Source organism: Odoribacter sp. AF15-53 (assembly GCF_003479425.1).
Taxonomy (GTDB): domain Bacteria; phylum Bacteroidota; class Bacteroidia; order Bacteroidales; family Marinifilaceae; genus Butyricimonas.
On the sequence record NZ_QUHC01000004.1, the window covers coordinates 1 to 57,671 of the forward strand.

Consider the following 57,671-nt stretch of genomic DNA (forward strand, 5'->3'; position numbering starts at 1 on the left):
TGGAAAATCCGCACTAATTTGCCCCATCTTTTCCAATATAAATAGATCCCTTAAATCCACGGGAAATTGACCCGGTTAATCCCAGGGAAAATGATCAAATATTTGTTTTACACGCGCGAGAATACTACCTTATCAGTTAAATAAATAAAAAAACAGATATATGCGCAATAAAGCAATAAGCATGAACAAAATTCGTCAAGTATTACGATGTTATGCCCCTGGTAGCGGAACAAGGAGTATCAGTAGCATGTTAAACATGTCCCGCAACACGGTCAAGAAGTATTTACAGGTTTATCAAAAGAGCGGCTTGTCACTTGAAGCAATTCTTTCCATGGATGATTCTTCTCTTTGTAGCCTGTTCCAGGAGAAAGACAAGCCGTTGGAAGAACCGCCCGCCCGTTACAAGGAATTGCAAACGCTCCTCCCTGGCAATGCTAAACGCTTAAAAAAGAAAGGAGTAACTCGCCAGCAACTATTCCAGGAATACCGCTCCAGTCATCCTGACGGTTACGCCCGGAGTCGTTTTTGTAATTATTTTCAAGCTTACCTGGCATTATCTCACCCGGTTGCCCACCTGGAACACAAGGCGGGAGACAAGATGTTCATTGATTACACCGGGGACAAGCTCGCGCTAGTGAATCGCGACACTGGTCAAACGATACCCGTGGAAGTGTTCGTGTCCATCCTCCCGTGTAGCCAGCTAACTCACGTGGAGGCGGTGATGAGCCAGCGCGAGGAAGATTTGATTCACGCTTGCGAGTCCGCCTTGCTTTTTTACGGGGGAACCCCGGCGGTCATCGTTCCGGACAATTTGAAATCAGCCGTGAACAAGCCGAGTCGTTACGAGGCAGAATTGAACGAGGATTTCGCGGCTTTTGCCGGGCATTACGGGTGCGTTGTTATTCCCGCCAGGGTGCGTAAGCCAAGGGACAAGGCACTCGTGGAGGGAGCGGTCAAGCTCGTTTACCGGGGTATTTACACTCGTCTTGAAGGCCGCGTGTTTCATGACCTGGAATCTCTCGATGCCGCGATCCGCGTGGCACTCGAGTTACACAACAATAGCCTGTTAACCGGGCGAAGTTATAGCCGTCGTGAACAACACGAGGAAATAGAGCGAGATTGCATGGGATCGCTAAACCCGATCCGTTTTGAACTCAAGCGACGTCACGTGGCAACCGTGCAAAGGAACGGTTACGCGCGACTGGAAAGTCATTATTATAGCGTGCCGTACCGCCATATCGGGAAAAAGGTCAACATCCTGTATAATAGCGAGAAAGTGGAGATCTATCTAAAATACGAGAAAGTCGCGGTTCATCAAAGGGGATACAAGCCGTATGGCTACACCCATGACGTGGATCACCTGGCCCCCGGCCAACGGGTCCCGGTGGACTGGAACCCGGGAAAGTACCTCTCGGAAGCCGCCTCCATGCACCCGGACGTGGAAGATTACATTCGTCACGTGATCGAGGTGAAAGTTCACCCGGAACAAGCTTGCAAGTCCTGTCGCTGGATTCTGAATTTCGCTTCACGAGTGGGCGAGAAGAGACTGGTTAACGCTTGCCGGTGGGCTTCCAGCCATGGCTTGTACAATTACCCGGCCATAGAAGAAATACTGAAAAACAGGCAAGATGAATTACCCCTGGAAGAAAACGAGGATGATAACGAGCGATCGGGCATGCCCTCGCGCGAGAACATAAGGGGAAAAGAGTATTATAACTAAATATCACGAGAAAAATGGGAATGAATCAAGAAACGCTGGACAAGATGCGCCAGATGCGCCTCCTGGGCATGTACAACGCTTTTAAAACAAGCATGGAGAGTTTCAAAACGGAATCGATGACAACCGACCAGTTCGTGGCGTGGCTGGTTTCCAACGAGTGGGACGACCGTTGTAACCGGATGATAGAAAGATTGATCAAGCAAGCTTCTTTTCGTTACAAGGCATCCCTGGAAGAAGTGGATTATTCCCTGGAACGAGGGCTCGAGCGCAACCTGCTAGAAAGGCTCGCGGAATTATCTTTCGTCAAGGAATCCAGGGACTTGTTCATCACGGGCAGCTCGGGAACGGGAAAAAGCTACATAGCCACGGCGCCAGGATATAGAGTTTGCCAGAAAGGGATGAAAGTACTTCACGCTAACACGGCCAGGTTAATGGGCCAGTTGAAAATGGCTAAAGCGAAAGGTACAATTTTACAAGAACTAAAAAAAATAGAACGGGCGGACTTACTGGTGCTGGATGATTTCGGGATACAACCTTTTGATGCCGGGGGAAGAATGAATTTAATGGATATCGTGGAAGACCGGCACGGGAAAAAATCAACGCTTATCACTTCACAAGTCCCCGTGAAAGACTGGTACGATATTATCGGGGAAAAAACTATTGCAGATGCCGTCCTGGATAGGATTGTTCACCAGGCTATTCGAATTGAATTACACGGGGACTCTATTAGAAAATTGCAAGCTAAAAGATAAAATTACTATATTTGTGAATAAAATTTAATAATAATAATGGCATACCGGTAGAATTTTATGCGCGCGTACAACGAGATAATTTAGCCGTTTCTGGGAAAAATTTACAGGGGGGCAATTTAAGTTGGATTCTAGGGGGCAATTACATTGGAATTTCCATTGGAAATCCATCAAGTTTTTCTTGTTTCATAATGAAAGATATTACAATGTTATTTATTGATATATGAATGCGAATAGCTTTTAAAAAGATTTGTGATGGATGAAATTTGTCGTAATTTAAAAATTATTATATCTTTGTAGTAGAGAATAAAAAGGTATGCTCATATTCGTGAGATGCGAGTTGATAGAAAACAGATTACTAACTATTAACTTGGGGTGCGATGAAAAATGTATTTTATTTAGCAAGGCTTGGGAATCAACTTCTGAAAGTTGTTCGGTTTAATTTCTCATGGAAAAATCTACGGCTGATTTTATTTTGTCTCTGATACGTGACTGACAGGCAAATGTTTAAATACTTTGCCTTGAATTATGGTACGATTGTAGTTAATATTCAGCGAATTAGCTTTTGTGGTTATACTGAAAAAATGTTTAATCGTTATCAAGTATAATCAATCTACTTTAATTACTAATAGCAGTATTTATGAAAAAAATCATCATGTTATTGTCATTACTTTCGTGTTCAATATATGAAGACTTTGCTCAGAATAAAGTTTCAGATTTTTACGAAAGAACCTATCCCCCGATCTTGGAAAGTTGTACAGCTTCTCCTGTAATGGCCCGTCTGTTTTCATACGATGAATTCTCGTTTCGGCATTCAACAGGTCAAGTTGATATTCAAATTCCCATTCATGAATTGACAATGAATTATTTATCGATACCAATAGGGATATCTTATAATTCTTCTGGGATCAGAATCCAAGATAATCCCGGAATTATCGGTTATGGTTGGTCGTTGAATTGCGGGTTTAAGATCTCTCGCTCTATCAGGGGAAAGGATGATTTAGAATATCCCGTGATTCAAGATAAAGTGATAGATTTTTGTAATTCCACGGCTCTTGACGGGGACTACATCAGGCAGCTTACTAGAATAGCCCCTGAAGACTCGTATAATGCCCCGAATGCCTGGGAGGATAATAAAATGGACGGGCAATACGATATCTTCAATATAGAACTACCTAATCTAAGTGTTTCATTTATCCTAGAGTATAATAATGGTATTTACTCGGCACGTCCGATAAACCCAACCCCGTTGTCTATAAAATTGTTGACCAGGCAAAAAGAGGAGACGAGGAAGATTGACGCAACTAAGACATTAACAAGACGATACACGGTTTTGTATGGAATTGAAGTGACTGATGATAACGGAATTTGTTACAAGTTTGGTGAAACAGAACAACGGGATAGTCGGGATCAGAACAAGTATACCGAATACAATAAACCCTCGACTCGTGCTGGTTTGCTAAAAACGGCCTGGATGTTACGGGAAGTAGTTATTGGCACGAATAATATTGTAAGATTCAGTTATAAAGATGCTGTTGATTATTTCGATTTTCAACCAACAATTATTACTACTGTAATGCATCAGAATTTTTTGATTCAAGATCCGAATGCGGGCTCGCAAAATGATTTGTGGATTCTTACTGGTAATCCCAATGCGGCAATCCATGATGAGAATCATATTGAATATAATATGAATTTAGCGTGGATTCGTTACAAGAATAATGGATATGAAGATGTGCAAGGCACGCTTGAACCCAATTATTTTAAACTTATAAAAAGTATTAGTAATTCGGGGGTTGAAATTGAATTCAATTATGATAGTATACAAAAGATCGGTAATCCCGAACTTCCAAGTATCTCTTCCTATTATAGACAAACCCTTTCCAGTCTGAATGTGTTTTCTAAGATTAACAACATTAAGAACGGAAAAATTAAAGAAGTTATTTTTTATAATTATGACGGATTTTTGGATAGTTTGTCTATCTCGGGAAATGGGAAATACAAGTTCTCGTATGATCGCAGAGATAAAAATTTCTCGATAGACCAGTTTCAAAAAGCGATTGATTGGTGGGGATATTGTAACGGGAAAAATAACGTCTCAAGCCTACCTCGGGATGCTAGCGGGAACAATGAGAGTAGAAGAGCTCCTGATACCCTGTTCACCAAAGTAAGGGCTTTGGAAAGGATTGTTTACCCGACTGGCGGGAACGTCAAGATAAATTACGGGACACATATTTTTCAAGATGGTTCATATGGAGGAGGGCTACGGGTTGAATCCTTGGAGACTTTTGATCCCTCTTCAGGCAAGATGATCACGAAAAGGTTCAAGTACGAGAATCCGAGGTATTCCGGGATTCCAGTAGGGGTAACAGAGTGTAGTTCTCGATATAGAACACACTTGTATGCTGGTAAAGATATAACGTTAGTGTTTTCGGTAGGGAATGGACCAAGTTACCATGCCTTTGCTTATGAAGTTGATATAGATGTATGGTCTACTTTCACGTTCCCGGTTGTTTACACTCCTTATACATCTTTTAATGCCTGGTACGAGAGAGTCACGGAAGAGAATGAGGAAGGCAAAATTGAATACAAGTTTGAATATTTACCAACAGCATTAGATCCCGAATTCCTAGATGGAACGATTGATTATACCATGAGTCATCGAGAACCGTCTTTAACAAGCCGGCGCATTTTCAAAAAGAATGAGACCGGTGAATTTGAATTGGTTAGGTCGGTGGTGAACACGTATACCCGTGATTTCGTATCTTTTTACGAGGTGAACGTGGTAAATTCATATCGAGAAATGTCTACTTACGAGGGAATAAACAGGAGAGGCTCGTACGAGGATTTATCCGAATTGAATTTTTCGTTATACCCTTCACGTGTTATGCGAACTTTGGCTATCGGACAAGTTTCTCTCAAGAAGGTGCAAGAAACATCGTATTTTCAAAATGATAGTACCTCGATTATCACGAATTATCTTTACGACAGGGAGCGTCCATATAATTTAGTATTTAAAACTGTACTTCCTAAAGATCGTGATCTTATCACTCAAAAATACTATTACAATAACAACCAGCTTCCAGAAAACAAGGGTATTAACGCATCAGATCACGGGCTAGGTAATTGTACAACACATAAAACGACCGTGATCCAGCAGGAGACACGTCGGAATAACAAGCTTGTCAGTAGTAGTTTGACTTATTTCAAAGGTGTTATTAATTCTGCCTTGAAAGTACCTAAAGAAAAATATTACGCTGGACCGGATGGCGTGATGGAAAAGAGAGAAGAGTATCCCAGGTATGACGAGTACGGGAATCCCGTGGAAATCGTTAAAGATAAACATTCAACCATGGTGAGGCTTTGGAGTTACCAGGGGATGTATCCCGTGGCCGAGATAAGAAACGCGACATATCAACAAGTCGAGAACGCGTTGGGAACTCTCGCTGAGACATTACCGGGAGGATGGTTGTCGGATCAGGTTTGGGTAACGTTGAATAGTAATTTAAGATCCTCGGTATATCTTAAAAACGCTCTTGTTACAACATATAAATACAAACCTTTAGTCGGGATAATTGAAATGATCGATCCCCGGGGAAAATCCACGTATTATGATTATGACGTGCACGGACGTCTAAAAGAAATCTACATAATAGAAGGTGGCATCAAAAAATTACTCCAGGAGAACGAGTACAAGTATTATAACGAAAAATGATGAATTATGAACGGAATAAGAATAATATTGATTAGTTTGTTGATAATGTTCTTCTTCTTTTTGGAAGTACGTGGTAATCAAGCTGGTTTTCCAACACGAGGTGAACCCGATGAAGGAATGATACTTTGCGAGAATAATAATTTAAATGATGAGACACCCACGTATGATTATCATTTACAAAACGATGTCGTGGTTCTGGTGTTCAAGGCGGTATGGTGTGGGCAATGTCGAATGTTGGAATTGACGATATTGAAAGAATTGGAATTGTATTTTCAAGAAGATCCTGTAAGTTTTATCTATATTGATATTGATTCTTTACCGGAGGTTGCCGAATTTTATGAAGTAACAAGTTTGCCTTTCATGGCATTTTACAAGAACGGGGAATTAAAGGAGAGTACTGGGCTTAAACCAAAGGAAGCTATTCGACAGATTATACTGGAATTACTTCAAAAAACTTATATTCCCCCGTTGGCTCCTGTTCTTGAAAATTACACGCTTACCCGTGATTATCAATATATGTCCGGGAGTCAATATCTTGAAACCATGCAATACGTTGACGGTTTGGGACGTGAACTCTTGACACTTACCAAGGGTATTACCCCGGGTAAGCGAGATCTCGTGAGCTTGATCGAGTATGATAATTTAGGACGAAAATATAGAACATGGCTGCCGGGTATGCTAACTACTACACGGGGAGGAATTCATCTGGATAGCTTGAAAAATTCCATGATTTCATCCGAACTTCACGGTCGAGATGCGAATCCCTATTTAGAAATAAGGTACGAACCTTTTTCCATGGAACGGGAATCGAAAGTTTACAATGCTGGCGAGAGTTGGTATAGTCACGATAAGGCTATCGTTACCGAGCGTTACTTGAATAGTATTTCTTACACGTGTCCTTTTTATCATCTTACTTTTTCCGGATCTACTTACGTGATAAACAGGAATGGGGATTATCCGGCCCGAGAATTGTTAGTGACGAAAACTCTAGATGAAGACGGGAATATTTCTTTAGAGTTTACCGACAAGATGGGACAACTGGTAATGACCCGTGGAGTAAATGGCGAGAAAAGTTATGACACGTATTATATCTACGATAATATCGGGAATTTATGCGTGGTGTTACCTCCCAAGGCCACGCTTGCTCTCGGGACGAATGGTTCATGGAATGAAGCGGATTTTAACGTGCGTGGTTTGTGTTACTTGTACAAGTATGATTCGAGAAATCGATGTATTGCTAAAAAGTTACCGGGGATTGATTGGGTACTGAATGTTTACGATTGTATGGACCGGATCGTGATGACTCAAGACGGGAATCTTAGAAAAGAACGTAAATGGTTTTATTACGTGTATGACGGATTGGACCGTTTGATAAAACAAAATATCGTCTCGAATACAAGCAATTTATCAAGAGATAGTATTCAATCGTTATATGATAGATGGTTAGATAACACATTTCCCACGTTAGATGTAGACAAACCACTTCAGGGGAGTATCTTCACAGTTTATGCCAAGCTACACGAAATAGGGTATGATAGTTATGACGGTTTGTCCTCCGGAGGGGAACTTGCATTTCAACCGGTGAGTAATATCGTGCTCGCGAAAGAGATTCAAGTCAAGGGGCTTGTGACACGAGTGAAGTTGTATGTTCTGGATGACAAGTTGGGAACAGCCACTCCCAATCACTTGGAGAAGGCGTATTATTATGACGATAAGGCCCGTGTTGTTCAAGTCGTGACAAGAAACAAGTATGGTCGGGTAAGCCGTGAAAGCTACAAGTACGATTTCAAGGGCAATATTCTTGCCCGCCACGAATATCACGAGACAAGTTCTTCCCGGGGAGATTCTCTCCTTGTTACATTTACTTATGATCACGCTTCACGTTTGAAATCTTCTACCGCACGTTTAAACGGTGGTTTACCTGCAATCACGACCTACTCCTATGATGATTTGGGACAAATGATAATGAAAAAATTTGGAAACGGGGCTAATGCTATAAATCAAACCATGAAATACAATATCCGGGGATGGCTAGAGAAGTTATCGAGTGAAGTATTTGAAATGCAACTACGGTATAACACGCCTTTATTAGCGGGAACAAAAGCAAGTTACTCCGGTAATATCACTGAATGGGAATGGGTTCAAAAAACGGGACAGGCTGATAGAGCTAACACGTATACTTTTAGCTACGATTCATTATACCGCTTGAACGAGACAAGGCAATATATTGCCGGGATCTTGAACGACCAATATGTTGAAAAGGGTATCCAGTATGATGAAAATGGTAATATATTGACAATGCAGCGTACCGCTAACGGTAACCTTGTGGACAATCTCTCGTACGTGTATTCCGGAAACCAGTTGGCAAGCTTGAAAGAGAGTTCGCGTACTTCTCCCGTGGGAGACATTTATTTGCCGGGCAGTACTTTAAACGGAACGTACACTTACGATGAAAACGGGAACATGGTTTCAGACAGTCGGAGGGCTTTGAAGTTAGAATATAATTGCTTAAATTTGTTGAAAGATGTCAAGACCTCTAGCGGGGAGTTGAAAGCGAGATATCGTTACCTTGCTGATGGAACAAAATTAGAAGTACGTGATAACAACGAGATAAATGGTTTTGATTATCTGGGTTCTTTGACATACAAGAAAAGTAGCATGGGTTTACAATTAGAGTCTGCGAGTTTTGGTGAGGGGGAGATTCGAGCAAATGTTTCAAATGGTGTTGGAAATGAAGTGAATTATTTCTTGACGGATCATTTGGGAAGTGTTAGGGTGATAGTTGATGGAAATGGAGTGGTGAAAGAGCGGAATGATTATTACTCGTTCGGCGCGCGGCATTCAAGAGATGATTACCCGCAACAAGTAAATAGTCGGTACAAGTATAACGGGAAGGAGGAACAGGTGACGGGAGGTTTGGAGTATCTGGATTACGGCGCGAGAATGTATGATCGTGGTTTGGGGAAGTGGTTCGGGACTGATCCGCATACAGAGAGTTACTATGCCTTGTCTCCATACACTTATGTTGGTAATAATCCTATTAAATGTATTGATCCTGATGGCAGAATTATACGTTTGGCCAATAATTATGTAGGTGGAATGGAAAATATAGCTAAAATAGTAGCTACAAGTTTAGGTCGTCAGGTGATGAGCCATTTGATAGGCCAGAGAGAAACATATACATTAAACTCTACATTTTGGAGTTCAAGTAGTTCTTATAATCCCCAAAATAGAGATGTAAATTATGTTGGAAATCCTTGGTATCCTGAAATTCCTTATGATGGTGGAGCTTTAAACTCGATGATAGCAATGGGACACGAATCTTTTCATGCATTTGACCATAGTAATAACGTGTTCAATTCTACTAATGCGGGATACTATAAAGATATTGTAGAACCTCGTGCTGTAAGCTTTGCCAATTATTTACGAAGTGCGTATTCATTATTGCCATTGAGAGAACAATATGGCAACATAAAAGCAAATTTTCACCAATTTGCGGGAAATGAAAAAATATCGAATTTTACGACACTTGGCAGTAATTCAGATAAAACAAGTTATGGATTTAGTTACACGAAAACTACAGTAATTGTAGAAAGTTATAAGAAAGGTTTTTTGGGTATAAAAGTACCTGATAAAACAAGAACGGTAAATACAACTCACTATATGACTATTTCTAGAAATAGAAATAATGATGTCTCTTTTCAGTTATATAATAATGAAGACGAATATAAAAACGCAACATCTAATTGGTAGATTATGAAAAGTCATAAAATAAATAAAATACTCGGCTTGGTAGCGATTGGGATAAATGTATTATTTGTTTTCAAATCCCTTTATTTGCTCTATGTTTATAATTTTACAGGCATATTGTTCTTGTTTATGTATCCGAATTGGGTATTAGTGATAAATGCTTTGCTCGGAATTATTGGGATTTATATATCAATACTTTTATTCAAAAATATGATTGGAATTAAATTGTTTTTGATTTTAACTTTTGTATTATGGGGGATTATGATCGGAAAAGTATTATCAGATAATTTTCTGATATTTTAGATACAAAATCAACAATACATGGTCCAAATGTACGAGTGTTTTATCCTGTTGGTGTGGTAACAGACTCGAAACTATTGGAAAAAAATAAAGGAAAAATTGTAACAATAAAAGGAAATCGTAAATAAATATTATGAAGAAAATAATTTTTATATCTGTAATTTTGGTGCTGATTTTTATCGGGTATGCCTATTTTTATTTTAATCCTATTTTTATTGGTGAGGAAAATGTAGAATCAGTGAGTGATTGTAATTGGTCGGACAATTTGTGTAATCCTGTTGAAAATATTGATTTTAGTTACGGAAATAACAAAATCATAATTTACACGAATAGGACAGATGTACAATTGTCTACCTGATGGTATAAAACAAAGAACGTTACTTTATTGTACAGATAATGCAGTTATTCAACAAATCAAAAAGAATTTTGTATTTGAATGGAATGTTGAAGATTATGCAGAAACAACAACATCAGGAAGTAAGATTTATTTTTTCAAAGACAATAGAGTAGTATTTCAAAGTCCTATCATTTTTGACGATAATATTTCAATCTATTTTGAAAAGACAGGTTGGGTATTCTCTACAAAGTACGATGTCTTAAAAGATAATTTCAAGAAATTCAAACCAATGTACATCCCAATTGTATTATTGTGATAACGGAACAGCCTACATTTGTAGGCTGTTTTTGTTTTCCGGTAAAATAATAAAAATGCCGTAAAGTGGTAAGAAGAAGTTTTTCTCTTCTGTAGATTCAATTAGAAAATGCAACTAGAGTATAAATAAAATTACTGTTGGGAAATTTCCCAACAGTAATTGGCTAAAAATTTTTACTTTAGCTTTGCATTTTTGAAACACTATCCTTTTTGAAACACTATCCTCGGTTTAAACCTTGGTTTAAATAAATGCTCAAAACCCAATGAAAACCACCTAAAACAATAAAGCACCTACTTTTGTAAGTGCTTTATTCAGAGAGCGGAAAACGGGACTCAAACCCGCGACCCCCAGCTTGGAAGGCTAGTGCTCTATCGACTGAGCTATTTCCGCAATATGTGGGGAGAGCAGGATTCGAACCTACGAAGACGATGTCAGCTGAGTTACAGTCAGCCCCAGTTGGCCACTTTGGTATCTCCCCATTGTTCAAAGAACAGTTATTTCGACTGCAAATATAGTGCTTTTTGGGTTTAGCGCAATAGTTTTTCATGATTTTTTGTATGTCAAAATAGAAATTCTTTAATAAGGTAAAGGGGGACAGAGGGTTGTTTAACGAAGTTTATTTCGCAGGTAATAAGCTGCGGTAAGTGTTCGGAAAAGGAGTAAACCCAATACGACCAGAAGTAGACCGACGAGGTAGGCGGTCGTGTAGTTGGAGGCTTTGGCAATGTATCCTCCGATGAATACTCCGGCGCCTAAACCGATGTCCCAACAAGTCAGGTAAGTGGAGTTCGCTGTTCCCCGTTGGTTGTGGCGGGCCAGGTTGATAAACATGGCCTGGAAAGCCGGACAGATGAAGCCGTATGACATGCCGATGAGGAAGGCCGACAGGTAAAAGATGTATTGTGTTTTCCAGAAGATGAAAAACGAGAAACCCACGATCATGAACAGGCTGCCGAGAGTGATGGTTTGTACTAATTTGCCCCGGTTCATTTGCCGGGCGGATAACAGGCGGGATGTGATCAAGCCGAAAGCCATGAGCATGAAAAAGAATCCGGTTCCTGATGTGATATGCACTTCCTGTTCCCCGTAAATGGCGACATACGTGGACATGATACCGTAGATAAACGAGAAAAGAGCTATGTTGATTCCGGCCGGAATGCCTTTTACCAGGAAAAAGCGGTCGAGAGAAATGGGTTCTCCGGCGGAGGTGATTTTCTGCGGGGCTTTAATCAAGGTGACGCAGATCAACCCGAACGTCCCGGTCAGGAGGGAACATAGAAAGATATAATTGTAATCCCCGTAATGATCGTGCAAGAAAAGAGCCAGGGTGGGACTTAAGGCCATGGCAATATTGGTCGAGAGTCCGTAATAGCCGATCCCGATGTTTCTTTTCGAGGCGGGCATGACATCGATAGCCATAGTAGAGTTTGAAACGGTGACCATTCCGAACGAGAACCCGTGGGTAGCTCGTAGGATGGCGAAAAACACGAGGGTCCCGGCTACTATATACCCGGCGAAAAAGCCGACAAACAAGATGTAGCATGTTACCAGTAAAGGTTTACGGGCGAAATAGTCGACCATGAAACCGGAAAAGGGACGTGTTAACAGGGCGGTAAGCGTGTACGAGGCCAGAATGGTCCCGATGAGTGCGCTATCCGCATTGAACTTCTCGATCAAATAGAAGGGAAGCACTGGTAACAAGAGATAGAATGCAAAGAATATAGAGAAGTTCCCCAGGAACGCAAATATAAAGTTGGAGGACCATAGTCTCTCTGTTGTTTGTGTTTCTTCCATACTGCCGTGTTTTTATATGCCAAGGTCCGTGAAGTGGGCGAGGGTATTTTTAGCAGTGCAAAGATACAAATTATGATTTAGAATGAGTATTTCAGACGGGTAAATCCGAATCAAGCTCTCGTTTTGATCGGGAACGTGTTGCCAATGGTTGTAAAGTGTTGAGATATAATAGAGAAGTCGAAACTACTTGAAATCGAATAATCCATGATGAGTCCCGTGTAACAAGTCTCCACCCCGGGCTGGGTACAGGTTTCGAAAAAAATAAAGGACAACCTAAAAAAGTTAACTTTTTTAGGTTGTCCCTTGTTTCAAAGCAATATGTTTTATTTTTTCTTGTAACCCACGGGTTGCGTGTAAGTCACGATATGTTTTGCCGGGAGTCCGATGACTTTCGCCAGATTCTCCCTGTCAGCGGAACCGATAACAACGGTTGCCATGTTTTTAGAAGCACATACCAGGTAAACGGTTTGCGCCATGTACCCAGCGTGGTGGAAAGAATATTCTTTCTGTTTTTCCGGATCGCTGATTCTTCCTTCCTTGTTATGGTCGGCCGTGTAGATAAAGCACACGGGAGCTACGGTCATGAAAGGTTGCGGACCGCAATCTTTGCGGTAATCTCCTTTTTTCACGAGTTCCAATTCGTGATTCTTCTCGTTGTAACGGTAAATTCCGTCGGTTGTGGCCACGTAAAGTACCATTTCCTGCCAGTTCGTGGCGGTAGGTACCGTGCGTTTCCCGGCTTTCGGGCGATTAAGCCCGTTTGCAGCCCACACGAGATCGGAAAGGTCTTGCAAGGACAACTGTTTCGTGTCGAAGTTCCGGTCTGTTTGCCGTTCGTTCAAGCAATCCATGAGAGCCTTCCCCCCGCTTTTTTGCGGGGCGGGTAATTTAATGTTCTGGGCGTTGATCGCACTTCCTAATACGGAAAGTACTAGCATTGTAATAACTGTTTTCATTAATTTACGACGTTAGTTGGTGTACTATTAAAGAAATTCAGGATGTTATCGACAGCTTCCTGCCCGGTGGCGATACGCGTGTCGATAGTGCCTGTAGCGTTGTGGGGGACAAGGATCACGTTATCCAGGCCGTAGAGCATTTCCGTTACGTGAGGTTCGTCTTCGAAAACGTCTAGGGCAGCCCCGGCGATGGTTTTATTTTGCAAGCAAGTAGCTAATTCTTTTTCGTTGATGACAGCACCGCGGGCGGTATTTACGAGGATAGCGGTCGGTTTCATCAGTTCGATTTCCCGCTTCCCGATCATGTGACGGGTCGCATCTGTCAGCGGGGTATGTATAGACACGAAATCCGATCTCTTCAACAAGGTGTCGAGGTCAACTTTCTCGTATCCTTCAACCGTGCTACGATGGTTATAATAGATCACGTTCATGCGGAAAGCCTCGGCTAGTTTAGCCACGGTTTTACCAATATTACCCATGCCTATAATACCGAGTGTACGACCTTCTAGTGTGAATCCGAGATTCTTCATGACGCCCCACATGCTCTCTTTTTCACCCCGGATACGGCGGTCACATTCGGTAATCCGGCGGGCCGCACTCAACATAAGGCCCATAGCCATTTCGGCCGTGGGGAAACATACGGCTTTCGGGGTATTGCAGACGGCTACTCCTTTGGAACGGGCGAATTTTATGTCGATATTGTTGTATCCGACACCGAAATTGCTGATTAATTTCAATTTCTTGCCGGCTTCAATCACGGTGTTATCTATCGGGCGAGTGAAAATACCCAGAATAACATCGTAATCCGGAACTAGTTTGATTAACTCTTCCGTGGTGAAATACTCTCCTTCCGGCATGGTAACCGTGTGTTCTTTTCCCAGTTTGGCGAATGATTCGCGGGGGATGTTGTAAGTGACTAAAATTTTCATATTTCCTATTAATTCTGTGATTTCGTGATTTCCGATTAGGAGATTCCCGTCGATGAGGCGATGTTTTTAATAATCACTGAATCATTCAATCGGCAATCACTGAATCTTTTGCTTTTTCATTTTCAATTCTTCAGGTTCATCCGTGCATCCGCCGGGGCATCCAGCCCAATGAATTGGGAGGCCAGATATTTATAGTAACCCGTGACGGCAACCATTCCGGCATTATCTAGCGAGAATCCGAGACGGGGGATAAATACATCCCATCCCAAACGGGCTCCCTCGTCATACACGGCTTTCTGCAAACCGGAGTTCGCGGAAACACCACCTCCGATGGCGATTTGTTTGATTCCGGTTTGTTTGGCAGCTTTTTTCAGTTTTGCCATGAGGACATCGACAATCGTTTTTTGTAGTGAAGCACAGAGATCGTTGAGGTTATGCTGGATGAAGTCCGGGTCGTTCTTGATCTCATCCCGGATAAAATACAGGAACGAGGTTTTCAACCCACTGAAACTGTAATCCAGGCCGGGAATGTTCGGCTTGTTGAACGTGAATCTTTCCGGGTTTCCTTCTTTTGCCAACCGGTCAATCACGGGACCTCCGGGATAGGAGAGTCCCATCACCTTGGCACATTTGTCGTAGGCTTCCCCAGCCGCATCATCAATGGTCTGTCCGATAACTTCCATGTCCAGATAATCGCGTACCACGATGATCTGCGAGTTCCCCCCGGATACAAGTAATGTCAGGAATGGGAATTTCGGGTGTTTGGCTTCCATGCCGGGCTCTTTGATAAAGTTAGCTAGGATATGTGCCTGCAAGTGATTCACCTCGATCATGGGAATTTGTTTTGCAATGGCAAATCCCTTGGCAAAAGATGTCCCCACGAGTAGCGAACCCAGTAACCCGGGGCCTCTGGTAAATGCCACGGCATTCACCTCGTCAGCGGTGACACTTGCCAATTTTAATGCTTGTACCACGACCGGGATAATATTTTGTTGATGAGCCCGCGAAGCCAGTTCCGGCACTACACCCCCGTAGGCTTCATGCACCTTTTGACTGGCGATAACATTCGAGAGCACAACCCCGTCTTTTAGAATAGCGGCCGAGGTATCGTCGCAAGAAGACTCGATTCCTAGAATTACAACGCCCATTTTTATTTTAGATTTTAAATTTTAGATTGAAAAATTCCATGATTTAGTAATTCTGGATTCCTCAATTTATTTTATTTTCAATTTTCAACTTTCAATTTTCAATTATTAAGATGAAATGTTCTGCAATATTAATAAATTTGCGTGCAAACTAAAATAATGACAGCATAAAAAAAATAATCTCCATATTATCCCGGTGTGTGATCGGATTAGTCCTTTTAGTCTTTGCTTCATACATGGCATTGATGACCCCGTTTGTGCAGACGAGATTGGTAGATTATTTTACCCGGATTCTGGAAGAACGCACGGGAACGACTATTTCCATCGGACGGGTGGAGTTTCGACCGATAGAATCGTTGATTCTGAATGACGTGTTCGTGCAGGATTGTCGGCAGGATACCCTGGTGTTCTGCGAGCGTTTGGTGATGCATGTCGATTCCGTGAGTTTCGTGAAAAGACGATTCACGATTACCGAGGCTACTTTCGAGCGAGCGAAATTCAACTTGTGGATCGAGCGTCGGAAAGATGGGGGAGAGAGTCTCACAAACGTGGAACAGTTGATAAATTCTTTTTCACCCGTGGAAGTTGATTCCGTTCCTAAGTCTTCTTCGGGATGGAACGTGAAGCTGACGCAAGTGAACTTGCGGGATTGTCGTTTCCGGTATATCGAGAGCGACTACGAACCGACAGATTACGGGATTAACTGGACAGATGTGGATTGCCGTCACTTGAACGTGCGTGTGTCGGGTATTGATTTTTCGAATAAGCAGTATAAAGCACGGGTAAACGATCTCAGTTTTATAGAGAAATCCGGTTTTGAAGTGACGAATATGGGAGGACAGGTCGTGGCAAGTGATGACAATTTGTTGATCACGGGTACGTTGATCAAAACACCCCGTAGCAAGGCTTACCTGGACACGTTGGAGTATAACTGGGTCCCGGAACATGATTATTGGCGTAATTTCACCACGAAAATGCAACAACGTTACGTGTTCTCCTCTTCGCTGGTGCATTTTGATGATCTAGCCTATTTTAACGGGAAATTGTTGGGAATGCACAACACGCTTTTCGGTAGTGGGGTCGTGTTCAACACGATAAGTAATCTGGAAGGACGCGATCTGGAAATTTACCTAGGCGACAAGAGCGTGATGCATGGCTCGTTCTCTTCCAAGGGATTACCTGCGTTTTTCGAGACCGATTTTAATATTGATTTCACGGATACGAAAATATCTCCGCCCGAATTAGAAGCGATTTACATGCCTTGGCTGGAAAACCATTACGTGAAAATACCCGAAATGCTGCATAAATATGATGTTTTCAATTTTGAAGGAAATTTCGAGGGAAAGATCGAGGATTTCGTGGTCAAGGCTCGTAGTACGACCCCCGGCATGGAGGGAAATATGATACTTAATTACGCTTTGGATAGTGTCGGGGATTTTCGCTACAACGGCTGGTTTGGCTTGGGACACGTGCAATTCGGTTTCCTCACGGGGCAGTCCTTCCTGGGGAGAGGCTCCTTTTTCGGGAAGTTTGATGGTGTGATGGGCGATACGGTTTCCCGTTTTAACTTGGCGAGCAACATCCGCCGCCTGAATGTGTATGAAAATGAGATCCGGGACATTCGTTTGTCCGTGGGAACGGAGAACGATCACCTGTACTTGCTTTCTTCCGTGAAAAACGACAGCTTGCAGGCGAATTTTCTTTTGGATTACCTGATGAGCGACACGCTGAGCGTGGCAAAGGCCGAGGGATACCTAAACGTGCGGAAATGGGATTCTTGGGCTCCATCCATTTTCGGGGAAAAGGAATCGTTCGAGCTGGAATTCTCCGGGAGTCTGAAGCATAACGAGGAGAATCGCTGGGTGGATTTACTGGTTCCCGGTTTGAAATACGAGAATAGCAGGGGTATTTTCACGACCGACTCGTTGAAGTTTGCCACGACCATGTTAGGCGAGTATAGTTTCACGCGATTGCAGTCGGATTTAGCGGACGTGACTTTGGAGGGATTCTTCCATACCTTGGAATTGGAAGATTTATGGAATAGTTTTGTCGTGAGTTATTTGCCGGATTATAAATATGCAGTGGATAAAACGTTGCCACAAGGATCAAGAATCATGGCAGACGTGCGATTGAAAGATATAAATTCTTTTTTGCAGGTAGCTTACCCGCGATTAAGAATATCCAGGGAAAGCTCGTTGTCTTGCGAGTATAGTTACACGGAGCGTCAGGCAAAGTTATTACTTGAGGCGGACACGATCTCTTACGGGGACTTGAAATTGCGTGATTCACGAGTGAACCTAGCGGGAGACGGGGTTAACCTGCGTTGCGTGTATTCAGCTGATGAGGTAAAATACCTGAATTTCGGCAGGCTGTATAACGTGCGGAATACCATGGATGTGAACACGAATAACGTGAGCGAGCGTTTGACATGGAGTAACTGGGAACAGGAGAGTTATTGCGGTTCGTTTGCAGCCGACTTGCGGTTATTGAAATATGGAGAACGTCACCTGACCCAGGTGTTCATTCATCCGAGTACGATCGTGATGGCCGATAGTGTCTGGCACGTGGCCCGCTCCATGATACTGAAAGAGAATAACGATATTTTCGTGAATAATTTTGAAATAAACCGGGGGCAACAATATTTTCGTTTGAAAGGACGAGTAAGCGATAATCCCAGGGATGTACTTTCTATGGAGTTCAATGATTTCAACCTGACCGAGTTTAACAAGATATTGTTTGATAATAAACTGAAACTCTTCGGTCAGTTGAACGGGGCGGTGAGAATACAGGATTTATACAACGACAACCTGATATATGCCAACGTGAACGTGGATCAGTGGGGAATAAACCGGGATACTTTAGGCACGTTGAATTTGAATTCCAATTGGGATGCTTCTAATAGTGCTCTGGAGGTAAGTATGGTCAACCGGATGAAGGAAAGGACTCCCGTGGGTGTATTCGGCTACTATAAACCTTCCGTGGATAGCTTGAATATGAATCTGGTGCTTTCCCGAATTGACGTGGATTATCTTGCCGGGTATTTCCCGGATATGTTGAAAGGGGGGAAAGGTACGATATCGGGAGACATGACGATGAAAGGAACAATGCGCAAAGCTTCGATCGACGGTTTTCTGAAAATGGATTCGGTCTCTTTGACCGTGGCTGGACTGAACACGGCTTTCACGGTGGATGATCGTTTACCCGTGAAGAATAACCGGGTCGTGTTGGATAATTTTAAAATATACGATGCCAAGGGACATGCTTCCGAGTGTTCCGGTTATTATGACCTGAACTCCAACTTGTATGACGTGAAGCTCAAGTTCGATAATTTCCGGGTGTTGAATACGAAAGCAAACCAAAACGATGTTTTTTACGGGCAATTGTATATCACGGGGCAGACCCGGATGAACAATTTGTCGGGCAATCCGGCTTTGTCAGTGAACTTGAAACCGGAAGCTCACTCCGTGTTATATATACCCTTGACTTCGGCCTTGACAGAAGAGGATGGGAGTTTCCTGCGTTTTATAAATAACCGTCAGGCGGACGAGGAGCGACACCCGGATGAGGAGCGCACATCTCTAGTTTCCAATTTCGATTTGAACGCTAATATCGAGGTGAACAATAACCTGGAAGTACAGATCATTTTTGACCCCACGATCGGAGATATACTGAAAACGGTGGGAAGCGGGAATCTGCGTTTCGGCCTGGGAAAAGATAACGAGTTGGATATGTTCGGGGAATACAAAATCGAGAAAGGAGATTACCTCTTCACGTTGAGTAACTTGATTAACAAGAAATTCGTGCTGAATCCGGGAGGAAGCATCAAGTGGAACGGTTCCCCGTATGACGCAACGATTGATGTCAGTGCCATTTATAATTTGCGTACTTCTTTGAGTGATCTGTTGGTGGGAACCACGACCACGATTGACAAAACCACGAAAGTTCCCGTCGAGTGCGAGTTGAAGCTGGGTGAGAATTTGATGAATCCGAACGTGCAGTTCGGGATTAATTTCCCGTCACTCGATATGCAAATGCGAAGTTTGATGCAGAGTTTCTTTTCTAGCCAGGATGAGGTGAATAAACAAATGTTTTCGCTGTTGATATTGAATAAGTTTTATACCCCGGATTATATCGATAAGGATGCCGAGCAGGAAGAACGAAACGCGGGATACCAGGTGGGAGTCACGACGGCGAGCGAGTTGCTTTCTAACCAGTTATCACGGTGGTTGTCGCAGATCAGTAACAATTTCGATATCGGGTTCTCATACCGTCCGGGCGATCAGGTTACGACGAACGAGTTCGAGTTGGCCCTGTCAACCCAGATCTGGAATAACCGGGTAACTATTTCGGCTAACGGTAATATGATGGAGAAAGCGAAAACTAATTCCAATACTTCTATTACAGGTGATTTTGATGTCGATGTGAAGTTGAATCGTCAAGGAACTCTGCGTCTGAAGGCCTATTCACATACCGATGAGAAGATTACCTATAACGCAACCGAGACCGTGCAGGGGATCGGTGTTTCTTATCAGGAAGCCTTTGACACTTTCCGGGAGCTTTTCCGGAAATATATTTCCATTTTTAAACGAAAAAAAGAAACCGAGTCTTCCCCGCAAATCGTTGATAATAAGGAATGATTTTTATTTTTAACTTTTAACTTACAATTTTCAATTGTTTGTCATTGTTTTTTTGATTTTTTTTAGTGAAATTGTGCTCGTTACATGAAAACGTCGAACCTAACTAATTATAACATGAAAAAGATGACCGAACAAGACTACATGGATCGTGAGGCCAAGTACGGTGCTCACAATTATCATCCGCTTCCCGTGGTGTTGGAAAAAGGAGAGGGAATTTACGTGTGGGACGTGAATGGAAAACGTTATTTCGATTTTCTATCGGCTTATTCAGCCGTGAACCAGGGGCATTGTCACCCGAAGATCGTGGAAGCCATGACCGAACAAGCCAAGAAATTGGCTTTGACCTCGCGGGCTTTTTACAATAACGTGTTGGGCGAGTGGGAAGAATACATCACGAAATATTTCGGATATGACAAGGTGCTTCCGATGAATAGTGGTGCCGAGGCTGACGAGACAGCCTTGAAATTATGTCGTCGTTGGGGATACGACGTGAAAGGTATACCTGCCGATCAGGCAAAAATTATCGTTTGCGATAATAATTTCCACGGGCGTACGATCACGATCGTGACTCTTTCAAACGATCCTTCTTCTTATGCCGGATTCGGACCTTTCACGCCGGGATTCGTGCGGATTCCGTATGACGATATTCCCGCACTGGAAGAGGCTTTAAAAGACCCGAACGTGGCCGGGTTCCTTCTGGAACCGATACAGGGAGAGGCCGGGGTTTACGTCCCGCATGATGGTTATCTGAAAAAAGCTTATGACTTGTGTAAGGCGCATAACGTGCTTTTCATGGCCGATGAGGTGCAAACCGGTATCGCCCGCACGGGTAAAATGCTAGCCTGTGACCACGAGGGAGTGCGTCCGGATGTGTTGATCTTGGGTAAAGCGATATCCGGAGGTTTAATGCCTGTATCCTGCGTGTTGGCGGATGACGAGATCATGTTGACGATTAAACCGGGAGAACATGGTTCTACTTACGGCGGGAACCCGATTGCCGCCAAAGTGTCTATGGCTGCCTTACAGGTGATTAAAGACGAGAAGTTGGAAGAGAATGCCGAGAGATTAGGTAAGATCTTCCGTGAAAGGATGAAAGCTATCAAGTCTGATATGGTAGAACTCGTTCGCGGTAAAGGATTGTTGAATGCCGTGGTTATCGCTCCGAAGAACGGGAAAACAGCTTGGGATGTATGTTTGAAGTTGCGGGATAACGGCTTGTTGGCCAAACCGACTCACGAGCATATCATTCGTTTCGCACCGCCTTTGGTGATCAACGAGGAGCAATTGCTCGAAGCCATTGGCATTATCGAGAAAACGTTGAAAGAATTCGAATAGGATTTCTATTAGCGAAAAATATAACAAGAGCCGATCTCGTGCCTGAGATCGGTTCTTGTTTATAATTTTGTACAATCGTTTTAATACTGGTACGTGTATTTGAAAATGTAGATACTATATATTTTCTTTACTCTAGTTTCTATCTTCTTTCTATCTAGTTTCTATTTAGCTTATATCATGATGGAAAAATCATGGGTTTTGCTTGGTCATTTTGAAATAGAGATTGTATTTTTGCAGAATAGTACGTGTATCATTTATTTTTAGTATTTACTGATGCTTTATTTTATTATCGTATTTATATCTCGGGATTTTTATGTAAGTTTGTTATCATTTTAAAATTCTGTTTATGTCGGTCGGATTCGAATGTTTGTTGCAGGGGGTGAATAATAAGGATATGAAAGCTTGGGAAGAGCTTTATGCCGCTTATTATTCCGTGCTTTGTTCTTACGTGAACGGGATCATTCGAGATCGGGATACGGCACAGGATATCGTGCAGGATTTGTTAGTGGCGGTCTGGAAATCGACCAAGCAGTTTGGGGACATGAAAGAGTTGACTTCTTATCTTTACCGGGCGTGTTATAATAATGCGTTGATTTATATGCGGAATGTGCAAATACGTAAGGAAATTGAACAGAAGATTGTGTTGGAAATGGAGGAGTTTTCGGATGAAATGTTTGCCGTGACGGTGAGAGATGAAATGTTACGACAGCTTTACTTGTACATGAAAGACTTGCCAGAGGGTGCCCGTGAGATTATGGAATTGAGTATTAAAGGGTTATCCGGGCCGGAGATTGCCGAAAAATTGGGGATAACTATACACACGGTGAAAACTCAAAAGAATCGGAGTTACAAGTATTTGCGGGATAAATTGAAAGATTCGGTTTTGCTGTTTTTGCTTTGATATGCCCCCTATTGACTAAAGAGTTACTTCGTTTGTTAAAAAAAATGCTCATGAAATGGTCATATTCTTTGATTGTTATTTGGTTTATAAAATAAACTAGTTTATATTTGTGATGTAAAAGGAATGAAAATTCCTTTTTTATGAAAGATGTGGTTTATTTTATAAACTGATTTATGGATACAAAACTGATATTATGGAAGAAAAGAAAATGACAGAGAAAGAAAGTTTAGAACTTGTATCTCGAATGATCCAGGCTACACGACAAAATCTGGTGAAAGGTAGCGGAAATTATTTCCTGGTTTATGGCTATACGGCTTTGGTCTTATCAATAGCGATTTATGCGTTGTTTTACGTGACGGGTAATACGTTGTGGTCAATAGGGTGGTTCTTGATGTTTTTGCCGATGAGCGTTATCGCTTTCAGGAAAAAGAAGAATAAGCCTTTGGTGGTTACGTACACGGACGGTATGGTAAAAAAGGTATGGCAAGTGATCGGTTCTCTTTTTTCTTTGACTATTTTTGTCATGCTGGTATTAATGTTCATTGCAGGCAAATGCGATTTCGTGTTAATGCTTCCGTTATCTCTATTATATGCCGGTATAGGTACGGCGATAACGGGGCTTGTTATTAAGGAATCTTGTTTAGTTTATGGTTCTTTCGTGGGGTTTGTATTTGCCGTATATATGTTGATGTCATATACTTTAAATGGTGGCACTGAAATGATTTGGAATCTGTATTTCGGTTTGTCATTGACTGTTATGATGGTAGTACCGGGGCATGTTTTAAATAATAAAATCGAAAAGTTATGAGAGAATTAGATCCGCTATTGCATTCACAATTACGTTTGGCGATAATGTCTTTACTCCTGTCGGTAGAGGAAGCGGATTTTGTGTATCTTAAAGAAAAGACCGAGGCAACGGCCGGAAATTTGAGCGTGCAGTTGGAAAAACTTGATACAGCCGGGTATATACAGGTGACGAAAGAGTTTGTTGGAAAAAAGACTCGTACTTCATGCCGGATAACGGATACAGGAAAAAAGGCTTTGGAGGACTATATTGATGCGCTAAGGGAGTATATTAATTTATAGGTAATATAGGTATTTTCTTACAGGGAGGACTTTAATCGGTCCTCTTTTTTTATTCTTATCCTAATTTTATTCTTGTTGATATTTAGTGTGATAGGAATGGATATTCTTTTTTTTTTATTAAAGTCGAAAAAAAACTTATTTTTTTGTCATACTCTTAACACATTCATGTATTATATGATTAAATGATCGTTTTTTGATAACGTCCATTGTTGTTGATTTTCACCCCTCTATCTTTTATATCTCATTTAATATTAAGAACTTATTTTTTCACCTTCTAACATGAATGATATTTTTCATTGATATGAAAAAACGATCCTTTATTGATTGAATTGGTAGAGGGTTAATGTGTTAATATATAGTGATATATCAGGTTAAAATTAGATAAAATGAGACGGGATTTATATAAAGTAATGGAATTATTCAGGAAATCTTTTTCCGGCGTTCTGAATGCTGGTGAGCAGGAGGAGTTGGAGGAGATTTTGCGGGATGATTCGTTGCGTGGGGTCTATGAACAATTGTCGGATGAGGAGTTTATCGAGGATAAATTTAGGGAATTCGAGGGGTATGATTATAAGCCGGCTTTTGGAAAATTGAAACAGTACCGGAGACGATCAAGTGTTCGGCGGTGGACGATGTGGAGTGCTTCCGCGGTGGCGGTTCTCGCTTTGTGCTGTTTCTTGTTTTTATCAGGAGAGGAAAAAATGGAGGGAAAGAATGTTCCTATCGCAGCCGAGCATGTTATTCCTGCCGGAAGCAAGTCTGCTGTACTTAAATTAGCGGATGGTAGGGTCGTGAAGATTGGTCAAGAGTCTATGAGTATCCGGGAAACGGGAGGAAGCGTGGTGACCTACGAGGGGGGATTACTTTCATATTCTTCGGATTCGATAGTTCCCAAGGAACTTTTTAATGAGTTGGAAGTGCCTGTCGGGGGAGAATGTTTCGTGCGTTTGGATGATGGTACGGAGGTTTGGTTAAACGCTGGGTCCAAGTTGAAGTATCCGGTGGCGTTTTCGGGTGAAGAGAGAAGAGTGATATTTTCTGGGGAGGCTTTTTTCGAGGTAAAGAAAGATTCTCATCCTTTTATCGTGAGCATGGAAACGGGGGAGGTTACCGTGTTGGGAACTTCTTTTGGTGTTAGTGCTTATCCCGGAGAAACGGATTACACGACGTTGGTTTCGGGAAAGGTTTGTTTCCAGTCAAAAGGGAATAAAAAGGTGATTCTATCTCCAGGAGAACAGGCCGTGCTTCACCCGTCGGGTAAACTGGAAAAGCGGGAGGTGGATGTTGAGGAGTACGTGGGGTGGAAAGACGGGGTGTTTGTCTTTAAAGAGAAAACCTTGTCTGAAATCATGAAAATATTGGAACGGTGGTACGGTGTGAACGTGATTTTTCAGGATGAAAGTTTGAAAGAACTGGAATACACGGGGAATTTGGAGAGGTATGATTCGATCAACACGTTTTTGCAATTACTGGAGCGTTTAAAGGAAATACGGTATGAAATAAAAGAGAATACAATTGTTTTATTTAGATAAAAAGAGAAAGACAGACAACAAATTTCTCAGGTTCGGAGTCTGCCTCTTCTCGATTTATAATATTAATATAAACTACAATAATATGAAAAAAAAACGATTAATTAGGTTTCCCGACCTATTAAAAAGGTACAAGAAAAATTTAATGATTATGAAGTGTTGTATCATTTTTATCTTTTTGTTCAGTTTGAATCTGTCGGCGAACGTCTATTCTCAGAAGAATCTGGTGTCGCTTGATTTGTCGGATGTGTCAGTTGAGCAGTTCGTGAAAGCGGTAAAACAACAGACGGAACAGCGTTTCATGTATAATTCGAAACTGGTGAATAAGGCCGGAAAAGTTTCCGTGAAGGTGAAAGATATGGAGTTGGAAGAGGTTTTGAAAATGGTGCTAGAGAAGGTGAATCTGGAATTCGAATTTTATAATAATGTTATCTTGATTCGAGCTAAAGAGGACGTGTCGGCAGCCCAACAGAAACGTTTGATTAAAGGTAGTGTGAAAGATGATAAGGGGCTACCGCTACCCGGTGTTACCGTGTTGGTGAAAGGGACGATGACGGGAGTTGCCACTGATATTGACGGGAAGTTTGAATTGAAGTGTGATTCGGATACGCCTGTCGTGTTGGTCTTTTCATTCGTGGGGATGAAGAATAAAGAGATCACGGTAGGGCAGCAACAACAAGAGGTAAATGTCGTGCTAGAATCAGAAGCGGAGAATTTGGAAGAAGTGGTAGTTACCGGATATCAGAAAATTTCGAAGGAACGGGCTACCGGATCGTTTTCCGTGGTGACGGCAAAAGATTACAAGGGGAAGATGGAGACGGATATTATGTCTCGGATCGAGGGGTTGGTGACTGGATTGGTAAATTATAACAAGCAGGTTAGCATCCGGGGAGTCTCTACCGTATATGGAGATCGTGATCCTTTGTACGTGGTAGATGGAGTGCCTTACGAGGGGAAGATAGAGGCGATTAACCCGGCGGATGTGGAAAATATCTCCGTGTTGAAGGATGCTACCGCAGCTTCAATCTACGGGGCCCGTGCGGCTAACGGGGTGATCGTGATCACAACCCGAGGCGGAAAAAGCGGTAAGACCAGAATATCGTATGATGGTAGCGTGAAATTTAAACCTCTTCCGGATTTGGATTACTTGAAATTAATGAATAGTTCTCAGTTGGTGGATTTGCAGGTGGAGGGATTCGCATATTATCATACTCCTTATGACAATTTGAACAAAAGGTATTCGTTGAATGAGGTGCAAGAATTATTGTACATGGCGGAACAAGGGCAATTGGGTGAAACGGAATTACAACAAGAACTGGATGTTTATCGGAATTCGAATAATAAGAATCAAGTTAAAGACCAATTTCTGAGGACTGCTATTACGCATCAGCATAATTTGACACTTACGGGTGGAACCGAGAAAAATAATTACTTGGTTTCTTTGAATTATTACGGTAATAATCCTTATGAAAAAAATCGTAATGATGAGAGACTTGGTTTCACATTGAAAGAGAATGTGAAGTTCTTTGATTGGCTGTCTGCAGATTTCGGCGTGATTGGCAGTTTCACGAAGGATAGCGGGAAGAATGGTTTTGATAATATTTCTTCAAGTGGTTCCAGGAGTAACACGGAGTTGTCTTTATACACGGGTGGAACTTCTTACCAGATGTTGAGAAATGCGGATGGAAGTTCCCGTGAATGGAGAAAGAATAAATCGGATTACGAATTAAATCGTTTGGAAAGTCTCGGTTTGCAAAATGAAAGATATATCCCGTTGGAAGAAATAGATCGCCAGCATTATAAGGATAAATCTTCTTATTATAGATTGCAGGCTGGGTTTAACGTGAAAATTATTGATGGTTTGACTGTTGATTTAAGATACCAGACCGAGAGTACACAAATCAAGAATCGTCAGTTGTTTGACAAAGATTCGTATTACGTGCGGAATATGGTGAATGAGGCGGCGACAGTCAATACTCAAACCGGGGAAGTGACCGAAAATATACCTTCCGGGGGACAATTATTCCAAATCGAGGAGGATATTTATTCTTACACGATGCGAGGACAGGTGAATTTTAACCGGGTTTTTGAAGAGAAACATAGCGTGGTAGCTCTGGCGGGTGCGGAACGTAGGTTGATCCGGGATACAAAAACACAAGTTTATAAAATGGGGTATGATGATCATAGCCTTTCATATAAGCCGATTAATCCGTTAATATTAAGTCCAATCAGTAGAACGGAAAGTCTTTCCGGCTCCTATAATTGGGTAGATGAAAATTGGAATAACTTTAGTCAGGATGAGGATCGGTATGTTTCATTTTATGGTAATGCATCCTATACGTATAATAATCGTTATTCCGTTACCGGAAGTATTCGAATGGATCAATCCAATCTTTTTGGTACGGATCCGAAATATCAATATCGTCCGTTGTGGTCTGTTGGAGCCAGTTGGTTTATGGCATCAGAGGAATTCATGAGTAATGTGAAATGGATAAATCGTTTGAATTTACGTTTGACTTATGGTATTAACGGTAATGTTTCTAAAGAATCCGGTCCTTACCTGACGGTGAAGGATTACGGTTATAACAGTTGGACGGGGGACTTTAGTGCTTATATCGAGAATCCGCCTAATCCACAACTGCGTTGGGAGAAGACGGCGGTGACCAATTTAGGAGTGGATTTTTCATTTTTCAATTCACGTTTGAATGGTACGGTAGATTATTATATTCGTAAGAGTACGGATTTGTTAGGAAATCGAGAGACGGATCCGACTTTGGGGTGGAACAGTTTGTTGTTGAATTATGGTAGTTTATCGAATCGGGGTATAGAGGTATCGTTAAGCAGTAAGAATATAATCAAACCGAATTTCGAGTGGGGTACAAACTTAAATTTCTCTTATAATAAAAATAAAATAACACAGATGACAAGTAGTGGAACTACAGTGTTTTCTTATGTGAAAGGAGTGGTTCACACGGAAGGGCGACCGATGTATAGTTTGTTTAGTTACAAATATGCTGGATTGGATCCTGAAAACGGGGCACCATTGGTATATGATAAGGATGGTAATAAAGTTTCAAATGTTGGGTCAATAGAAGAACTGGAATATTCTGGAACGACACGTCCTCCGTATAGTGCTTCTTTGATTAATCGTTTGCGATACAAGGGGCTAAGTTTGTCTTTCATGTTCGTGTATAACGGAGGTCACGTGTTAAGGGATGAGGTTTCACCTTATTTGTCTGGTGGTTCTACGACCAATATTTCGAAGAAAGCGGTGAACCACTGGCGTAAACCGGGTGATGAGAATATCAAAGGTGTTGCTCCGGCCATGAACAGGAGTGCTTCCTATACTTTGAAACAAGTATGGTATGCGGCTAACAAGCATGTTATTAAAGGTGATTATATTAAGTTACGGGATGTAACTTTAAGTTATGATTTACCGAAAGGGTGGCTTAAAAAGACCTATTTGAATGACGTTTCCGTGAATTGTCAGATCAGTAACTTGTGGCGTTGGGTGGCTAACGATAGCGATCTTGATCCAGAGGCATATACGACCACTGGTTACGGTTGGGGAGCACGAACTTTACCTGTCCCGACGACTTGTACGTTAGGTGTATCAGTAACATTCTAAAGCATTAATTATTATGAGAAACAAGATATATTTATTATTATTGTGTTTTGCGGGGTGTTTTATCTCGTGTGATAGTTTTTTGGATGTCCAACCCAAAGGTATCGTTATTCCGAAAAATTATGAGGACTACGAGAAATTGATCAATTATGCTCAATTATTAAAGGCTTCCGATTCGTACCCGAATTTTATGACAGATGATGTTTACCTGCCAGATGATGGGGATGTGAATTTTAACGACTTGGAAGTACCTAATCGGAATTTATACACGTTCCAAGCGGAGATATTCGGGGATGCCGAAACGGATGGTTTATGGGAATATTCTTATAATCGGATTTATTATTACAACACGATTATTGAAGATGTGATGAACGTGGAAGATGCCACGTTGGATAAAAAACGTTCGCTACGTGCAGAGGCTTTGTTAGGGAGAGCGTTCGAATACTTGACTTTGGTAAATGCATACGCAAATCATTACGACAAAAACACGGCTGCGACAGATCTGGGAGTACCTTTGATGTTGGATAAGGATATCAATAAATCCAATTTGGAGAGGGCAACGGTTCAACAAGTGTATGATCAGATATTGACAGATTTGGACACGGCGGCTCTTTATTTGCCGGATAAACAAAAAACAGCTTACCGGGCATCCAAGCCTGTGGGGTTGGGGATGTTGGCACGGATGTACTTGTATATGGGTGAATATAAAGAAGCGTTGAAATATGCAAAATTGTCTTTAAAGGAAAATAGTTCGTTACTCGACTTGAAGAATTATTCTGTGGTTGACCCGGAAAAAAGCATCGGTCGTACGGATGTTCCTTATGGTGCGGATAACCCGGAGCATATCTATATCCGTTTGGCTCCTTGGACCTTCGGTTTTTCTGGTTCAGCATTCGGTTCCGATGAGTTAGTGGCTTTGTTCGATCGTGATAATGACATGCGGTTTAAACTTTTTTTCTCTAATTATGCTTGGGGAGTGAATTATGACCATTACTTGTGGCTGCCTTATATCTATGCCAATATGGCGATGTCCGTGCCGGAAGTTATCTTGATTGCGGCGGAATGTGAAGCCCGGGTGGGAAGTAAGGATCAGGCGATGCTTTATTTGGATCAATTGTTAGAGTACCGGATTGTCGGATACCAGTCGCAAAGTGCGGCCACAAATCAAGAGGCGTTGGATAAGGTGTTGACGGAAAGACGGAAAGAAATGTGTATGTTGGGATGTACCCGTGTGATTGATTTGAAGCGTCTGAATCGGGAGTCTCGCTATGCCAAGACGATTACTCACGTGGCAAACGGGCAGACTTACACGCTGGAAGCGAACAGTCCGAGGTATATATTCCCGATACCCCCGAAGGTGTTGAGTTTCAATCCAAATATGGAGCCTAACGAGAGATAGATAAGAGTTTATAAAAGTTCATAAGGTTCATAAAGTTTGTCAAGGCCATAGCGGGAGTTTAATTTTGTGAATCTTATGAACTGGATTTATAAATAAAACAAGATAAAGATGAAAAGTATTGTATGTTTGTTGGTTATGGCGGTTGTATGTTTCTCGTGTTCAGAGAAAAAGACAACCGTGCATTTGAAAGGACAGTTAAAAGGAATGGGACCTCAGGAAGTGATGCGTTATAATGGGGCGGTTTCAATGGTGGGAGATAGCCGGGATGTCTTGTTAAACACGGATTCGGAGGGAAGATTTGACACGATTATCGAGTTGAGCGAGCCTGAATATTTCTCGATTAGTCGCAACACGCTTTACCTGACTCCGGGTGATGATTTGGAAATGGTTATTACCGAAAATAATAACGAGGCGGAATTCAAAGGAATAGGGGCAGAGGCGAATACTTACATGAAAAAGCGGTTATTCCCGAAAGGCGGTTCTTTTCTGGAAGGCGGGAGAAATACCCGAACTGATTTTGCTTCGACAAAGGTATTGATTGATAGTCTGGCATCGGCTCGTAGGGCTGAATTGCAAGCACTAAAGAATGTATCCCCGGAGTTCAAGCGTTTGGAAGGGGCCCGGATTCTGGCTGATGTCGTGAATAGTTGTATTTGTTACGCTAGCTACGGGAAAGAGTATCAATTTGATTGGGCTGCTTATCAACGGATGACTCCCGAAGAGCAGGAGGTCGTGGGGAAGAAATTGCAGGAAATGCGGGAAACGTTCTATGCGGGGATCGCAACCGATATGAACCGGATGTACAGGGAATTGACAGATACGGCCTTGTTGGACGTGGCTGTCGTGCGGGATGTGCTTTCGTATGCAGGCGAGGATAAATATGGTTGGTTTGAAGGCATCGAGTTGCCGGATCGGACGCATGAACTTTACGAGGCTTATGGTAAGGTGGGAGCTTTACGGGAGAAAGTAAATCTGGAGAACGTGGAGGCTGCCCGGAAGTTTGTTGCGGAATCTAAAAATAAAGATATTGCCTCGGAAGTGAAACATAAGGTCGATCAGGCCGGGAAACTCGTGCAAGGACAACCCGCTTTTGATATCGTGATGGAAGACGTGGACGGGAACATGAAACGGTTGAGTGATTTTCGGGGAAAGGTGATTTACGTGGATTTGTGGGCTACTTGGTGCGGACCGTGTATACAAGAGTCTCCGGCTTTTGAAGCTTTAAGCAAGAAGTACGAGGGAAAGGATATTGTGTTTGTTCCCATATCCAGAGATACCCGGAAATCAGATTGGAAATCTTACCTGAAAAATCATCATAAAGAGCTAACGCAATATAATTCACAGGATTTAGCATTGAAAGATGATTGGTGCATAATGTATATTCCTCGCTTTATCGTGATTGATAAAGACTTTAAGATCGTGGACGCTTATGCACCCCGGCCGTCGGAAGAAGAGGCGATAGTTCCGTTGTTGGATTCGTTATTGAACTAGAACCATTTAGAGGAAAATAAGATGAGAATACTTTTTATTGTTTTAATGGTATGCGCTTCGTGTTTTGTGACTTGCGGGCAACAACGGGTGATAACGGGTGAAGTCGGGCAGGTTAAAGTGAACGTGATGTATTTATATGACGTGGAGAATGAATATAGAGGAGTACACCAGCAGATTGATTCTGCCGGGGTGGAAGACGGGCATTTCGTATTCACGTTGGGGGATAAAGCTCCGGCTCTTTATTTTGTAGGGGATTCGCCTTATCATGGCGGCTATTTCTTTCTGGACGGGCAAGAGATCGTGTTGAAACCGGAGACCGTGACGGAAGAGAATATCGTTTGGACCGTGACGGGTTCCCCGTTGGATCAGGTGTACCGGGAATTCAACCAACGGGTATATGCTGAAACTTTCGGGCGGGTTAAAGATTCTTTAAACGCTCTTTTCTGCAAGGCCCGAGAGAGAGAAGATCGAGCCGAAATGATGAGAATCAAGAACGAGTCCGAACCTTATTATGACGAGGGGTACAAGAAGGAGCGTGCGCTTGTGAACGAGTATATCCAGAAAAACAGGGAGAATCCTTTCGGGATGTATCTTTATTATTTCAGGGTATTCCAGCACAGGGATTTTCAAACAGTGGAAGACATAACCTCGGAGAAAAAGTACGTGAATGGTTTCGGCGCGAAGTCTTCACCTTACATACCGCGGATCATGGAGCGATTGGGACAGTATGAAAAATGCGCAATCGGGCACGAGGCCCCGGAAATCGTGGGACGGGATACGTTGGGTAACCCGCTGTGTTTAAGTGATTTCAGGGGTTATTACGTGATTGTTGATTTCTGGGACTCGTATTGTCACTGGTGTCGGGAGGAGACCCCGGCGTTGAAACGGGCGTTGGAACATTTTAAGGATAAGAAGTTTAGAATACTTGGGGTGTCTTCCGACCGGGAGAAAAAGAGATGGATGGACGCGATTCACGAGGATGGTAGTTATTGGGATCATTTGATACTGAATAGGGGGGATGACGTGATGGATCGTTATTGTATCCAAGGAATTCCTCATATTATCCTGATCGGCCCGGACGGGAAGATTCTGGCGAAGGAATTGAGAGGGGAGGATTTAATAAAAGTACCGGAGAAGTTCGTCAAGTAGATATAGTAGATCGTAAGATTATTCCATAAAAATTCATTAGAGGTTACCTCATTTCGAGATAACCCCTAGTGAATTTTTTCTTTTTTTTGTCATACTTTTTATCCACTCATGTATTATATCATTGAATTGTGCATATAAAAGCATAATAGACTTAAAAGTGATGGAATACATGAAACAACGTTTATATGATATAATAGAGTTATTTAAGCGGTCTTTTTCACCTTCTTTTTCGGAGGAAGAGAAAAAGAAGCTAGAAAACGTATTACAGGATGATTTTTTGCGAAAGGCGTACGAGCAGTTGTCTGACGAGGTGTTTATAGAGGAGAAATTCAGGGAATTTGACGGGTACGAGTATAAGGTGGCTTTTGAAAAATTAAGAAAGTATCATCATCGTGTGGTATTTTGGCGTTGGACTGCGTGGGGAACTTCTGTGGCAGTTATTATCGTTCTAGTTTTGATGTTTACACATTCGGGAATAAAACCTACAAATAATCAATGTAAGACAGTGGCCGTTCAAGAACGAATTATTCTTCCCGGGAGTAAGTCTGCTGTATTAAAATTGGCCAATGGTAAAATGGTTACGATTGGGAAACAAGCTTTGAAGATTATAGAGGATGGCGGGAGTGTGGTTAAATATGAAGAGGGACAACTTTCTTATTCATCAGACATGTCTTTTGATAAAGAGTTATACAATGAGTTAGAAGTTCCCCGGGGAGGAGAGTGTCAAGTGCAACTGGATGATGGTACTAAGGTCTGGTTGAATGCTGAGTCTCGATTGAAATATCCGGTCGTTTTTAACGGGATGGAACGAAAAGTCGTTTTGTCGGGAGAAGCTTATTTTGAAGTGAAAAAAGATACACATCCTTTTATCGTGTCCACGGATATTGGTGATGTTACGGTACTAGGAACATCCTTCGGTGTAAGCGTTTATAAAGGAGAGATTGGGACAACTACGTTGGTTTCCGGTAAAGTTAAATTTACTTCAAAAAATGGGATGAATGAAACATTGTCACCCGGAGAACAGGTCTCGGTTGCTGTATCGGGGTTGGTGGAGAAAAGGATGGTGAACGTGGAAGAATATGTTGGTTGGAAAAGTGGACTATTTGTTTTTAAGAATAAAACATTGGAAGAAATTATGAATATGTTTGAACGGTGGTATGCTGTCGAAATTATTTTCCAAGATGATTCCTTGAGACAATTGGAGTTTACGGGTGATCTTGAGCGGTATGGTAGTATTAATACGTTTTTACAACTACTGGAACGATTAAATGAAATAAGGTATGAAATAAAAGGAAATACGATTATGTTGTTTAAATAAAGGAAACAGACGACAAAATTCTCAGGTTCGAAGTCTGTTCCCCAAATATTTATTGATAAATATTATATTACAAAGTTATGAAAAAAAAACGATTAGTTAGGTTTCCAGACCTGTTAAAAAGGTATGGGAAGAGTTTAGTAACTATGAAATGTTGTATTGTATTAATCTTTTTGTTCAGTTTAAATGTATCGGCGCATGTTTATTCTCAACAAAATTTAGTCACATTGAATTTGTCGAACGTATCGGTAGAGCAGTTTATTGAAGCTGTAAAACAGCAATTGGCTCTTCGTTTTATGTACAATTCGGATGTTGTTCAAAAAGCGGAAAATGTCTCGATAAAGGTGGAAAACAAGCCCTTAAAACAGGTTTTAGATTTAGTGCTGGGGAAGGTGAATCTGGAGTATGAGTTTTTTAATAACGTGGTTTTAATTCGGGCAAAAGACGAGAAGAATGACGAACAACGACAAAGAACAGTGAAGGGGAGTGTGAAAGATGAAAGAGGAACTCCTTTACCGGGGGTAACTGTGGTACTTAAAGGTGAAAATCTGGGCGTTGCGACGGATATTAACGGTAATTATTCACTTTCTTTCTTTGAGAAAAAAGACATGGTTATCGTGTATTCATTCGTGGGAATGCTTCCGTCGGAAGTTAAATATACTGGGCAGGACTCTATTAACGTGGTATTGAAAGAGGAGGTTGAAAAGATCGACGAGGTGGTTGTAAATGGTTATTTTACCAGAAAGAAGGAGAGCTACACGGGAGTTTCCACTACTTTTTCCGGAAGTGAACTGCGGAAAGTGTCAACAGGTAATATTCTAAACACGTTGTCCATGTTGGATCCTTCTTTCGTGAAAGTTGTAAATAACGAGATGGGAAGTGACCCGAACACGATCCCAGATTTCGAGATTCGTGGTTCCAGTAGTTTGAAATCGACTTTTGAAGGAAATCCTAATATGCCGACATTTATTATGGATGGTTTTGAGGTTTCTGCCCAGAAAGTGTTTGATTTGGACCCGACTCGTGTTCGTTTTATAACGATATTAAAAGATGCGGCAGCCACGGCAATTTATGGTTCTCGTGCCGCAAACGGGGTCGTTGTTATCGAGACCGAATTACCGAAAGCCGGGAAATTGCAACTTTCATATAATGGTAGTGCCAATTTTGAAATTGCGGACCTTTCTGATTATAATTTGATGAATGCCAAAGAAAAATTAGAGTATGAAGTGCGTTCGGGATTGTATGAAACGGAAGGGAAGAGTCCTGAATATGCAGATGATAATCTGGCTTCTTATAATCAAATATTGAAATTGGTCAAGGAGGGAAATGATGTGGATTGGTTGGCTATTCCGGTCAGGGATTTAGGGATTGGACACAAGCATTCTGTTGTGGCGGAAGGTGGAAATGAAACATTTCGTTATGCTTTGGATCTTTCCTATTCGAATACCGTGGGTGTAATGAAAGGTTCTAAACGTGATAACTATGGCGGGGGTGTTCGTCTTCAATATAATCTGAAGAAATTGAAGTTCATGAACTATATGTCTTTTAGTCACTTGAAATCGATAAATTCCCCTTACGGTAGTTTCAGTTCGTATACGTATTATAATCCCTATTATAACCCTTATGACGAGGAGGGGAATATAAAGAAAATTCTTTACTCTTACCAGTATTATGACGGGGGAGTAAAGACAAAACCGATGTACAACGAGTTGTATAATGCCACGTTACCATCTAAAAATCAGTCAGTAGGGAATTATTTTATGAATAATTTCTCGGTTGAATACGATATCGTTCAAGGACTGAAGTTAAAAGCGAATTTATCATTGAGCGTTGATAATAACAAGTCGGATGCTTACGTGTCGAACGAGAATACTAGCTTTATAGGTAAGGAGCAGAAAGGAATGTATTCGCAATCCTTATCAAATAGTTTTAGTTATGATATCAATGTCGTTTTGACTTATTTCAAGAATTGGAAGAAACATTTGTTGAATGCCGGATTGATTTATAATTTACGTGAAAGTAATACGGATGCGACAAGCCTGTCTGCGGTTGGTTTCCCGAATGAGAATATGGATCATATTTCTATGGGAACAAGTTTCCCGGAAGGGGGAAGACCTGGCGGAAGTTATGATGTTTCCCGTTTAATTGGTTTTGTTGCTAACCTCGGTTACACGTATGATAATCGGTTTTTGCTCGATTTTTCTTTAAGAAGTGACGGGTCGTCTTTATACGGGGCCAATAACCGGTGGAGCACATTCTGGTCTTTGGGTGTCGGTTATAACTTGCACAATGAGAAATTTATGCAGGATATCACGTATATAAACTTGTTAAAAGTGAGAGGATCGATCGGTACGACCGGGGGACAGAATTTTAACCCGTATCAGGCGATGACGATGTATTCTTATAATGATAGTCGGATAAGCGGAATTTCTTATAACGGTTATATGGGGGTTTTGTTAAAAGCGTATGGGAATAAGAGTTTGAAATGGCAGAAGGTTGAGAAACGGAATGTGGGTTTGGATTTTGAATTACTTGAAAGACGGTTGAAAGGTTCGTTTAACGTGTATAGCGATCTTTCTAAGGATGTACTTATTGATGTCACCGTTGCCCCGTCATTAGGTTTTTCTTCTTATAAAGAGAATTTGGGACAGGTGAAGAATAGTGGCGTAGAGTTGACGTTAAAAGGAACCGTTATTCGCGATACGGATAAAGATATAATCTGGGATTTGATCTTCAATTTGGCTCATAACAAAAATAAAGTGATGAAGATCAACAAGGCGTTGACGGCTTTTAACGAATCGCAGGATGCGGATGTGAAAAATAAACCGATGATAAGGTATAAAGAGGGATTGTCCCAAAATACGATCTGGGTGAACGAGTCTCTTGGTATTGACCCGGCCACGGGAGAAGAGATTTTTCTCGATATGAACGGGAATAAGGTAAATGAATGGAGCTCGGCAAACTACAAGCCTTTTGGCTCGACCGATCCTAAAGTGTACGGAACAATCGGAACGATGTTCGTCTATAAAAAATGGGAGTTGAATGCGTACATGTATTACAAATATGGTGGTTATTTATACAATTCGACTTTGGTAGACAAGATCGAGAACGTGAACCCGAACGAAAACGGGGATAAGCGAATCTTGTATGATCGCTGGAATGCTCCCGGGGACGTGGCTAAATTCAAGAAAGTCAGTGATGTTTCCGTGACGAACCCGACTTCACGTTTTGTTGAAAAAGAGAATTATATACAGCTTCAATCGTTGTCCCTTAGTTATGATTTTAGTGGTGATCAGCTTCGTAAAATGGGTATTCAGCGTTTAAAAGTATCGGCTATCGGTAATGATATATTTAAATCATCTACGGTAAAGATGGAGAGAGGAACCTCTTATCCTTATGCCAGAACGTTCTCGTTATCTGCTCAAGTAACTTTTTAATTTGATTGTTGTATGAAAAAATTAATGAATAAATCTATCATTCTTTCACTGATCCTGGCACTTACTTCGTGTAATGATTGGTTGAATGTTTCTCCTAAAACGGATATGAAAGCTGAAGATCTGTTTTCGACGGAAGCGGGGTTTCGGGATGCGTTGATTGGAGTTTATGCTCTGATGTCAACCAGCACTCTTTACGGTAAGAATTTATCCTATGCCTATATGGATGCTTTGGCTCAATATTATGCAAGTCCCCGTAGTAATACATCGACGGGATACGATCATAGTTTGAAAAATGCTGCCGGATATAATTACACGGAAAAAGGGGAAGAATCAAGGATATTGTCTATTTGGTCAAGTCATTTTTCCGCGATAGCCAATATAAATCAAGCTTTACTATTTATTGATGCCAAGCGGGATGTATTCACGTCCGAGGATATTCATCATATTTATAAAGGAGAATTTCTAGCCCTTCGAGCCTTGCTTCATTTTAATGTTCTTCGACTTTTCGCGTCGTCGCCGATAATGGATAATCAGAATGGTTTGAATTCTCTTGCCATTCCTTACGTGGAGGTTTACACGAATGTCGCTCAGCCACAGTTGACGGTAAAGGAAGTGTTGGTAAAAATAGAAAAAGATTTACTTGCGGCCAGGGACTTGATGAAGGATCGGGAAACTTTTAACAACACCGATTCATCATCACCAATGTATAAAAGAAGAGAACGGATGAATTATTATGCCGTTACGGCTCTTCTGGCTCGGGTTTATCTTTATGGAAATGAGAAAGAGGCAGCTTTGACTATAGCGAAGGAAATTATCGGAGAGGTAGACGGGGAAAATCCGACTTCTTACATGTTGGCTACCAGTGCGGCAACTGCAACAAATCCGATGTTCCAATCCGAGTTGATATTTACTTTGGATGTTCAGAAATTGAAAGATTTGAGCGAGAGTAGTTTTGCGGAAACTTCGCTTTCGGATGTGTTACTGATGTCGGTGAAGGGTAAACAAAACATTTTTAATGCGGGGGGCTTGGAGAATGATTTCAGATCTTCCTGGTTAACATTAACATCCAGTGGCAACGAGTATGTTTTGGCAAAGTATAACGGGATGAACTACATACCAATGTTCAAATTGTCAGAGCTTTATTTGATTGCTGCGGAATGTGCGAATGGGAAAGAGGCGTATGGTTATCTGAATAAATTGAGAAATCATAGAGGATTAGTAAGCGTTGAAGAGACACAAAATATAGAGGATTATATTTATCAGGAATACAGGAGAGAGTTTTTGGGAGAAGGACAATTGTTTTTTTATTATAAACGTAAACTATTTGATGCTATCGGGGCAGAAGATAATGTGGGGATTGAGGACTTGAAAACTGTTTATAATTTACCGATACCGACATCGGAAATTGACTTTGGTAACATAAAAAATTAATAGCGATGAAAAAAATATTCATACTTTTTATTTTAGCCGTGCTTTGTTCTTGCAGCAAGAATGATAGACTAGTTTATGATTCGGGCATGCATGATATATATTACCCTGTCGTGAAAGATGGCCGGGATAGCGTGTTCGTGTCGTTATTGACAGCAGATGGCGTGTTAACAACAACGGTAGATGTTAAACTATTGGGGGATACCTTGCTTGCTCCGGCAAAATTTAAGGTCGAGGTCGTGAAAGAAAAAACCGATGCGGTAGAAGGAGTGCATTACGAAAAACTTCCGGAGTATTACGAATTTCCGGCGGGAGAATTTGTATACAAGATGCCCGTTAATCTAATAAAGGGAGATAAGGGAATCACGGAGGAAGCCGTGTCGCTTACCCTGCGTCTCGTGGGAACTTCTGATTTAGGGGTTGCTTACGTGGATAGAGCCGAGATACGTTTGATCATTGCCGATATGGTAAAGATGCCTGAAGGAACGGGATATTATGGTGACATGACGGCGTTCAAAAAATTGTTCGGTGAGTACTCGAGAAAGAAACATGAAATGATTATTGAAATGACGGGACATGATTTCTGGGATGGTAATTATGGTTCTTATGGTGGTGTATATGGGATTGCTTACGAGATGGAATATTATACTCCTTATGCCAGAAAATTGTATAAAATAATTACGCAGAACGAGATTAAAGACGAGAACGGGAATATCATGCAGGGGTGGATGGTTCCCTAAGATTTTGATTTGTTGATCTTAAATATAGAAATCATTATGGAGAATTTAAAATATATATTGATCTTGGTTTTATTGCTTCAATTTTCATGTGTTGATGATAACTCGAAATTTGGAGGTGTTGATATTGATGCCATCACGATTGAAGGTATTGAAGAATACAAGGAGATAGAAATCGGTTCGAAGTTGGAAATAAAACCGACTGTAACCACGAAGTTTGGTGATAAATCTGAACTTTCTTACGTGTGGTATAAATACAATAAGGAACAGGCCGTGGCGGATACTTTGTCACGGGAAAAAGATCTGGACGTTATTATAGGTGATGTCTTGCCGGGAGTTACGACCACTTTAGTATTTAAAGTGATTGATTTACAGACAGGAGTTTTTGCCATGAACAAATCTTCTTTTGTAACAGTGGGTAAGTATTCTGGGGGAACACTAATGTTGTGTCGAGTTGACGGGGAGAACGATCTGGCGATGTTAAAAAAGGATGGGACAACTCTTTATGAAAACATCTATTCCTACGCGAATGACGGGACCCGTTTGGGACAAAAATCCAAACGTATCATATTAACTGATTCTTACGTTTATAATCCGCTCGGACATAAGTCCGTAATCGTGACTTGTGATGATGAAACCGGTGGTGTTTATCTTGATCCGGTGATTTTTACAAGGAAAAATTACATGAGAGAGAAATTTATCATGGGAGAAGAGATGGAAGGGGATTTGGTTATTACCGGTTATATCGGACACACCTCCGGTGACTACTTGATTGCTAATGGTAAAGTGTATAATAGGCTGAACGGTGATAATGCGAAAGCGGACTGGAATCCGGAACTTGTATTCCTGACAGACCCGAAAGATTATAACGCGGCATCTTCTATTGGCGAGTCGGTAGGACTCATGTTTTACGATAATCTGCATAATCGTTTTATGGTAAATAAAAGTGAGGCGGGATATTTTAGTTTTATAGCAGGTGCGGATTATGATTTTTCCAAGTACGATCCTAATAATATGGGAGATGGGGTTGAGTTGGTTATTATGGGGAATCAAAGTACACGGACAGATTTTATGTGGGAATTGATGAAGGATACGAAAACGGGTGATTATATTCTTATAAAGAGTAAGACCGGATTCAATTCATCTTGGAAAACGATATTCGTGTCAGAATTCAAACAAGTACTTTCCAGAAGCGACTACCCTCATTTGTATGAAGCATCGAACTTTATAGCAGGTACGAAAGTATTGTACGCAAACTCTTCTCCCTGGAAAGATTACGTGTTAGGTGAGAAGAATGTGTTTTTTTATTTGAGCAATAATAAAATATATGCGTTTAACGTCGGGACACTTTCAGATGGAGTATTGATTGATGGGGATGCGGAGAATTGCACGATAACGGGGATGGATTGTACTGAGATAAAAGATCCTCAGGGCGTGGAAGATACGTATGTACAACTTACGGTTGCCATCAAAGATCACGGCCTGTCTGCCAAACCGGGAGGGATCGCTGTTTATCGTTTGAATAATGTCGGGGGACTTTCAGCGGAGAAAATGTATGCCAAGACTGGGTTCTGTGATGAAGTTCTTTACACGGTCGAAAAACTGGATTAACAAGATAATGAAAAGCCGGTCCCTTTGTGGATTGGCTTTTCTTTTACAAAAAGCTGAGCAGCAACATCACGTTCAACAAGGTAACGATTCCCCCGATCACGTACAGGAGCCATTTGGTATAGGCCGAGTTTTTGTATTTGCCCATGACTTTGGAGGAGGAGGTTAGGTATACTTGCGAGAAGATCGTGATGGGTAGCTGGACACTGAGGGCCATTTGCGAGTAGATCAATCCTTGGAACGGGTTAGATATCACCATAATCAAGGCAAAAGCGATGATGAGTGAGGTCAGCACGCCGATGCGGGAGTGGCTGTCCTTGATATCGTAGGGTTCTTTATATATCCCGGCAAAGATAGACCCGGCGGCCATCCCCGAGGTGATCGTGGAAGATATGCCGGCAAACAGGAGGGCCACGGCAAAGATTACCGCTGCGTTACTACCCAATAAGGGCGTTAACAGGGAATTTGCCTGTTCGAGTTCCGTGACGGGAGTACCGCTTTTAAAGAACGTGGCGGCAGCCAGAAGGATCATGGCGCTATTGATAGCCCAACCGATAACCATGGATAGGATCGTGTCGGCGTACTCGTAGCGTAATTGTTTTTTTATGACTTTATCGTCCTGAATATTCCATTGGCGGCTTTGGATAACTTCCGAATGGAGAAACAAGTTGTGGGGCATCACGACGGCGCCCAGCACGCTCATGATAACAACCATGGAGCCTTTGGGAAAAGCGGGTGTGACCCATGCCGGGAGAGCCGTGTTCCAGTCTATATCTACGAGAGAGAGTTCGTAGATAAATGACAAACCGATAATCGAGACGAACGCGATAATCCATTTCTCTATAACCCGGTAGGTGTTGGAAAACAGCATGATAGCCACGAAAATCATCACGAGTAGCGAGCCTGCCCGGATCGGGATATTAAACAACATTTGCAGGGCAATAGCACCTCCAAGAATCTCGGCCAGGGACGTCGAGACAGATGCTAGCATGGCTGAATACAGGATTCCTTTCGCGTAACGGGGCTTCAAATACTCGCTGGCGGCTTCCGACAAGCATAATCCGGTAGCGATACCCAGGTGCGCCACGTTATGCTGCAACACGATCAGCATGATCGTCGAGAGGGTCACCATCCACAAGAGCGAGTACCCGAATTCAGCCCCGGCAGCGAGATTGGAAGCCCAGTTGCCCGGATCAATGAAGCCGACGGTGACGAGTAATCCCGGTCCGATGTACTTGAATATTTCCAGTCCTCCCAGTTTGGGATTATGTTTTGCCGTGTTTAATAATCCTCGAAAATACTTTAACATGCCTGTTAAGTTGTTATTTTATTATTAATTTTGAAACTTCAAAAGTACGAATAACGATGAATAATTGTTCTCGATAACTTTTAGTTTCTAACTTTTAACTTTTAATTTCTATGTTGATTCCGGTACTTCTTGTTCTTGTGTCGTTGGTAGTGCTCTATTTCGGGGCTGATTTCTTGGTAAAAGGTAGTTCTTCATTGGCCGTGCGTTTCGGGATATCCCCTTTGGTCGTGGGATTGACAGTGGTGGCGTTCGGAACGAGTGCGCCGGAGCTGCTCGTTAGCGTGCAATCGGCATTAGTTGGTAATTCGGGTATTGCCGTGGGAAATGTCATGGGGTCGAATATATTCAATGTTTGTGCTATTCTTGGAATTTCTGCCATGATCTATCCGTTGCGGGTGAATCCCCGGTTGGTTCGTTTTGATATGCCCGTGATGCTGGTGGCCACGTTGTTGTTCGTGTTGATATTTCATGATGGTAGTTTCGGACGGTGGGCTGGAATATTGTTCTTTGTCGGGATATGTGCTTATATGATATATTGCGTGTATAAAGCTAAACGGGGGGAAGTGACCGAGGGTGAAGAGGAAATTAAGGTGACGAAGAGTTGGATACTGGATGTGGTATTCGTGATTATCGGGTTGGGATTGCTGGTTTGGGGATCGGATCTACTTGTGAATAACGCCGTGAGTATAGCCAAGGCGTTGGGATGGAGTGAAGCCGTGATCGGGTTGACTATCGTGGCTGCCGGGACGAGTATGCCGGAGTTGGCAACTTCCGTGGTTGCTGCCATGAAAAAGCGTACGGATATCGCGATCGGTAACGTGGTCGGGTCAAATATATTCAATCTTCTAGCCGTGTTAGGACTGACCGCAACGATAACTCCCGTGGAGACAAACCAGATAAACTGGTTGGATATGGGTGTGATGTTCGGATCATCTTTGATTCTTTTACCTTTTATGCGTACAGGCTTCAAGATAGGGCGAGGAGAGGGCGTTGTGTTGTTTATTATTTATGTTGCATACACGGTGTATCTGCTTGTGTGATACAGTTTAACAACTTGTTATGATGCAGATTTTTCTATATCATAAAACGTTCATTTAATGATAGTTAAAAATGAATGTATTCTTAATAATGGTAAATTGTTACTTATTTTGTTAACAAAATCATTATCAACGATAAAAAGAATGCCAGTTTTCTTGGGATAGATAAGTTATTTTCTTTAAATTTGATTGCATTAAATGAACGTTTGTTGATGATGTATTTGTTTTTGTAAATCATGTGATTACGAGATTTCATGCAGAACGAGCAAAAGATACTGTTAGAACATTTAGCCAAGGATGATGATACTGCTTATACCTTATTGTATAAACAGTTTTACGTACCCATGGTACTTTTTGCCAGTAAATACATCAGTAACGAGGAAGCTTCAAAAGATATCGTTCAAGAGTTTTTTATCTCCATGTTGGGACAAAAAAAAGAGTTTGAAAACATCACGGCCTTGAAAGTATATCTTTATTCTTCCGTGAAAAACCGGTGTGCCAATTACATTCGCCACGAGCAAGTAAAGGGACGCTACGAGGCTTTCGTGTTACGGGAGTGTGATGATGTCGATCTTTTCTGGGACCGGGTGATGGAGGAAGACGCTTATTCCCGCGTGATGGAAGTGGTTCAGGAACTTCCCCGGCAATACCGGAATGTGATGTTGTTATCGCTGGAGGGGTATAAAATCTCGGAAGTCGCGGAAAAAATGGGAATCTCGCTTGACACGGCAAAAGAATACAAGAAAGAAGGAAAGAAGCGGTTAAGCGTTCGTTTACAGGTTCTTGGGCTAGGTTTTTTCGTGCCAATTTTCTTCTGATTTTAATTTCCCCGATAAAATAATTTATTTTTCTTCTTTTTCATCCCCCCGTTTTATTTCCTGTGGTGTTTTATTCATAGAACGCGAATAAAAATATATATATGAATACAGAGGATAAAACTTTTCAGGTGTCAGAAATAATCTCCCGGTACATACTGGGAAATATATCTGATGCGGAGAAAGAGCAACTGGAACGTTGGCTCGCGGAATCTCCTCGTCACAAAGATTTGTTCGATAAGTTGATACGTGAAGAGATTACTTCGGGGAAAGTGCGGGCTTACGAGCGAATTAACTGGCAGGAAGCCCTGAAAAACTTGTTGGAACGGAAAAAGAGCGAGAGCCGGATGAGACAAAGGAGACGTGTGATTCGTTGGACTCGCTATGCGGCGGTGATCGTGTTGTTCGTCGGGCTTTACGTGTACTTTCGCTCGAATGATAAATTACCGGAAATCAACAAAACACAGGTAACCGCGAGAGTCATTCCGGCCGGGAAACCGACAGCGACCCTTCAATTGGCTTCCGGGGAAGAGATATTATTAACTTCCGATCGCTCGTGCAACATAAAACAGGAAAATGGTGTGATAATCAAACAGGATTCGGGTATCATCAAATACCGGGTCGACGGGACGAAAGTGAAGCAAAAAGAACAATTCAACACGATCACGGTTCCGAGAGGCGGGGAATTCTCTTTAATGCTGAGTGATGGAACGCGGGTTTGGTTGAACGCGGAGACCCGTTTACGCTATCCGGTGGAATTCGTGGGCGATAAGCGGAAGGTATATTTGGAAGGGGAAGCCTTTTTCGATGTCTCTCACGATAAACAAAAGCAATTCGTGGTAGAGACCGAAGAAGCCCGCGTGAAAGTGTTTGGAACTGCGTTTAACGTCTATGCCTATAAAGATGACGACGCTACGGTGGCCACCTTGGTACGGGGATCAATAGAACTGAAAGTCCGGGATTCGGATGATAAAGTACGTCTGGAACCGGGAGAACAGGGAACATTGATCAACGGAAAACTAACAAAACAGGATGTGGACGTGGAAATGTACACGGCCTGGCGGGAAGGGCGCATGGTGTTCAAGAGCATTCGTCTGGAGGATTTACTACATCACATGGCTCGTTGGTATAACGTGGATGTCGTTTTTTCCCGCGAGGAACTGAAAGATGTAACTTTTACCGGGGAGGCGAAGAAGTACGAGGATTTCTCGGAGGTTCTGGATATTATCGAGACCACGCAATCCGTGCGATTTCGGGTAGAGGATCGAACTATAATTGTATATTGAATAATAAAAAACGAGGCAACCTGTGCTGTAACACGAGTTGCCCCAAGAATAAGTTTATCAGCAATAATAACTTAAACGTTACAAATGTATGAAAAAAAACGGAGAATATGACCCTCCTAAGTACGGGTCATTAAAAAAAACATGTCGGATTATGAAGGTAACTTTACTTCTCCTTATGTTCACGATTTACCAATCTTTCGGGGCTGCATACTCCCAGCAGGTTAAATTGGATATAAGTTTGGATAACGGAAATTTCGCTCAATTCATGGAGCAGGTGAAAAACCAGTCGGATTTTACCTTTTTCTTTAATGACGCGATGGTAATGGGATTAAAGAATATCACGTTACACATGAAACAGACAGATATCGAGACGATTCTGAAGGAATGTCTGAAGAATTCGAATATCTCTTTTCGGATTAAAGACCACACGATCATCCTGTTCGGGAGGGACGAGAAACAACAAGGCGAGATCGTGATAAAGGGAATGGTCGTTGACGAGAGCGGTGATCCTCTACCCGGGGCGACGATAAAAGTGAAGGAGGGAAAAGAGAATGATAATAAAGGAGTTATGCGGGGGACGGTGACGGGCATAAATGGCCAGTTCTCGATAAAAGTCCCCAACATGAAAGTATTGCTGGAAATCTCATTCGTCGGTTACGAGAGCCGCTTGATTCCGGCTTCCGACTCGACAACCTTGAAAAGAGTTGTTTTAAGAGAAGAAATAAAGAGCATTGATGAGGTCGTGGTTACCGGCTATCAGAAAATAGACCGTAAATTATTTACCGGTGCCGCGGATATCGTGAAGGGAGAGGATGCCATGGTGGAAGGTTCCAACGACATCAGCCGGATGTTACAGGGAAAAGCGGCGGGAGTTCAGATACAGAACGTGTCGGGAACTTTCGGGGCCTCGCCGAAACTGCGGGTACGGGGAGCCTCGTCCATCTATGGAAACCAGAAACCGTTGTGGGTAATTGACGGGTTGGTATTGGAAGATGTGGTTGAAATGTCCGTGGATGATCTTTCTTCGGGCGACACGGAAACCCTGATCAGTTCGGCCATCGCCGGGTTAAATGCCGATGATATCGAGTCATTCCAGATATTGAAAGATGCTTCGGCAACGGCGTTGTACGGGGCCCGGGCGATGAACGGCGTGGTCGTGATCACGACTAAAAAAGGAAAGAAGGGAACGATGAAGGTGAATTATAGCGGGGAATTCACGGTACGTATGAAACCCTCTTATTCCCAGTTTGACATCATGGACTCTCAAGAGCAAATGATGGTTTACAAGGAAATGGAAGAGAAGGGGTGGTTAAACTACGCTTCCGTTCTGAACAGTTCCAGTGGAGGTATTTACTGGAAAATGGCGACGGCGATCAATTCCTACGATCCGGAAACCGGTTTCGGTTTACAGAATACCCCGGAGGCGAAGGCCGCTTTCTTGCGGAAATATGAAATGGCCAACACGGATTGGTTTGATATCCTGTTTCGTAACACGTTGCAACAGTCTCACTCTTTGAGTTTGACATCCGGTTCCGACAAGTCCAAATTCTACGCTTCCTTGAGTTACTTCAATGACGGGGGCTGGACGATCGCGGATAAGGTAAATCGTTACACGGCCAACATGAACGCTTCGTTTGACATAAAGAAATGGATCACCTTGAATCTGGTAACCAACGCTTCCATCCGTATGCAGGAAGCTCCCGGGACCAACAGCCGGAGAACGAATGCCGTTTCCGGTACATTCGAGCGTGATTTTGACATCAACCCGTTCAGCTACGCCTTGAACACCAGCCGGGCCATGCGGGCTTATGATGATGACGGGAATTACGAGTACTACATGATGAATTACACCCCGTTCAGCATATTGAACGAGTTGGATAATAATCGTTTGAAAATAAACATGATGGATACGAAGTTCCAGGCAGAATTAGAAGTTCGTCCCTTGAAAGGTCTGGAGATAAAAGCGTTGGGGGCCGTTCGTTACGTGAAAACGACCCGTGAACACCGTATTCACGAGCAATCCAACGCGGCCGAGGCTTATCGTTCGGCGTCGAATGCCTATATCCGCAAGTACAACAAATTCTTGTACGATGACCCGGAGCGTCCCGGTTATCCCAAAGAGGTCGTTATGCCGAAGGGTGGATTCTACAACCGGAAAGAGAATGATTTGTTGAACTACTATCAACGGGCCATGGTCAATTATAACACATCCTTTAACGGCGGGCTTCACACGTTGAACGTGATGGCCGGGGAAGAGGTGCGTTATTCCAACCGCAAGTCCTCTTTCTTCAATGGTTTCGGTTACCAGTGGGATCGTGGTGGAGTTCCTTTCATTGATTACAGGATCATCAAACAACAGATTGAAAACGGGGTAAACTTCTACGGGATGGACGAGAATTACGATCGTTTCGTGGCCTTCTTCGCCACTGCCGGGTACAGTTACAACGATTTGTACGTGTTCAATCTAACCGGGCGTTATGACGGTTCCAATAAACTGGGAAAATCCCGTTCCGCTCGTTGGTTACCGACGTGGAACGTGAGTGGCGCGTGGCATATCTACAACGAGAAATTCATGCAGTCGGTGGAAAAGATATCCCGCCTGACCTTGCGGGCGACTTACGGTCTTACGGCCAGCATGGGTTCTTCCAGCAACTCGCTTCCCGTGTACTACAATGACGCCACTTTCCGGCCTACTCAAAGTGATAAAGAGAACATGATATACATTAGTTCGTTGGAGAATAGTGAGTTAACTTGGGAAAAGCAGTACGAGTTCAATGTGGGGGTAGACGTGGGAGTTTTGGACAACCGGATCAGCCTGACGTTTGACGCTTACTGGCGGAAAGGGTTCGACCTGATCGGTAACATACGTACTTCCGGTATCGGTGGTGAGGTTTCGAAGAAGGCTAATTTTGCCAACATGAAATCGAATGGCGTGGAATTCACGTTGAACACCAAGAACTTTGATAAGGGAGCTTTTAAATGGTCAAGTAACTTGACATTCTCCTATAACCAGAACGAGGTGACAGACCTCAAATCCCGTCCGCGGGTCATCGACTTCGTGAAAGCGGAAGGAAGCCCGCGGGAAGGTTACCCGGTTCGGGGTATATTCTCGATTCCTTACATGGGCTTGTCCGACGAGGGAATCCCGCGCTCTCTCAACGAGAACGGGGAAGTTGTTACCGGGGACGTGAATTTTCAGGAGACGATCAAGATTGACTTCCTGAAATATGAAGGTCCCGTTGATCCCAAGTATTTCGGAGGCTTCGGTAACACGTTTAGTTACAGTAATTTCACGTTAAACGTGTTTGTCAATTACCAGTTTGGCAACAAGATCCGTTTGCATCGTTATTATCATTACGATTATTCCGATCTGGACGCCATGCCGAATGAATTCTCCGATCGTTGGGTGTTGCCGGGTGACGAGTTGAAAACGAACATTCCTGCTATTCTTTCCCGGCGACAATACAAGCGCCCGAAGAACGAGTACCAGGTGGCGTACAACGCTTACAACTACTCGAACGTGCGGATAGCCGACGGTTCGTTCATCCGCCTGAAAGACATCAGCCTGGCCTATCGCTTCCCGAAACGCTGGATGAAGAGTGTCGGGTTAAGTTCCGTTCAGTTGAAATGCATGATTTCCAACGTGGCCTTGCTTTACAGGGACAAGAAGTTACACGGGCAGGATCCCGAGTTCTTCCGTTCCGGAGGTGTGGCCATGCCCGTTCCGAGACAAGTAACCTTTGCCTTGAAGGTAGGTTTCTGATGATGAAAGTAGTTTTTGAATTAAACACAGAAAGTATGAAAGCATATAAGATAATAACCGGAGGAATGATGTTGTTGTTTGCCTCGGCCTGTAACTCTTTCCTGGATGTAGTACCCGACAATCGTACGGTATTGGATACCCCCGAGGCGGTGAAGGAACTGTTGGTATCGGCTTACCCCGATTGTCATTATTACCACGTGTGCGAGGTGATGAGTGATAACGTTGGCGAGCGGGTTGTGACCGGGACGCACAGCCGGTCGATTCTGAACGAGGAGATGTATTACTGGGAGCCGGGATCGCAGACCGGGCAGGACACCCCGACGTATATCTGGACCGGCTACTATAATGCCATTGCCGCGGCCAATCATGCCCTGCGGGCGATCAGGGAAGCGGGTGATACTCCCGAGTACGCGGAGGCCAAGGGTGAAGCCCTGCTTTGCCGGGCGTTCAACCATTTCTTGCTGGTGAATATATTCGCCGAGCATTACGTTCCCAACGGGGCGGAATCCATGCTGGGGATCCCCTATTGCACGGAGCCGGAAACGGTGCCCATCGTTTATTACAAGCGCAACACGTTGAAGGAGACGTACGAGTTGATCGAAAAGGACCTGTTGGAAGGATTACCGTTGATCAAGGACGAATCTTACGAGGCCCCGAAATATCACTTCACGAAAGCCGCCGCGGCCGCGTTCGCCGCTCGTTTCTACCTGTACAAGGGCGAGTGGGACAAGGTGATCACTTACGCGACCCGGGCGTTGGGTAACAATCCCGTGAAGAAAATACGCGACTTGAAAGGGAAGCAATTTAACGTGTCGGATAAAGACTACTATCAGCAGAATTATTTCACGTCGGCCGAGCAATCCGTGATCCTGTTCGTTGGCGGTTGCAGTTGGTGGGCGCGTGATTTCAGTTCTACCAGTTTGCGTTTCGGCATGACCAAGGAACTGAGCACGGAGTTGTTGACCGAGACGGTTTGCGGGAGATCCGGTTCAAGCTGTACTTATTACGTGTATTCGACTTACACGGCTTCTCAGGCTTGCCAGATGCGTAAATTCAAGGAGCAATTCAAGTACAATGCCGTCGGTTCGACGACCGGTAAGGGCTATTGTTTCGCCGCGTTATTATCCGGCGAAGAGGCTTTGTTGAACCGGGCGGAGGCCTACACGATGAAACACCAGTTCGACTCGGCCCTGATCGACGTGAATATCTTGTTGAAAGAACGGGTGCGGGTTAACCCGGAGGATATTAACGCCGATTTCACGCCTTATCAAGCCACGTTGGAGAAGATCAAGAACTTTTATGATGATCTCCCGGAATTGTTCCCCGACGTGGAACCGTTCTACGCGAGCGAGATCGACGAGGATCAGATGTCCATCTTGAAATGTATCGTGGACTGGCGTCGGAAAGAGTTCTTGCAGGAGGGATTGCGCTGGTTTGACATCAAGCGCTTCCATTTACCCGTGACTCACACCTTCCGGGATTCGGACATGGCCCCGATCACGCTGGCGAAAGACGATTTGCGCCGGGCCGTGCAAATTCCCACGGAAGCCCAAGGGTTCGGCGTGGAACCCAACCCGAGATAGATGATTGTTTTAACGGTTAAACTAGAAGATCATGAAAAGATATATTTTACAATTACTTGCCGGGATCATGCTGTTCACACTGGCTGCTTGCTCGGATGATGATTTGGGGCCCTCCATTTTCGATACCTCCGAGAGAGATCGAACGGAAGTGGATTTGTGGCTACTGGAAAACTTCGTGAAGCCTTATAATATAGAGATCGTGTACAAGTGGGAGGATTCCCAGACCGGTCTGGGATACAACCTCACGCCGCCGGAGGAAGGGAAGGCGTGGGAGTTGGCCCGGGCGTTGAAGACCATGTGGGTGGAGCCTTACGTGGAGGAAGGGGGGAAGACGTTCTTCAACCGGATATCTCCCAAGCAAGTGGTGTTCATCGGTTCGGCCCGTTACAACGACGACGGTTCGTTCACGCAAGGGGCCTCTGATAGCGAGCACCAGATCGTTCTTTACGCCGTGAACAATTTCTCGGAGAGCGATAGCGCGAGGTTAAAGAAATACATGTCGTCCATCCACGGTGCTTTCGCCATCGTCGCCGTCCTGACGCAGGAATTCCCGAAGGAGTACGAGTCCATCTCCGGCGGGTACGTGGAGCAGTGGAAGAACGTGAAGGCCCAAGAGGCTTACGACGCCGGGTTCATCACGCCCTACGCCATGAGCGAGCCGAATATCGACGTGGCCGAGATGGTGGCCACGATGCTTTCTTGTAGCCGGGAGGAGTGGGACGCGTTGTTACAGAAACCGGCCACGGACGAGGCTAAAAAGATGCTGGAAGACAAGTTCGACATGATCCTGAATTATTACCAGGAGGTTTGGAATCTGGATCTTTATTCTTTGCAGGATAGGGCGGAGAAAGCGGTTCAGAAAGTGTTACACGGTACTAATGAATAAAACGGAAGACCTATGAGAAAATATATATATTTATGGATTACAAGCTTGCTGCTCGTGGTGGCTTGTACCGATGATGACCGGGTGTTCTCCGAGTCGTCGGACGCGAGAGGACAGGCTTACCTGGCTAATTGCAATAAAACCCTGAAAGCTTCCCCCGAGGGCTGGAAACTGGTATACTACCCGAAAGCCGGGACGTACGGGGGCTACACCTTCCTGTTCTCCTTCAAGGACGAGGGGCGCGTGGATATGCTGGCCGATATCGCCCGGCGGGCGGGGAATTATTCCTATAAATTGACGATGGAGGAGAGCGCGATTCTTTCTTTCGATTCTTACAGCCCGTTGCATATCCTGGCCGATCCCCAGTACGTGAGTCTTTCCAAGGGACTGGAGGGTGATTTCGAGTTCGTGATCCGTTCCGTGGCGGACGATTCCATAAAACTCGTCGGCAAGAAGAACCGGGTGGAAGTGGCGCTGGTTCGGGCCACGGCTGCCGATTGGGAGTCTGTCGGCAATTTACCCGCCGTGCAGGACTTGTTCACGACCGGGGCCTACGAGTTGTGGCAATTGTACGTTAACGGGGAAGAGAATGAAGGCTCGTCGATGTCCCTCGATTCCTTGTCGCACGTCTGTTCGATCACGTACAGGAGTGACGGGGATTTGATCACCGTGTCCGTGCCTTACCTGTTGACCGACAACGGGTGTCAGTTCAGCAAGCGCGTGGAAATCGAGGGTGTTTCTTTCGACGCGTTGACATTGGTCGAGGGCACGTCCGGGAATAACCGGGCTTTCGAGTCGAATGACCCGGAGCATGCCATCCGCGTCGGTGTTGTCGTGGATATCCCGTTGAACCTGACACCGGAACAAATCCCGACTTTCGAGCAAGACCCTGGCAAACGCGCGGTCGAGTTATTCCGTTCCGAGAACAAGGATAGCAAGGGAATCAGCTGGTACAAGGTCGTGGACATGAGCGATGATTTGAAAGCTTTATGGGACGAGTTGATCGCTGATCGCCCGAACTTCAGGGAGTTCATGGTGATACTGGATTATAACGATAAAAACCCGGGAGCCTTCTCGTTCCGTTGTGTCGAGGAAGGGGTGGATAAGTATTATCGTTACGGGTTCGACACGTTTGATATGCTGGATGGCTCGCTTGACCGCGTGGTGTTCAAGAATAGCAGCGGCTCGAAAGCGACGAATTCCTACAACCCGTCGCCTTGGGCTAACCGGGGGGATTACACGGGACACGCTAATGTCACTTCCATGCGTAAGAATTTCTTCTTCTCCTCCAGTGGATTCACGGTGATCCGGGATTACAAGGACACGTACTGGTTCCGGAGTATCAAGAACCCGGAACAGTGGTGGAAGTTGAAAGTGGTGAATTAAGCGTGTTTTTGACGGGTGTGATGCAGGTTTGGGGGGAGTTCTAAGATGAAAGCGAACTTCTACCCATTCCTTGCGTAAAACAATCAACATGAACAAAGTAAACATGATAAAAGTATTCGTTTTTTGGTTATTCTTTAGTTTTATTTCCGGGTTCGGGTATTGTGACGAGCCGGGGAAAACGGGGAATAAAAAGGGGCAAGCGGCCCCGGTTGACGGGCCGTACGTGTTATACGACAAGGCGGGCCGTGTGCGGGTGATCCGGGTGGACAAGAACGGCAAGCTGCGAGACAAGGTGTTGGACAAGATCCCGAAGAATTTCTCGCTGGATGTCGTTTCCCAGAAGGGGAACCACCGTTTCCGGGTGAAGCTGCACCCGATCGAGCGTCCGGCCTGGAAGACGGGACAACGGGAGAAGACACTCGTTATTTCCGACCCGCACGGCGATCTGGAGAGCTTTATTTCCGTGTTGCGCAATAACGGGGTGATCGGGAAGCGTTACGAGTGGACGTACGGCAAGAACGAGGTGATTGTCATCGGTGATATCTTTGACCGGGGGAAGGACGTGCTGCCGATCTTCTGGCTGATGTACAAGTTGGAGGAGGAAGCGCGGGAAGCCGGTGGAGCGATGGTTTTCATGCTGGGAAATCACGAGGAAATGGTGCTGCGCGGCAACTTGAAATATACCCGTGACAAGTACAAGAACCTGGCCAAGCAACTGGGCGTGGAATACACCGATTTGTGGCACGAGGACAGCGAGCTGGGGCGTTGGCTGCGGACTCGCAACCTGATCCAGATCGTGGGCGACAACCTTTTCGTGCATGCCGGGTTGAGCAACGAGTTTACCGGGTTGGGAACTCCCGTGGAAGTGGTAAACGAGGAGGTCGGCAAATCAATATTCCTCTCCAAGAAGGAGCGGCAGGCGTTATCCGCCTTGTCCGATTCCATCTATCGCGACCGGGGACCCTTCTGGTTCCGGGGCATGGTGAAGGATGATCCGAAATACCGTCCCGTCACGGCGGAGGACGTCGACCGGATTCTGGCACGGTATGGTGTCAAACGTATCTTCGTGGGCCACACGATTTTCGATGACGTGACCCCGTTTTTCGACGGTAAGGTGGTGGCCGTGAACGTGAACAACGAGAAGAACCGCCTGGCAGGCAAGGGCAGGGGTATCCTGATCGAGGGCGGGCGTTTATATTTGATTTTCGATAAAGGTGAACCCGTGAGGTTTGCCTTTGTCGAAAATCAAGTTACAAGTTACATTCGCCTTCGGCGAGTTGCAAGTTACAAGTTGCCCGCGCTCGGGTGAGAAACTTGTAACAGACGAACCTGTAACTTGCCGAAGGCGAATGTAACCTGCAACCTGTAACTATCAATAACGGCCCGGCCGTTATTGATATAAAAATCTCTTGATACTTTTCTTGGGTGTTTTCTCGAATTCCTCGTTATATATCTTGATTTTGGCGATCTGGCTGTAGGCCGGGAGAGTTTCGTTGATCTGCTTCCGGTTTTCCTCCATGATGGCGTTAATGGCCTCGTCGGAGTTCTTGTTGTCGGCGTTGATGGCCTCGAAATCGGGATAGACGAGGGCGATCAGTTTGCCTTCTTTCTCGACCACGATGGATTCGCTCACGTAAGGTAGGTTATTGAGGTGATCCTCGATTTCTTCCGGGTAGATATTCTGCCCGCTGGGGCCGAGAATCATGTTCTTGCTGCGTCCCTTGATGAAGAGGTTGCCTTCCTCGTCGATCAACCCGAGGTCTCCCGTGCGGAGCCACCCGTCGGGGGTGAACGCGGCGTGGGTGGCGGCCTCGTTCTTGTAGTAACCGCTCATGACGTTGTCGCCCTTGGCCAGTATTTCCCCGACGACGTGTGCCGGGTCGGGCGAGTCGATTTTGAGTTGCATCCGGGGAACCGGTCGCCCGCACGATCCCTTCTTGAAAGTTTCCCAGCCGGCGTACGAGAGGATCGGGCCGCATTCGGTCATGCCGTAGCCCACGGTGTACGGGAAGTCGATGGATCGCAAGAATTCTTCCACCTCCCGGTTAAGGGCCGCCCCGCCGACGATCAATTCCTTGAAGTTACCGCCGAAAGCGTCGATCACTTTCTGGCGGATGGAGTTTTTCACCTTTTTATCGAGCAACGGCAGGTTGAGCATGAGCTTGATCAGCGGTTTCTCGAGCGCCGGGAATACCTTTTTCCGGATGATTTTCTCGATGATGAGCGGTACGGAAATGATCAGGTTGGGTCTTACCGTGGCGAACGCGTCGGCGATGATTTTCGGGGACGGGGTTCTCGTCAGGAAGAACACGTGGGCCCCGCTGGCGAACTCGTAGATGAACTCGAAGGCCAGCCCGTACATGTGGGCCATGGGAAGCATGGATATCACCTGCTCGCCGGGTTGTTTGCCGAACACGCCGAACGCGAAGGCGAGGTTCGACCAGAGGCTGCGATAGGGGAGCATGACCCCTTTCGAGAAACTGGTGGTTCCCGACGTGTAGTTGATGATGGCCAGTTCTTCCGGCTTGTCACGCTCGTAGGTGACGTCTTCCGGGCGGAAACGGTCGGGGAATTTCTTCCCGAATAGCTCGTTGAGGCGTTCCCGCGCGAGCGTCAGGGCGTGACTTCGCGACACAATGAGCGAGTAGTCTTCCATGCTGACGATGGCTTCGAGCGCTTCCATGCATGCCTCGTTCAATCCTTCCCACACGACGCTACCCACGAAGAGCAGGCGTGCTTCCGAGTGATTGACGATGTTGTGTATGTTGTCGGGTTTGAACTCGTTGAGGATCGGTACCGCGACGGCCCCGTACGTGAGCGTCGCGAGGAAAGCGATTCCCCAGTTGGTGGAATTCCTGCCGCACAAGGCGATCTTGTCGCCTTTCTTGATGCCCGCGTGCTCGAACAGGATGTGTAATTTCTCGATTTTCCGGGCAACATCCTTGTAGTTGCAATTTACTCCCTGGTAGTCGGTCAATGCCGGACGATCCCAGTTTTCCTTGATACTACTCTCTATATAATGAATAAAACTTTCTTCCATTTGTCAAATTGTTTTCAAACGAACTTCAAAGTTACGAATATTTTTCGAGATAACGAAACGGGCGTGAAGCGGGTGGGTTAATCAAGAGGAAAGCCGCGTTTTCACGCGGCCTTCGTTCATGATTTTTTCAACTCTTCGAGTCTCTTTTTCTTTTCCTCTTTTTCGAGGCGGCGGAGTTCCCGTTCCTCCTCGCGTTCAGCGGCAACGCGGGCGGCGATAGCCCGGCGGCGCTCCTTTGCCTTCTGGCGGGCTTTCTCCTCGCGTTCCCTTTTTTCGATGGCGGTGCGTTCCTCGGCCTCGATCTGGGCGTCGTCTTCCTCGGTCTCGGTCGCGTGGAAGGCTTCCATTAACTCGTCGTAGACGCGGGTTTCTTCCTGCCGTGCCTCGCGGGGAGTTTTCCCGGCAGCGATAGCGTCTTCCCGTGCCTTGAACGAGGTTTCGCGGGCGGATAGCATGGCCTCGACGACCCGTTGCTTGCGGTCGATGACGGTGTCGAGCGCGGCCACCCGTTTTCTCTCTAGTTCTTCTTTTTGTAGCTCGACCAGCCGCGCTTCGAGTAGCTCGGCTTCCGTCGGGGCGGGGTAGGCGCGTGTCGACGGGGAGGAGAGTCGCTCGCGTGTCGAGTTGACGAAGACGTAGATAAAGATCGCTTCCGAGTCCCAGCCTTTGGGGAGACTGATGACGGTGGAACCCGACTCGCCCCGCGTCCTCAGCTCTTGGAGCATCACGTGTTCCTTGGTGCTCTCGAAGATGCAGGCGTACAACTGGTCGTCGGCGCTGGCCCGGCCACCGATGATCACCTCGCCCTCCTGGGTGAGCATGAAGGTGCGCGACTCGGTGTCGTACGTCGCGGTCACCGTCTCCGGGTCGAGTGTCCCGTTAGCCACTTTCATCACGAGGTAGTCGTACTCTTTCACGATTTTCCCCTTTTCGTCGCGGCGTGCCGTGCAGAGCGTCAGGGCGTTGTCCTCGACGAAGAGATTCACGGGGAGGCTCGGGCGTTTCACCTCGCGGTAGCCGAGGTCGATCACGTTTTTCAACACGCTCGACAGGTGGCCGCTGCCGCTGAATCCCTTGATGCGGATGTCGCGGTTTTCCTCGTCCACCGGGTCGACGAAGGTGGGTGTTCCCCCCTTCATGCTGACGATCACCTTTCCCTGGCCTTGGTCGGTAATCTTGTA

General features: G+C 44.0%; 34 protein-coding genes and 2 tRNA genes (1 of these 36 running past the window's edge). 27 read left to right on the forward strand and 9 right to left on the reverse strand.

Going from position 1 to position 57,671, the window contains the following annotated elements; translation table 11 throughout:
- Nucleotides 1-160: 160 nt before the first annotated feature.
- The 4 genes from istA to DWW52_RS09910 all read left to right on the forward strand — a co-directional run bounded on the left by istA (nt 161) and on the right by DWW52_RS09910 (nt 9,937).
- The gene (gene istA / locus DWW52_RS09895; protein ID WP_118715358.1) at nt 161-1,720 is read left to right on the forward strand and encodes an IS21 family transposase; all 1,560 of its coding nucleotides are present in this window, start codon (nt 161-163) and stop codon (nt 1,718-1,720) included.
- A gap of 14 nt (nt 1,721-1,734) precedes the next feature.
- Entirely contained in the window at nt 1,735-2,472 is a 738-nt protein-coding gene (gene istB, locus DWW52_RS09900; RefSeq protein ID WP_118715359.1) for an IS21-like element helper ATPase IstB, read from the forward strand.
- Nucleotides 2,473-3,109: 637 nt separating this feature from the next.
- A complete protein-coding gene (locus DWW52_RS09905; protein ID WP_148315349.1) occupies nt 3,110-6,184 on the forward strand; it encodes a hypothetical protein in 3,075 nt (1,024 codons plus the stop codon).
- Between the two features lie 6 nt (nt 6,185-6,190).
- On the forward strand, nt 6,191-9,937 hold the full coding sequence (locus tag DWW52_RS09910) for a DUF6443 domain-containing protein (protein ID WP_118715361.1): 3,747 nt from the start codon (nt 6,191-6,193) through the stop codon (nt 9,935-9,937).
- A gap of 1,267 nt (nt 9,938-11,204) precedes the next feature.
- On the opposite strand, the gene DWW52_RS09930 is transcribed toward DWW52_RS09910, so the two are convergent.
- From DWW52_RS09930 to tsaD, 6 genes are all read right to left on the reverse strand, one after another.
- A tRNA-Gly gene (locus tag DWW52_RS09930) sits at nt 11,205-11,277 on the reverse strand.
- Nucleotides 11,278-11,283: 6 nt separating this feature from the next.
- A tRNA-Tyr gene (locus DWW52_RS09935) sits at nt 11,284-11,365 on the reverse strand.
- A 128-nt stretch (nt 11,366-11,493) separates the two neighbouring features.
- Nucleotides 11,494-12,681, reverse strand: coding sequence for an MFS transporter (locus DWW52_RS09940; RefSeq protein WP_118715364.1), 1,188 nt, complete (start codon nt 12,679-12,681; stop codon nt 11,494-11,496).
- A 323-nt stretch (nt 12,682-13,004) separates the two neighbouring features.
- A complete protein-coding gene (locus DWW52_RS09945) occupies nt 13,005-13,637 on the reverse strand; it encodes a SagB/ThcOx family dehydrogenase (RefSeq protein ID WP_118715365.1) in 633 nt (210 codons plus the stop codon).
- The gene (locus DWW52_RS09950) at nt 13,637-14,566 is read right to left on the reverse strand and encodes an NAD(P)-dependent oxidoreductase (RefSeq protein ID WP_118715366.1); all 930 of its coding nucleotides are present in this window, start codon (nt 14,564-14,566) and stop codon (nt 13,637-13,639) included. Before DWW52_RS09950 ends, DWW52_RS09945 begins: the two co-directional genes overlap by 1 nt.
- A 122-nt stretch (nt 14,567-14,688) precedes the next feature.
- Nucleotides 14,689-15,714, reverse strand: coding sequence for a tRNA (adenosine(37)-N6)-threonylcarbamoyltransferase complex transferase subunit TsaD (tsaD, locus tag DWW52_RS09955; RefSeq protein WP_118715367.1), 1,026 nt, complete (start codon nt 15,712-15,714; stop codon nt 14,689-14,691).
- A gap of 197 nt (nt 15,715-15,911) precedes the next feature.
- Between tsaD and DWW52_RS09960 the strand changes: the two genes are divergently transcribed.
- From DWW52_RS09960 to DWW52_RS10030, 15 genes are all read left to right on the forward strand, one after another.
- Nucleotides 15,912-20,348 carry a translocation/assembly module TamB domain-containing protein gene (locus DWW52_RS09960; RefSeq protein WP_118715368.1) on the forward strand — a complete coding sequence of 1,479 codons (4,437 nt, stop codon included), beginning with the start codon at nt 15,912-15,914 and terminating at the stop codon, nt 20,346-20,348.
- A gap of 123 nt (nt 20,349-20,471) precedes the next feature.
- A complete protein-coding gene (gene rocD / locus DWW52_RS09965; protein ID WP_199691989.1) occupies nt 20,472-21,683 on the forward strand; it encodes an ornithine--oxo-acid transaminase in 1,212 nt (403 codons plus the stop codon).
- Between the two features lie 346 nt (nt 21,684-22,029).
- Nucleotides 22,030-22,584, forward strand: coding sequence for an RNA polymerase sigma factor (locus DWW52_RS09970; RefSeq protein ID WP_118715370.1), 555 nt, complete (start codon nt 22,030-22,032; stop codon nt 22,582-22,584).
- Between the two features lie 193 nt (nt 22,585-22,777).
- Complete coding sequence (locus DWW52_RS09975) at nt 22,778-23,392, forward strand: hypothetical protein (protein ID WP_118715371.1); 615 nt, start codon at nt 22,778-22,780, stop codon at nt 23,390-23,392.
- Nucleotides 23,389-23,670, forward strand: coding sequence for a transcriptional regulator (locus DWW52_RS09980; protein WP_118715372.1), 282 nt, complete (start codon nt 23,389-23,391; stop codon nt 23,668-23,670). The genes DWW52_RS09975 and DWW52_RS09980 overlap by 4 nt, the downstream gene beginning before the upstream one ends.
- Nucleotides 23,671-24,056: 386 nt before the next feature.
- Complete coding sequence (locus tag DWW52_RS09985) at nt 24,057-25,202, forward strand: FecR family protein (RefSeq protein ID WP_118715373.1); 1,146 nt, start codon at nt 24,057-24,059, stop codon at nt 25,200-25,202.
- A gap of 148 nt (nt 25,203-25,350) precedes the next feature.
- A complete protein-coding gene (locus tag DWW52_RS09990) occupies nt 25,351-28,827 on the forward strand; it encodes a SusC/RagA family TonB-linked outer membrane protein (protein WP_118715655.1) in 3,477 nt (1,158 codons plus the stop codon).
- A 13-nt stretch (nt 28,828-28,840) separates the two neighbouring features.
- Entirely contained in the window at nt 28,841-30,223 is a 1,383-nt protein-coding gene (locus DWW52_RS09995; RefSeq protein ID WP_118715374.1) for a RagB/SusD family nutrient uptake outer membrane protein, read from the forward strand.
- Nucleotides 30,224-30,331: 108 nt separating this feature from the next.
- Entirely contained in the window at nt 30,332-31,714 is a 1,383-nt protein-coding gene (locus DWW52_RS10000) for a TlpA disulfide reductase family protein (RefSeq protein WP_118715375.1), read from the forward strand.
- A 21-nt stretch (nt 31,715-31,735) separates the two neighbouring features.
- Nucleotides 31,736-32,863: a TlpA disulfide reductase family protein gene (locus tag DWW52_RS10005; RefSeq protein ID WP_118715376.1), complete on the forward strand. Its 1,128-nt coding sequence runs from the start codon at nt 31,736-31,738 to the stop codon at nt 32,861-32,863.
- 169 nt (nt 32,864-33,032) lie between these two features.
- The gene (locus DWW52_RS10010; protein ID WP_158582554.1) at nt 33,033-34,181 is read left to right on the forward strand and encodes a FecR family protein; all 1,149 of its coding nucleotides are present in this window, start codon (nt 33,033-33,035) and stop codon (nt 34,179-34,181) included.
- Between the two features lie 224 nt (nt 34,182-34,405).
- Nucleotides 34,406-37,615, forward strand: a complete 3,210-nt coding sequence (locus tag DWW52_RS10015) for a SusC/RagA family TonB-linked outer membrane protein (RefSeq protein WP_233556824.1) — start codon at nt 34,406-34,408, stop codon at nt 37,613-37,615.
- Between the two features lie 12 nt (nt 37,616-37,627).
- Nucleotides 37,628-39,046, forward strand: a complete 1,419-nt coding sequence (locus tag DWW52_RS10020) for a RagB/SusD family nutrient uptake outer membrane protein (RefSeq protein ID WP_118715379.1) — start codon at nt 37,628-37,630, stop codon at nt 39,044-39,046.
- 5 nt (nt 39,047-39,051) lie between these two features.
- A complete protein-coding gene (locus tag DWW52_RS10025; protein ID WP_118715380.1) occupies nt 39,052-39,783 on the forward strand; it encodes a DUF4843 domain-containing protein in 732 nt (243 codons plus the stop codon).
- A 36-nt stretch (nt 39,784-39,819) separates the two neighbouring features.
- Complete coding sequence (locus DWW52_RS10030) at nt 39,820-41,391, forward strand: PKD-like family lipoprotein (RefSeq protein ID WP_118715381.1); 1,572 nt, start codon at nt 39,820-39,822, stop codon at nt 41,389-41,391.
- Between the two features lie 43 nt (nt 41,392-41,434).
- On the opposite strand, the gene DWW52_RS10035 is transcribed toward DWW52_RS10030, so the two are convergent.
- Nucleotides 41,435-42,697, reverse strand: a complete 1,263-nt coding sequence (locus DWW52_RS10035) for an Nramp family divalent metal transporter (protein ID WP_118715382.1) — start codon at nt 42,695-42,697, stop codon at nt 41,435-41,437.
- A gap of 110 nt (nt 42,698-42,807) precedes the next feature.
- Here DWW52_RS10035 and DWW52_RS10040 point away from each other — a divergent pair, with 110 nt between their 5' ends.
- The 8 genes from DWW52_RS10040 (at nt 42,808) to DWW52_RS10075 (ending at nt 54,759) form a co-directional block, all read left to right on the forward strand.
- On the forward strand, nt 42,808-43,737 hold the full coding sequence (locus tag DWW52_RS10040) for a calcium/sodium antiporter (RefSeq protein WP_118715383.1): 930 nt from the start codon (nt 42,808-42,810) through the stop codon (nt 43,735-43,737).
- A 251-nt stretch (nt 43,738-43,988) separates the two neighbouring features.
- Nucleotides 43,989-44,552, forward strand: coding sequence for a sigma-70 family RNA polymerase sigma factor (locus DWW52_RS10045; protein WP_118715384.1), 564 nt, complete (start codon nt 43,989-43,991; stop codon nt 44,550-44,552).
- 101 nt (nt 44,553-44,653) lie between these two features.
- Nucleotides 44,654-45,835 carry a FecR family protein gene (locus DWW52_RS10050; RefSeq protein ID WP_118715385.1) on the forward strand — a complete coding sequence of 394 codons (1,182 nt, stop codon included), beginning with the start codon at nt 44,654-44,656 and terminating at the stop codon, nt 45,833-45,835.
- Nucleotides 45,836-45,986: 151 nt separating this feature from the next.
- Nucleotides 45,987-49,598 (forward strand): SusC/RagA family TonB-linked outer membrane protein, encoded by a 3,612-nt coding sequence (locus DWW52_RS10055; protein WP_118715656.1) that lies wholly within the window; start codon nt 45,987-45,989, stop codon nt 49,596-49,598.
- A 35-nt stretch (nt 49,599-49,633) separates the two neighbouring features.
- A complete protein-coding gene (locus DWW52_RS10060; RefSeq protein ID WP_158582555.1) occupies nt 49,634-51,181 on the forward strand; it encodes a RagB/SusD family nutrient uptake outer membrane protein in 1,548 nt (515 codons plus the stop codon).
- A 31-nt stretch (nt 51,182-51,212) separates the two neighbouring features.
- The gene (locus DWW52_RS10065) at nt 51,213-52,067 is read left to right on the forward strand and encodes a substrate import-associated zinc metallohydrolase lipoprotein (RefSeq protein ID WP_118715387.1); all 855 of its coding nucleotides are present in this window, start codon (nt 51,213-51,215) and stop codon (nt 52,065-52,067) included.
- Between the two features lie 12 nt (nt 52,068-52,079).
- A complete protein-coding gene (locus DWW52_RS10070) occupies nt 52,080-53,450 on the forward strand; it encodes a DUF4302 domain-containing protein (RefSeq protein ID WP_118715388.1) in 1,371 nt (456 codons plus the stop codon).
- Nucleotides 53,451-53,538: 88 nt separating this feature from the next.
- On the forward strand, nt 53,539-54,759 hold the full coding sequence (locus tag DWW52_RS10075) for a metallophosphoesterase (RefSeq protein WP_118715389.1): 1,221 nt from the start codon (nt 53,539-53,541) through the stop codon (nt 54,757-54,759).
- An 81-nt stretch (nt 54,760-54,840) separates the two neighbouring features.
- Here DWW52_RS10075 and DWW52_RS10080 read toward each other — a convergent pair whose 3' ends face one another.
- Together DWW52_RS10080 and DWW52_RS10085 are read right to left on the reverse strand one after the other, a co-directional pair.
- Nucleotides 54,841-56,490 (reverse strand): AMP-binding protein, encoded by a 1,650-nt coding sequence (locus tag DWW52_RS10080; RefSeq protein ID WP_118715390.1) that lies wholly within the window; start codon nt 56,488-56,490, stop codon nt 54,841-54,843.
- A gap of 116 nt (nt 56,491-56,606) precedes the next feature.
- Nucleotides 56,607-57,671, reverse strand: partial view of a hypothetical protein gene (locus DWW52_RS10085; protein WP_118715391.1) — the 3' portion only. The gene runs 54 nt beyond the window's last position; 1,065 of the gene's 1,119 nt are visible here — the last part of the coding sequence; its start codon lies beyond the right edge, outside the window; it ends in the stop codon at nt 56,607-56,609.

Bases quoted from the DNA above. Each gene is read 5' to 3' on its own strand.
- DWW52_RS09950 (WP_118715366.1), bottom strand. From the start codon at position 14,566: ATGAAAATTTTAGTCACTTACAACATCCCCCGCGAATCATTCGCCAAA.
- DWW52_RS10020 (WP_118715379.1), top strand. From the start codon at position 37,628: ATGAAAAAATTAATGAATAAATCTATCATTCTTTCACTGATCCTGGCA.
- DWW52_RS09985 (WP_118715373.1), top strand. From the start codon at position 24,057: ATGAGACGGGATTTATATAAAGTAATGGAATTATTCAGGAAATCTTTT.
- DWW52_RS10000 (WP_118715375.1), top strand. From the start codon at position 30,332: ATGAAAAGTATTGTATGTTTGTTGGTTATGGCGGTTGTATGTTTCTCG.
- DWW52_RS09995 (WP_118715374.1), top strand. From the start codon at position 28,841: ATGAGAAACAAGATATATTTATTATTATTGTGTTTTGCGGGGTGTTTT.
- DWW52_RS10035 (WP_118715382.1), bottom strand. From the start codon at position 42,697: ATGTTAAAGTATTTTCGAGGATTATTAAACACGGCAAAACATAATCCC.
- tsaD (WP_118715367.1), bottom strand. From the start codon at position 15,714: ATGGGCGTTGTAATTCTAGGAATCGAGTCTTCTTGCGACGATACCTCG.
- DWW52_RS10080 (WP_118715390.1), bottom strand. From the start codon at position 56,490: ATGGAAGAAAGTTTTATTCATTATATAGAGAGTAGTATCAAGGAAAAC.
- DWW52_RS10060 (WP_158582555.1), top strand. From the start codon at position 49,634: ATGAAAGCATATAAGATAATAACCGGAGGAATGATGTTGTTGTTTGCC.
- DWW52_RS10050 (WP_118715385.1), top strand. From the start codon at position 44,654: ATGAATACAGAGGATAAAACTTTTCAGGTGTCAGAAATAATCTCCCGG.
- DWW52_RS09975 (WP_118715371.1), top strand. From the start codon at position 22,778: ATGGAAGAAAAGAAAATGACAGAGAAAGAAAGTTTAGAACTTGTATCT.
- DWW52_RS09980 (WP_118715372.1), top strand. From the start codon at position 23,389: ATGAGAGAATTAGATCCGCTATTGCATTCACAATTACGTTTGGCGATA.
- DWW52_RS09910 (WP_118715361.1), top strand. From the start codon at position 6,191: ATGAACGGAATAAGAATAATATTGATTAGTTTGTTGATAATGTTCTTC.
- rocD (WP_199691989.1), top strand. From the start codon at position 20,472: ATGACCGAACAAGACTACATGGATCGTGAGGCCAAGTACGGTGCTCAC.
- DWW52_RS10075 (WP_118715389.1), top strand. From the start codon at position 53,539: ATGAACAAAGTAAACATGATAAAAGTATTCGTTTTTTGGTTATTCTTT.
- DWW52_RS10040 (WP_118715383.1), top strand. From the start codon at position 42,808: ATGTTGATTCCGGTACTTCTTGTTCTTGTGTCGTTGGTAGTGCTCTAT.
- istB (WP_118715359.1), top strand. From the start codon at position 1,735: ATGGGAATGAATCAAGAAACGCTGGACAAGATGCGCCAGATGCGCCTC.
- istA (WP_118715358.1), top strand. From the start codon at position 161: ATGCGCAATAAAGCAATAAGCATGAACAAAATTCGTCAAGTATTACGA.
- DWW52_RS09970 (WP_118715370.1), top strand. From the start codon at position 22,030: ATGTCGGTCGGATTCGAATGTTTGTTGCAGGGGGTGAATAATAAGGAT.
- DWW52_RS09905 (WP_148315349.1), top strand. From the start codon at position 3,110: ATGAAAAAAATCATCATGTTATTGTCATTACTTTCGTGTTCAATATAT.
- DWW52_RS10010 (WP_158582554.1), top strand. From the start codon at position 33,033: ATGAAACAACGTTTATATGATATAATAGAGTTATTTAAGCGGTCTTTT.
- DWW52_RS10045 (WP_118715384.1), top strand. From the start codon at position 43,989: ATGCAGAACGAGCAAAAGATACTGTTAGAACATTTAGCCAAGGATGAT.
- DWW52_RS10030 (WP_118715381.1), top strand. From the start codon at position 39,820: ATGGAGAATTTAAAATATATATTGATCTTGGTTTTATTGCTTCAATTT.
- DWW52_RS09945 (WP_118715365.1), bottom strand. From the start codon at position 13,637: ATGAAAACAGTTATTACAATGCTAGTACTTTCCGTATTAGGAAGTGCG.
- DWW52_RS10025 (WP_118715380.1), top strand. From the start codon at position 39,052: ATGAAAAAAATATTCATACTTTTTATTTTAGCCGTGCTTTGTTCTTGC.
- DWW52_RS10065 (WP_118715387.1), top strand. From the start codon at position 51,213: ATGAAAAGATATATTTTACAATTACTTGCCGGGATCATGCTGTTCACA.
- DWW52_RS10070 (WP_118715388.1), top strand. From the start codon at position 52,080: ATGAGAAAATATATATATTTATGGATTACAAGCTTGCTGCTCGTGGTG.
- DWW52_RS09940 (WP_118715364.1), bottom strand. From the start codon at position 12,681: ATGGAAGAAACACAAACAACAGAGAGACTATGGTCCTCCAACTTTATA.
- DWW52_RS10055 (WP_118715656.1), top strand. From the start codon at position 45,987: ATGAAGGTAACTTTACTTCTCCTTATGTTCACGATTTACCAATCTTTC.
- DWW52_RS09990 (WP_118715655.1), top strand. From the start codon at position 25,351: ATGAAGTGTTGTATCATTTTTATCTTTTTGTTCAGTTTGAATCTGTCG.
- DWW52_RS10005 (WP_118715376.1), top strand. From the start codon at position 31,736: ATGAGAATACTTTTTATTGTTTTAATGGTATGCGCTTCGTGTTTTGTG.